This is a genomic window from Vibrio sp. SCSIO 43132 (assembly GCF_019904195.1).
Lineage (GTDB): Bacteria > Pseudomonadota > Gammaproteobacteria > Enterobacterales > Vibrionaceae > Vibrio > Vibrio nigripulchritudo.
The window spans coordinates 1,211,100-1,268,770 of record NZ_CP063199.1 but is presented as its reverse complement, the minus strand read 5'-3'; the positions used below and the strand labels follow the sequence as shown (position 1 = coordinate 1,268,770).

Genomic DNA, 57,671 nt, shown 5'->3' with positions numbered 1-57,671 from the left:
CGACTTGCCTATAAAGTCTAACTTTGAGGTAAGTCGCCAGTTTCGCAGATGTGGACTTTTTATATCGTCGCTTTGAAGTTTATACCCAAGTAGCCTCAAGATGCCCGATTCAGCGAGAATTAACAGGCTTTCAGGCAAGACACCGATTTGAAGATCTAGTGGCTCTAAATCAAGAATCGGTAACGCAGCATGAAAGCCTGTTAAACTCGCCCTTGGGAGCGAATATTCTGTCCCACTTCATCGTCAAAGAACTTGGAAAGGACTCGTCATTCCACAGCGTTCTTTTCCTTGAATTGAAACAGAATATGTCGCTCTGAACTCGGCATATTGAGGCCACTTGGGTATACTATACTGCCATTCTCTATCGTTATAGAAAGACAGTTATAAAAAGTCCATGCCCAAACACTCGTTGAAACATCACCTTTACGTCATCATCTTTGGCACGCATACAACCGCAGGTAAGCTCTTTGATATCGCCTTGATCGTTGCGATTCTGACTTCCCTCACAGTGCTTGTTATCGACTCTACCCTTCCTCAGGACAGCGTATGGGCAAATCGACTTCTGTATGCCGAGTATGTGTTTACTGCGCTTTTTACTATTGAATACTTGCTGCGGCTCTACTGTTCACCCAAGCCTAGTGCTTATGCGAAAAGTTTTTATGGTGTAATCGACCTTCTCGCCATATTGCCCACCTACTTCGTGCTACTTTTCCCGTCCGCATCATTTATTGCAGTTGTGCGCCTTCTAAGGGTAATGCGGATTTTCCGGATCCTGAAATTGGTTCGCTACCTCCAAGACTCTAACCTGCTCTTACGTTCCCTTTTGATGTCCAGACGGAAGATTCTGATCTTCTTCAGTACAGTGGCGATTCTGGTCACTATCTTTGGTTCACTGATTTTTGTTATTGAGGGACCAGAGAATGGATTCACGAGCATACCGCAAAGCATCTACTGGGCGATCGTGACCATCACAACGGTTGGTTACGGTGATTTGGTCCCTCAGACACCTATTGGAAAAGCAATAGCCTCGCTCACTATGCTACTTGGTTATTCTATTCTGGCGGTTCCAACCGGGATTATTACGGCGGAACTGAATAGTGAAATGAATGCTCACCGGAATCTGGTTAAGTGTCCGAATTGCTCTCGAAATGGTCATGAATCTGATGCGTTATATTGTAAGCATTGCGGAGGAGAGCTGGCATCGCCAGATGCGCGGGTGGTTCCTGTGGAGAATGAGGATTCTGAACTGCACTACTAGGTCAGTTAACAGCCTTGAGTAATGCTCTCTACCTGAAAGCTGTCCCCTGAATACATGGGGGCAGTGTATTTCACGTAGCATTGAGTACTTTCGATACCATTTCTACTCGGATGTTCGACCCACTCAGAACGTGTAAGAAGCCAGGAATCCTGACGATCGGTGTGAATGGCATGGTGAGCCACCCAAACCCAGGTTTTGTCGGTATGTCGATAACCCATATCTAAGTCAATAAAATTGGCTAAACCACCAATCCGAACACTTGGGTAACCGTACTGAAGCTGTCCATAACCCGGCAACATTCCAAATTCTTCCAAATCGGTTCCCTGCTTATGAGACTCAAGGTAGGCATTTTCCGCGGCATGAATTACTTTGCTGGCAAGACCTTCGATCAGAGCTTGATTGTATTCGCTTTGCATGCTGAAAAACTTGGGGGCAGCAGTCATAGCCATGATGGAAAACACCGCTGTGCTCATTAACCCATCAAACATTGAAAAGCCAAAACTTCTCTTACGCATTGCCATTTCCTTAAGCTTCCCACCTATACCTTCTAACTCGAGTATAGTTGGATGTTAAAAAATGCCAGTCAGAAGCAGGTAAATAAAAAGAAATAATAAAGACAGGATAGGTTTAAGATTTGGTTAAAAACCATTTATCAGAAATAACTTTTAAGAAAATAAAAAAGCGCCTCTCAAATGGAGGCGCTTCTCAGAAATTATATCTCTATGAAAATATTACTTTTCTGCAAGAATAATGCGAAGAGTTCTGCGTAGAGGCTCTGCCGCGCCCCAAAGTAGCTGGTCACCCACAGTAAATGCATTCAGGAAGTCGTCACCCATCGACATTTTACGCAGTCGACCAACAGGGATAGACAGAGTGCCAGTAACTTTCGCAGGTGTCAGCTCTTGTGCTGTGATGTCACGGTCATTTGGAACTACTTTCACCCAGTCATTATGAGTGGCGATCATCTCTTCAATTTCATCCATTGGGATGTTTTGCTTCAGCTTAATGGTCAGTGCCTGAGCATGACAACGCATTGCGCCAATACGAACACAAGTGCCATCAATTGGGATTGGCGTGTCCTGAGAGCCTAAGATCTTGTTGGCTTCTACGCCCGCCTTCCACTCTTCCTTGCTTTGACCGTTATCGCGCTTCACATCGATCCATGGAATCAAAGAGCCTGCTAGCGGCACACCAAACTGATCCGTTGGGAAAGATGACGAGCGAAGTGTTTCTGCAACTTTCTTATCAATATCAAGAATAGAGCTTGCTGGGTTCGCCAGCTCAGTGCTGACTGAATCGTTGATCACACCCATTTGAGAAATCAGCTCGCGCATGTTTTTCGCGCCAGCACCCGATGCTGCCTGATAAGTCATGGCACTCATCCATTCAACATGACCTTTCTCATAAAGACCACCTAACGCCATTAGCATTAAGCTAACTGTACAGTTACCGCCAACAAATGTGTTGGTGCCGCCATGAATACCCTGCTGGATTTGCGCGAGGTTCACAGGGTCTAGTGTAATGATGGAATCTTCAGCCATGCGAAGAGTAGATGCAGCGTCAATCCAGTAGCCTTTCCAGCCTGCCTGACGAAGCGCCGGGTACACTTTCTCGGTGTAGCTGCCGCCCTGACAAGTAATCACAGCATCAAGCTGTTTTAGGCTTTCAATATCAAAAGCGTCTTGCAGAACACCCGCGTCTTTACCGAAATTTGGGGCAGGAATACCTACTTGTGAGGTGCTGTAAAATACTGGTTCGATAACATCAAAGTCTTTCTCTTCGACCATACGTTGCATCAAAACCGAGCCGACCATACCACGCCAGCCTACAAGACCTACTCTCATCATTACACTCCATGTCTTACTCAAATTAAACTCCCCCATCTATAAGATTTTCTGAAGATGAAAACAAGCCTTTTTGAGCGAAAAAGGGAAAAAAGAGCAGTTAAGGGGGGATTTTTACAGGTTTACTGTTTTCGAAGGGATTTGAAATGAAAAATGCGTCCAGAGAACACCCCCTCTGGACGCAGATATTTATACCGCATTCACAGTACCTAAATAAGATTCCACATCGTCAATCGTGGTCTTTAGGCTCTGTTCCAATGCAGCTATGTCACTTTCAGAAGGTTTAGAACCCTGCTTTAAGCCATGCTCAATGTTTGCGGTGATGTCTTTCAGGGCATTAGCACCTAAATTACCCGCGACACCTTTTAAGCTGTGGGCAATTCGATGAGCCTGTTCAGAATCTTGGTTAAGTGCCTCTTTCAGCTTGTTTACGTCTTCGCTGTGATCCTGTAGGAAAACATTTAAAACCATAAGTACAGACTCTTCATCATTATCAAAGGTTTCAAGCATCATCTCAGGATCAAACCCTCTGCTATTGGTTGGCACCGGTTCAGGTGACTCCATCACAGGCGGCTCTTGGATTGGTTCTGGCTCCTGCGTGACTTCAACCGGCTCTTCAACTTCCACTGATTGTTCATTTTTAACGGGGGAAGTTTGAGTTTCCTTGCTGGTTGAACCTGGTCTTTCTGTGCTTTGGGCTTCTATATGTTTAGGAACCGCCACACGATTAAATCCAATCCATCCTATGGCGAGCAAAAATACGCCGCTCAGCACAAGACTGATGGTAAACATCCTTTGAGCAACGTGCTGAAATTCAGTCCTTACCATTCCAATTTCCCGCACAACTGAGTGTTTCAGAATCTCTTCTGTTACATAACTGAGTTGGGCGTGTTCAGCCAAAATCAGAGAAGCTTTAGACAGCAACCCCTGAATCTGATTCTTATAGGGAGAATCGAATCGCTCAGAGCGCAACATGATCGACTCTAGCGTCATGTAGTTTGGTGGGTTGAGGTTAGAGTCGGCGTAAAAAGAACTGAACAGATAAGCGCCGAGCTCATCGTACAAAGCGACCAACTCTTTTGGTGTCCCCTGACTGTTTTTGGTATTCAGGATTTGCTCAGATAAACCACGAATATCCAGTGCGACAGTAAGATAGTTTTCAGCACGCTCGATAAAGCGGTCAGATAGATACACAAGTTGAGCCGTTTCCGGGCTCCATATCCCGTGCTCTGATTCGGATTCAATTTGCACTTTAACCGATTTAATCAACTCCAGGTTCAGAGACAATTGTTCAATATGTTGCGCCCGGATAGGGTCTGGAAAAGAGAGTGTATAACGAAATTCTTCTATCTGATTTGATAGTAAACCTAGCGAATCCGCTTCTTTGCGAAGTTGAATGTGCTGGAAATAGAGGATGGATGAAATAACGCCCCAAACCAATAGGAATGCGACAATGATGTACCTACGATTTCTAATGCTACTTTCTTCCATAAAATAGCTCTTCAGCCTACGTTAAGTCATTGAAAATAAGGTGGCATGAGCCACCTTATCACCGATTTACTTTATGAGCGACGCGTCAACTGATCTCGCAAATTAGGCGGTGTCCCTTTGATCGTCAGCGTATCCGTTTCCGGATCGTAGAAAATACGCTCTCCAAGAAGCATGCTATCAAAGTTGATGGTCACACCCCCACCAGCACCAACAAACTTGGTCAGCTTGCGTACTGTTGAACGGTCTCCGGGAAAACTCTCTTCAAGATCATAGCCTTGCTCTTGAGTGTAGTCTAAGAAACTGGTTCCATCATTGCTAGTTGGCAATTCGCCAGACAGCTCACGAATTTCAACTTCATCACCAGATTTGATTTGCTCGTTACAGTAGTCGAATACTTGCTTACGGTACTGAGTTGCCTCTTCTTTCTCCAGCTTAGAATCGCTACAGAAGTCTTCAACGGCCTGCATGAGTACCTGATTCTGCACTTTCGTGTCCAGTCCAACGTCAGCCTGAAGGAAGTCCAGGAAGAAGTCCGAAACTTTACGCCCGACACGACCCTTAATAAAGGTGAGGTAGCGATTGGACTCTTCATCCGTGGCATAGGTAGAAAGGTCAATTCTTGCCGCAATATCCATCTTACTGATGTCCAGATAGTCTGTAGCACTGATTTCCAAACCTTCTGTCACTTTCAGGCTTTCATTTGACGGAAGCAGACCAACAAACAGGTACTCTGTCGCAAGCGACTGATATTCTGCAAAAACCAAGATCCCTTCGTCCGCAAACGGGTATTTAGAAAGCTCTTCTTTAAGCCGTGTTGCACTAATTTGCGAAAATTCGTAAAAGCTCTTCTCATTTTGGCGAAGTTCTTGCAACCATGTTTTAAAGTCGCTGTCTGGTTTAAAAGTACCGAAGCCTTTTCCTGCTTTGCTATTGAAAACCCGATGAAGCTCGGCAACAAGGTTCTCTGATGAACCTTCATTAGGAAGCGATTCCTGACGGAAATTGACCGTCAGCTCTTCTTGCTCGTTTTTAACCAGCTTATGAAGAATGACGTTAGAAAGATGCAGACTCATAGTAATTTTGTTTATGTTCTAGTTTCAGTTGAGAGGGAGAGTAGGTTATCATAAGCCGCTTTTACTATCATTATCAGAGTCTATATGCCGATTACATCAAAATACAGTGACGAACAGGTTGAAACTATCTTGGCTGAAATTGCAGCAGTGCTAGATAAAAACGGCGCAAATACAGAGCTTTCACTTATGATCGCAGGAAATATCGCAACGAATGTCTTAAATCAAAACGTTCCTGCTTCACAACGCAAGGCAATTGCTGAAAAATTCGCTCAGGCACTTATTTCATCCGTTGAAAACGACGTAACTCACTAATAAAACAAATAAGACTGAAAACATAAATGGTAGATAGCGAAAATACATACAGTGAACGCGTTTCTCGTCTTGTGAGTTGGGGGCACTGGTTTGCCTTCTTTAACATTATTGCCGCCATGCTTATCGGCACGCGATACATTACCCAGTCGCCTTGGCCTGATACCTTACTTGGTCAGGTCTATCTGGCAGTATCCTGGCTTGGACACTTTGCGTTTCTGATTTTTGCTATCTACATATTAGTGCTCTTCCCCCTCACATTTCTGGTGCCCTCGCGTAAATTATTCCGTTTCTTATCAGCCTGTTTCGCGACGGCTGGTTTAACTGTTCTTCTGCTTGATACGCAGGTTTATCAGAACCTTCACCTTCACTTAAATCCCGTAGTCATAGATTTATTGATGAGTGAAGAAGGGAATTTCACACCAGAATGGCAACAGTTCTTTATTTTTGTACCAATCATCTTTTTGATGCAGTTGGCGCTTGCTGAGTGGGTTTGGCGTAAAAAACGCAAACTGGCTCATAAACACATTGGTAAACCTTTAGCCGCCGTTTTCTTTGTCTGCTTTATTGCCAGCCACCTGATTTACATTTGGGCAGATGCGTATTTCTATAACCCGATTACCAGCCAGAGAGCCAACTTCCCACTGTCTTACCCGATGACAGCAAAAAGCTTTATGGAAAAACACGGTTTGTTAGACAAGGAAGACTATCTCGACAGACTGGAAAGTTACTCTGGTGACGTAAAATTGGTGCAATACCCAATTGAACCACTGACTTACGAAAGCAGAGGCAACAAACTAAATGTTCTGATGGTGATGGTAGATAACCTTCGTGCAGACGCTGTTTCAGCTGAAGCCATGCCAACATTACATGCTTTTGCAGACCAGAATCTCAACTACACCAATCACTACAGCGCCAGCAATGATATGTATGGCGTGTTTGGTCTGTTTTACGGGTTACCAAGCAGTTATGCAGAAAGCATAAAAGCGCAGGGCGACGCGCCTCTTTTTATCCAGCATCTACAAAAGAAAGATTACAACTTCGGTCTGTTCAGCGGTGACAACTTTGCTGACAAGCTGTACCGCGATGTCGTGTTTACAGATTTACTGGCTCAGGATCTTCAACCTCTTGAAAAAACCAACGACTCGCAAGCCATTGAGAACTGGAAAGCATGGCTGCAAGCCAAACCAGATGAACCTTGGTTCAGCTATCTGGAGCTCAACAGCCTGGCTGACTTCGAAGCGACACACGCCACTATTCCGGGCAGCCAGTTGGAAGCTCAACTGAAAGACGGCTACATGAAGTCGACCCTTCAAGCCGACGAGTCACTCAAGAGCATACTGGAAGAACTTGATAGCCTGAACCTGACTGAAAAAACCGTGGTAATCGTCACCTCAAATCACGGAACAGAGTTTAATGAAACCAAGAGCAGCTCTTGGGGTTCAAGTACCAACTACAGCCGCTTCCAGCTTCAGGTGCCAATGATTATTCAATGGCCGGGTAAAGAAGCAGCCAAAATCGAAACGAAAACCAGTCATCTGGATTTATCCCCGACCTTGATGCGCCAGATTTTGGGCGTCAGCTCTAACCCTACTGACTACAGCAGTGGAAGAAGCTTATTTGATACCGATGAAAGACTGTGGATCATCGCGGGTAACCGCCGAGAAGTCGCCATGATTACCGACGACGAAACGACGGTAGTGGATAAGTTTGGTAACTACAAAGTCTACGACGCAGATTACAACCGCAAACGCGAAGACAACCCTAAGCTTTCTATCCTGATGCAAGGATTAACGGAGCAGAAAAGGTTCTACACTGAGCAGTAAGTCGAATAAATATCAATCACTTGCTCATGTTAATGATTGAAAACCATTGACTCACCCTCTTGAAAGGGATTACATTGGTTTTATCGGACTGTAGCGCAGCTTGGTAGCGCACTGTCATGGGGTGTCAGGGGTCGCTGGTTCAAATCCAGTCAGTCCGACCATGTTATAAAAAACCGCTGTTTTTACAGCGGTTTTTTGCGTTTGGGCTAAGACAACTGTTTTAGTACCTCATTAACTTTATCCACTGCCTCCATTTGCGGCATATGCCCAACGTCTGGCAGAAGTTCAATTCTAATGTGAGTACCTAGGCTCAAACCCTCAACTTCTGGTGTAAGAGGCACTATCTGATCTTGTTGCCCCCATATCACGGTGACTGGCTGTACTAGATTTTGAAGTTGCTCGACTAAGTTAATCGTCTGCTGACCATTGTCCGATATGGCTTTGCGGAGAGTATGCAGAGCTTCTTCAACACCGTCCAATCGCTTGTACTTCAATAAATCGTCGACCATAGAGCGATTTACCAGGCTTTGGTCTGCAAACAACATCGAAACGGTTGTTTTCATGGCTTTGCGAGAATCTGCCTCAGAAAACTTAACTAGATAATCTTCATTGATTTTCGAGGTTAACCCAGCAGGAGACAGTAAGGTCAGCGATGCTGCCAAACTGGGGTTCTCAATGGCAAACTTCGCCGCCAGTAACCCACCCATGGAATGCCCAACGAGATGACACTGACTGATTTTTTGTGCGCTGACGAATTCGGAAATAGTTTGACTCAGACACTCGATCGGGTCGCCATCGAGCGTTTTTGTCGATTGTCCGTGCCCCGGCAAATCCAACGCATACACCGGATTGGCAGACACCTCAAGGTTGAACAACCAGTTGTCGAGATCGCCGCCAAACCCATGAATAAACAGCAAAGGCGTGCCTTCACCGCCTCGATGCACATAGCGAATAGTGCCCGTGCTCAGTTCGATGTATTGGGAACGAAGTGCCTCTTCGACTTCTTCCTCCTCGTCGCCCACAGTGGATTCAAACTGCTCAATATAGGCATCGATCTCTTCCTCCGATACTGAATCGTCAGCTAGCACGCCCAGTAAAGCTTTCACATCGTAAAGTTCGCCTTCTTCCGCCACTTTGCGCCTGAGCAAACCCGCATCGGGCGCTTCCACCATGCTGGCGATTTTGTCGGTCTCGACATCCATGATCGCCTGACCGACTTCAATGTTGTCCCCTACTTCCACCAGCCACTCGTTGAGGGTGCCTTCGGTCATGGAAAGTCCCCATTTGGGCATAACAATGGGGATAATCACTGTGTTCTCTGAACTCATAGCCCCTCCTTCATCACGTGTTCAATGCTTCTCAAAATCGCGTCCGCATTGGGGACATACGCGTCTTCCAGGCTTGGAGAAAAAGGCACCGGCGTATGAGGTGCAGTGACCATTTGTGCCGGTGCTTTCAGATACGAAAACCCTTGCTCAAAGACTTTGGCGCAGACATCGGCGGCTATAGAGCACCTTTCGTTGGCTTCATCTACGCACACAATGCGACCCGTGACTTCGACGCTTTCCAGCACCGTATCCATATCGATGGGAGAAAGCGTTCTCAAGTCGATGACCTCGCACGAAATGCCCTTTTTCGCTGCAAGGTTCGCCGCTTCCATCGCTCGATGGACCGTTAGCCCGTAAGAAACCAGCGTGACGTCGTTCCCTTCTCGTAGCACATTGGCTTCACCAAAAGCTATGGTGTAAGCCTCTTGAGGTACGTCATCCTCCAACTGGTAAAGGTTCTTGTGTTCAAGAAAAATAACCGGGTCGTTGTCGCGGATGGATTGTGCCAGCAGCCCTTTGGCATCGTAGGCATTAGACGGGCACACTACCTTCACCCCCGGTAAGTTAGTCAACATTGGTGTCAGCATCTGGCTGTGCTGCGCCGCTGCGCGAAAGCCCGCACCACACATAGCGCGGATCACCACGGGTGTCTCTGCCCGACCACCAAACATATAGCGAAACTTCGCCGCCTGATTGAGGATCTGGTCGTAACACACACCGATAAAGTCGATAAACATCAGCTCGGCTATTGGTCTTAACCCGCAAGTTGCCGCACCTATCGCCGCACCTACGTAAGCGGATTCCGATAACGGGGTATCAATCATCTGTTTTGGGTGTTTCGCATAAAGCCCTTTGGTGACACCGAGTACGCCGCCCCATGCATCCTCCTCGCCCTCGGCGCCTGTACCGCCGACGATGTCTTCCCCCATCATCACCACATTTTCATCACGCGTCATTTCAAGATCGACCGCTTCGTTGATCGCATCTTTAAAAGTTAATTGTCTGCTCATCCTTCACTCCTTGAATTCGATTAGTAGCTCACGTAAACATCGCGGTGCAGCGCATCTGGCGACGGTTCAGGTGCATCTTTCGCTTGCTGAACCGCATCTTCAATCAACGCTAACACTTCGCTATCAATGGCAGAAAAATCGCTTTCTTCTACTAAGCCAGCTTTGAGTACCTGCGCTTTGAATTTCTTAATGCAGTCATGATTTTCTCGCAAATCCTCGACCTCTCCTTTAGGGCGATAGGTTTGCGCGTCCCCTTCAAAGTGACCATAGAAGCGTACGGTTTTGCACTCCATCAGTGACGGGCCATCGCCGTTTCTGGCTTTCTGAATGATTTCGCCTGCCGCTTCATATACCGCGAAGAAGTCGGTGCCATCTACGCTAATACCCGGCAAACCAAACCCTGTTGCCCGGTCGATGTAAGACTTAGACGCCACCGCCCAGTCCACCGCAGTCGACTCGGCATAACCGTTATTTTCAATGATGAAAATGACCGGCAACTCCCAAATCGCAGCCAGGTTTAAGCTTTCTAAAAACATGCCTTGGTTTGATGCACCATCACCGGTAAAGCTAATGCCCACACCGTCGTGACCCAAATGTTTCGCCGCAAAGCCAGCACCGCACACCAAAGGCGACCCTGCGCCCAAAATCCCGTTGGCGCCCATCATGCCCTTCGATAGGTCTGCTATGTGCATGGAACCACCCTTGCCTTTGCATGCGCCCGTTTCTTTTCCGTAGATCTCCGCCATCATGGCGTGTACATCCACCCCTTTGGCGATACAGTGCCCGTGCCCACGGTGGGTAGACGCAATTCGGTCTTTATCATGAAGATGCATCATGATCCCCACCGCGACCGACTCCTCCCCCGCGTACAAGTGCACAAACCCTGGGATGTCACCCCGCGAAAAGTCCACGTGCAGACGTTCTTCAAACTCTCGAATGGTTTTCATCATCCGATAAGCATCGAGCAATTTCTCTTTGCTCAGTGATTCGCTGATACTAGGCATCACATTCTCCTTGTTGTTTACGCAAAAGCATCCTTGCAGCGCATGCGTTCATGCAGGCTTCTACATTGATGGTAAAAAAAGCATTAGGAATCAGTTCGAGGGTCACATCGTCTTGCGCTTCGACGATATGTTCTCGCTCGCCATCCAGAGCAATGGCGGCGCTGCCATAGTTAATGGCAACGGGCTGATTCGGGTTCAGAGTTGAAAGGGTTTGAATCGCAACGGGCAAAAACGCACCGGGGACTAAAGGCACGTTCAAGAAGGAAGCACCCGCGTCGTTTGATAATTCGGCAAACCGCCCACACGGCTCAGTGCGCTCAACGGGCGCACTCAAACCAATGATCGAAGAAAGCCCAACCTGCAAGGCAGACGCAAAGGTCACGTATACCGCGCGTAGAGTATCCGGTTGCCACACGGCTTTGCTGCCGACAAACCTATCGGACGTTATCGCCGCATCCACTAACGCAATGTCTTCTATTGATGCAGTTTTGCCTTCGACGCCGGATTGAGATTTCTCTTGAATACGAAGCCGCAAAAGCTTATTGGGTGAAAGCGCAGTCTCTTTCGGGATTTGACCACTGGCGTACAGTGCCGTCGCCAAGCCAATCAAACTCGGCTCAATGGTTTTGGGAAAGGCGTTATTGGTTCCTGTGGAATAGCCAGTAATGGGGATGTTTCTGGCGTGTTTGACCACCAGCCGATGCGTTCCATCTCCACCTAGCACCACTACTGCGCTAACCTTACGTTCTTCGCACTCACGTGCCGCGTTAATGGTGTCTTGCTCGGTTCCAGTTATCGGGATAGACAGTAGTTTGAGTTCCGGAAAGCCTTGTTGCTCATCCACTTTTTTAGGCGCAGCATGTTTGGAACTGGCTTGTTTATAAAAAGCCACCTGCCCGCGATTCACCTCTCGCTGCACCATGTCCGACAGCCCGGTTTTATCGGGCATCATCCACACCTGATGCACGCCGCCAGCTTTCAAACCGGACAATATTTTCAATACGATACTCACGCGATCATTCAGCGTCAGGCTTCCGGAAGCCGCGACCACACGTCTTATGTCTCTCGCCGATACGGGATTGGCAATCATGCCGACAACACCTTGATTCACAACATCTCTCCTTGATGACTTTCATCAATAGAGCAAGCGAGATGCCGACTTTGAAACAAACTTATCCACATGATTTTTAGGAATAATTTTAAAGCCCGAGAAAAAAGTTTGTAGCACCGCCACGTGGTGCTGCAACAGGTGTTGCATGAGGGCGTTTCAAGGTTGAGAAACTGGAAAAACTGCCGATTTCGACGCTGTTCAAAGGTGCAATCGAATCCCTTCAGTGCTAGATCTTAATTCACTAAACCGAAAGGAATCGGTCATGAGAAGTTCAGAAACCAAAGCGATCAGAAACAGCACTTTTATCCGCTCTCACATTCAGGAGGTGGAAAGTGCCATCAGCGGAAACGAGGTGGAACGCGACCACATGATCCTGAATTCATGGAAGCGCTGCGTCGAAACCCACCGTCTGGAGCCTTCAAGCTTAAAAGAAGCCTACATCCTGCCCGGCTATGAGCTGAAACTTCATCAGGAACGAACCGATCGATTAATTCACACCGCGCGTCATGCCCTAGAAATGCTGTATAAGCAGATATCGGGGCAAAACTACGTGCTGCTCCTGACCGATCACGAAGGCGTCACCGTCGATTACATTGGCAACACTTCTCAACAGAGTGAGCTGAAATCTGCCGGGTTGTATTTGGGGTCATCTTGGTCAGAAGAACGGGCTGGCACCTGTGGCGTTGGGTCTTGCATTTACACCGGTCAGTCGATTACGGTTCACCAGACCGACCATTTCGATGCCACGCACGGGCAGCTTACTTGCAGTGCCTCTCCCATTTACGGTGTGGATGGTCACCTCGCTGCGGTGTTGGACATTTCAGCCCTACACTCGCCCGAGCCAAAAAGCAGCCAGTGGCTTTCATTGCAGTTGATTCGCAACGTCACCAAACGTATCGAGATGACCACCTTGCTCACCAGTTTTCGCCACCAGTGGGTACTGAAGCTGAGTAAAACCCCCGAGTTTTTAGAACTCGACCCCGATTGCGCCCTCGCGGTGAATGACGACGGCCAAATCGTAGGGTTAACCCATTCGGCTTACGGCATATTGATGAAAGGGTATTCCGCCACAGCCAATCCGTTAAACGCCCATCAACTCGGCGGTGTGCCATTAGATAGCTTGCTGGACTTGGACATCAACGACCTGCCGAAATACTCAAGGCGCTACTGCCCCAATCCGGTTGCCGTCACCACCCAATCGGGCGACTTGCTCTATATTCAGGCAATTGAACCCGTTCCGGTCACACCCAAATCCGTTCCTACAGAGCGCCCAATCGCCAAGCCGCTTGAAAGGCTGTTCTTTCGCGACCCGATCATGAAATCGATGGCGGAAAAGGCTTCAACCCTCGCCAATTCCTCTATCTCGATATTGATATCGGGCGAAACGGGTGCAGGCAAAGAGTACCTCGCCAAAGCGATTCACGATGCTTCAAGAGGCAAGCGTCCTTTTGTGGCGATCAACTGCGCCGCAATTCCAGAAAGCCTGATTGAAAGCGAGCTGTTCGGCTACACCGCGGGCTCATTTACGGGCGCAGACAGAAAGGGCAAAAAAGGGTTAATCGAACGCGCCAATGGAGGCACGCTGTTTCTGGATGAAATTGGCGACATGCCCCTCGCCTTGCAAGCCCGATTACTGCGCGTAATTGCCGAGAAAGAAGTGACTCCTGTGGGCGGGCATACCCCCGTACCTGTGACCTTTCGGGTACTGGCGGCATCGCACCAAAACCTTGAAGACTTAGTGAAACAAGGGCGGTTCCGAGAGGATTTGTACTACCGTATTTCCGGTGCCAAATTAGAGATGCCGCCCCTGCGGGTAAGAAAGGACATAAAATGGCTGTCGAGCAAGCTGCTGTTGGAATACGCCGACCAGCCCGTGCCCATTAGCCAGGGCACAACTCAACTGCTGAACAAGCACCACTGGCCCGGAAACATACGCGAGCTGAGTAATGTATTGCAGTTTGCGCTGGCATTCAGCCAAGGGGAGAAGATTCAACCCGAACACCTGCCCGACTCGTTCTCGAAATACCAACAGGACGCGCCCACCCTGCCCGTGGATACCCAGCTTGAAACCCTGCTGAATAACCTGAACTGGAACATTACCGCAGCGGCGAACTACTTGGGGGTTAACCGCAGCACGGTACACAGACGAATGAAACGCTGTGGATTGATCCCACCGAACCGGCGATAAAACCCACAAACTGATCACCACACAACCAGCCAAACTTCTTTTTTGATGGTTTTGACGTTTTTTCAATCAAACAAACCACTTAGGGGTTTACAAGGTTTCCAACCCTAGCTAATATGCGCCTCAACAACGGAGAGATGGCTGAGTGGTTGAAAGCACCGGTCTTGAAAACCGGCATACGTTAATAGCGTATCTAGGGTTCAAATCCCTATCTCTCCGCCACATTCTAAAAAGCCGCTGATTTTTTCAGCGGCTTTTTTCGTTTTTTTCTAGTCATTGTCGACGGCTACATAGGAAAAACTTGCACCTTGTTCCAAACTACCTTCCCTACACCAAGCATACATTTTGTGACATCGAGTCGAATTATGCTCGCTCACCAAATCTGTGATAATTAAAATTGTTTGTATCTAGTTTCTGGCGATTGACTGCATTTTATAGCGATAACTTCTTTTTTATAAAATGTTAACGAAAGAAAAAACAATACGCCGTACAATCATATGAATATTAGGTAATTTTCAGCTAGACCGTCTTAAACGTTTAACTTACAACCCTTCTCTACTCATGCATTTTTTGACAAAACACCCAATGAAACCCTCTCAATTTTCCTGCTTCTTCACTTTTTAAGCACAACTAATGTCAAAATCATCATTAAATTACTACACGTCTGGCCTGTTCGTATTCAAGCTCATTCAATTTTAAAAAATCCCCGACTTTTAAAGTAGATAGCACCCGAAGTACCGGACGTGTTCGCAGTTCCAAAAATAAAAAACCCCGTTTTTTACCCAATATTTCCTGTTCGATTTTTATATTAAGGTGAAAAAGTACCTACTGCTTAGCAATCAATCAGTTATTGCTGTGTTTGCTGGTTTTCAATAGGTACGTAGCAGTGGTGTTCATCCCTGAATATTCTCATTTTTAATACGCTCACGAGTAATTTTTGCTGAGAAATAGAATGGAAAAAATGAGGCCTATTTTAGCGGTCACTGATGCCCACTTTGCATAACAAAACTTACTTATTTGTTCCTCAGGAGACAAAATGCAAAAGAAATTTTTGACTGTACTCATCTCTTCGTTGTTGGGAGCGCAAATCGTTAGCCTGCCCGATGTCTATGCCATGCCGTTACCTGTAACGGCTTCAGATACCACCGAAGCGATCACCAGTTTTACTCGGTCACCGCGAGAGTTTTTAAATCAACACACGGTTGATGTGATTGAGCTAGTGAAAAACGGCGGCTTGCCGACACAAGGCAACGTCAGGCTGGAACCTGCCCCAGGAGGATTCAAACTTAGATATTCAGAATCCACTGCCGCAGACACAACCAACGCTTATTTCCTTGGGTTTAATGGTCGTTCTAATCCGGTTCCAGCGTATGTAGACATTCCTAAGAATGCCGCCGAGGGAACCCTCATGCTCACTGGATCTTTAACCGGATGTTCCGTGGTCGTGACCGAGCTAAATGACACCCACTACCGTGTTTTTCATGACGGCCGTGTGGGAAGCTCTGTTCTCTACGACAACGTCGTGATGTCGGTCGATTATGCCGATTACGAAGGCAAAAAATCCACCGAACAAATCGCCGGAGCTTACTTGATTGTCAAAGATGGTGAATGGCAGTTAATGCTTCAGAAACAAAAACAGATCCTTGACGATAAAGGCAACTTCACGTGGGTTAAACGATCAGGAAAAGAAGGGGAAGCGGTGATTCAGCGACCTCAAGTCCCCGATGATCAAGCCCGCATTCACGCCTTTAACCAAGAACGCATTAACGCGCAGAACCACCTCATTCAAGATGCGAAAAGACTTGGCATAAAAGTGACGAGAGTCCCGCAGGATGGCGCTTACACAAAAGACAGCACGGTCAAAGTGGATGAAAACCCTGCGCTCACGGAGTGGGAAGCGTTCAGAAATCAATTGAGAGAAGAAGTGAAAAAAGAACTCGCGCCTGCCATTCAACAAAAAGACGCATTGTTCGCACAACTTCGAGGCGCTACAGGGGCGCAAAAGCAAGAGATTGAGAAAAAGCTTGAATTGATAAACACCACCAAAGCCTATTACGAAGAAGAGTTTCTGGGCAGTATCGAAAAAAGTATCGATACAGACCGCCTATGGATATGGCTTGAGAAAAAGAAACTGGAAGGCATAGATGCAATCGTTGGCATCGACGTCAATTTGAAAACCAATCCTAATCAGCGCCTCATCGAAAAATTCAATACACAAAAACGGGTCTTTGAAAATCTTAAGGGCCAACGAGGTGAACGTTACCAGTTTGGTGTGGCCAATCATACTACAGTTGATTTTCCGATTCCCATCGGAGACATGACGTCTTTGAACTTGATAAGTTTATTGCTGGACGACACTCTGTCTCTAAACTTTTATCAAAAAGGGGCGCTGGTCAAACACATAGAAAGCAAATTCCGCGACGAGACAAAAAGTATCGCATTGAATCAAACGGCGAAGGTGAGTGAGTACATGACCGCAAGCGGCGCCAACGTTACTCAGCTTCTCCCACAAGATTTTGTATTATCTTGTGGTCCGGGTCGCTGCTTACCGCTCTCTCGTATCATGTCTACCGCCATTGCTCAAAATGGAGAGATGGGAGCGCGGGACTTTTCTTCGTCTCTATACGATTCCGCCGCCAGCGCAGGCTCTTCCTCGGCTAACACTGTCTACCAAACGATTGGGGCTCTACATGCCAACACCGACGCGAGATACGCCGAGAGCGACATTGGTCGGCTGAACATCCGAGCGATTACGGACAACTTGGCGGCGACACCTCTGACTGACGGTGGAAGTAAATTCATGCTCATGAACACCGCCAGACACAGTATGCTTGTCGGCAAACAGATGTCGGAAGGACGTGAGCGTTACTTCTTCTACGACCCGAACTTCGCGGTATTCAATTTCGATTCCCCCAAAGCCATGCGCACCGCGTTGAGAGCGCACTTACTTAATCACAAGTTTGCGCGTTATTACCAAGCTATGGGTACCGAGAAAAACCCGGAATTCGAGATGCGGGTTATCGATACGGATCAGATGGCTAGAGTTCGGCTTGCGACCGGCTTTGATGTCCAAGATTTAGCTCTCCCTTCTGAACGTGCCGCAAACATAAGCGCATCAAACAACGCTGCTCGGTTGGCATATACCAGTGACGCGGTATCTGCCGATCTTAAATTACAATCGGCACTGAGCGTATTGGAAGGCGCGAACTTAGCACAAGGGTTCTTAGAAGCAGCCGATGACTTATATCGAACCAACAATCTGTCTCACGACTGGGTTCCCGTTTTCGAAAACATGAAACGCACGCAAGACGGCAACTATGCAATACCCCTGGTTCATGCCGAAGACAACCTGACAAGAGAGCTGTTCACATCCGATGACCGAATCTGGAAGTTTAAACAGCACTTTGAAGAGTCACTGGGACGCCTAAAACAAAACTACCGTTACAGCGAAGGTGAGCTGATTCGCCGCGCGAACATCAGTGACGTGGAGCACGTTGATGGGTTGAATGCAGCGTTTGCCGTGCAAACCATACTGACGTGGTTCAACAACCACAGTCGTACCTCTGCCGCAGGTGATTCACTGCCAAATGGGCTAAGCAAAGCACTTAAGGTTCATACATACATCAACCTGACGCAAATTGCGCATGGTACCGTCATGGATGCCGCAAAGCTTGTCAGCCTGTATCGTACTGCTCTGCAAGAAGGGCAAAGTGTCACCAAATCAACGCTTTCGGCAGTGAGCCATGTGGCAAATACCGCAGTCGGTATTGGCTTAGGGCTGGCCTCTGTGGTTCTGGATTCGTACGAACTGGCACACGCTCAGAATGAAGTTCAAAAAACCGTGTTTGGTACCCAGCTAGCGTTTGACTCAGCGTCGTTAGCTACTAGTGCCGTCGGTATAGGAGCAGGCATCGCTGGCGCCAGCACTGCCTCTGCGGTCATTGGGGGTGCGGGTGTCATCTTAGGCGGATTGGGTATTGGTTTCACTGCATTGGCGCAAGGTTTTGGTGAAGTGGCACAAAAAGCCCAAGGTGTAGGTCAATACTTTGCCTTGGTGGACTCCGCCTATCGTGAAGGCGGTTATGCCCACGTGAACAAAACGTTAGGTGATGGTGCATCGTATCAGCTCCTTCAGCCTAAAGATGGCGCAGTGATCGCTCAGCTCGATTTAGAGTCGAAGCAGATTACCTTCGACAGTCAGTACATTTACAGAACCCATCATGGCAGCACAGGCTCTGGGGCAATCAACTACTTCTTCTGGATTGGGGATCAACCCAGAATCGTCAGGAAGGAAGATCAAGCAATCAACGTTCGTGAGGGCATAGGATACGGGAACCACGCAACCCTCACCTCAACCGAAGGTGCACTCGTATTGCCCGCAACACCTAAATCTTACATTGGGTATTCAACATACACGGCATTGCCAGGTGCAACCACCCGACACGATGCAGGGTTCGATGTGATTCGCCGTTTAGAGGTTGATGGTCGGTTTGACTTCGATTTCTATGCGTTCCCGTCTGAGTTTATCCTTACCCGAATTACCCAGAAATACGTGAACACAGACATCGCTATCAACTTAGGCGCACAAAACCGTCAAATTCTAATGCGCAAACTGGGTAAAGAGCTAAAAGGCAAGCTGAACTATGTTCTGAAAGGCAAAGGCGGCGAATACCGAGTCAACCTTCAGCCAGGAGCAACATTGTCGCTTGAAGTCGAGCCTCAGGCACAAGCCGGAACACGCTGGATCCTAGACGCTCGCCAGTTGCCAGCAAGTGACATTCAAGTCGCCAGTGATCACTTAACGGTTGGCGGTATCCGAATCAACCTTCGCAGTGCAGACCTTGGGCAAATTTTGGTGATCGGTAATCGTGAGGAAGTATTCACGATAGACAGAGCCAATACGATCGCGAAGCTTTCTTCAGAAAATGCCTCTCAATGGGCCAATGCGGATCAATTGCATCAGCATATTCAATCTGAAGTCGACAAACATCACCTTGAAAGTGACTTTGTCGCCGTAGAAAACTTTACGCCACAAGGTCAGCAACAAGCAGTAGGCCAAGCGTTCTATCAGGTTGATCAAAAGCGCTTTGTTTACACCCCCGCCCCAGCTCACGCGGACTTTCTCGCTCAGGCACAGCTGGTCGCAATAAACGGTGATCTCGCCTGGTTTAATCAGGGCAGTGAAGTCTGGTTGGTAGACGTGAATCAATCCACCATTCTCGCTCAATACCGTGCCTTCGGCTGGGATCACGCTCAGGGTGCAACCACCAGCCGCGTTTGGCAGGAAAACCAGCGATTGTACTGGGCGGTGGAACAATCAACCCAGTCAGGTCAAAAAGCCACATGGACGTATATGCTGGATGAAAGCACTTTGCAGTTGGTGGATATTAACGGTGATACTGAGACCATAACAACACTGACGTCCGGCGGTTTGGGGAACGATATCCCTACGGGTCAGCTCTTTAAAACCCAAAACACCGGTGTTGGTGGACAAGTGGACTTAGGAGCGAATCAATGGATTGATGCAACCTTGGGAGAGGTGATTTCCATTTCGGCGACGCATCAGGATAAGAACCATCGATTCTGGGTATTGGAGGAACAAGCAGGTAAACGCGGCGTGGTGAAAGCCAATGTGACCAATCACCCCAAAGACCTGATACTTGCACTGGTAGAAAACCAGGGTAAAGCGAGTGAAAGTTACTACTTTTACTCTCATGATCAAAAAACCGTGTATCACCAGACAGGCAGAAACGAGGCGGCTACGGTGCTGAGTTTGCCAAGCTCCGTAGGTGGCGTTGAAAAAGTCGCCAACGACAAAGCCCACTTATTCGCGTTCGCGAAAGACAACACTCTCTGGCTCGCCGATAAGAAACCGCTACTCGCTGGTGTTACGGAAAAATGGGTTAAGGCAAACCGGACTCAACTCTTAGCTCGCCTGCATGATATTAGCGATACTCACGATGCAAAACTGAGTCAATTGGTGATATTGGGTGCCAAAGAAAGAGACTTTAACAACACACTTCAAGCCACCAGTATCTGGTACGACACGCAATCCGCTCGTCTCGTACAGGCGGGTAGAAACTTGGCTGGAAAGTCTTTAACTTTGCTTGGTCTGACCGCGGACCAAAAACACGCGTGGATCTTCAATCAAGATGACGCCAGTTTATATCGTCAGGCTGTGCTTGAGCACGATGGCATGCTAAACGAAGAATTGGTTGTTCAGGTTCAAGCACCAGATGCCGACCTATTCCCAACAATGGAAGGAAATATCCTTAAAGTTCGTCAGCAAGGAGAATCCATAGAGATCACCACCAAAGATGGCGTCATCGTTGAACTGAGCGCTAACGCAACTCGTGGAGACAAACCGATACTTCGTGGTGTAACAGAGCAATGGCAACAAGCACATCAGAATATTCCTGCGGGTATTGAGGCGATGAGTGGCATCTACGAGCAGCCACAACCCGTCCGATTGCTCGGCTTGGAAGCGTCTTGGTATCTGCCTAGCGAGGGACAATTGATCACAGCCCCTAACTTGGACACATCGCACGTCTTGAACTACCTAGGTCAAGGGAAAAGAGGAAACGATTACATTTACGACAGTGATACTCAAAGCCTCTACAGCTCTTCACCAAACGCGATCATCGATTCACTCAAGTCACTGGGACAGTACGCCACTGCCGTGACCGAATCCGGCCACAGTTTGGTGCTTCAGGGAGCAAAAGGATCAACCAGTGGTGAGTTACCGCAAATCACGGGTATCCATAATGTGGTTTGGAGCGGCAGCGCCGAAAATTACCATTACCGGATTGATCAAGATGCGCTCGGTCATTATGAGGAAGTCGTGATTGTTCCTAGAGGAAACAATGGAAAACTCGACTTGCCATTCGCTAACGCAACCAGTGTGATTCTTCAACGCAGAGGCGATGCTTTGGCTCTGTACGATCCTGAATCTAACACTGGCATTCTGATCCAAAATGCGGATCAAGCCGCGCAAAGAAACATGAGCATTGGAGGAAAGCGCCTTGAAGGTATCTTAAATCAAGTCGACCAACTCTCAGGGCAGACCGGTTACGTTGTCAGTTATAGTGACGTCGTCACCTCAAACACCCCATAACCACTCAAAAGCCCGCCAAATCGGCGGGCTTAACACTCATCAATTCAAACTCACCTCATTAGCATCAGCGAGCTTTGACCGCATCTTGTTCCTCTTCTATAGCAAATTCAATGGCATCAGCCAGCTTTTCTTTTTCAGTATGCGAGCACGCGTTTGGTAACTTATTTTTGCCCCATTTCGTGTTGGTGACGCTCAATCTCACAAATCACAGTGACGTGATTTGACCTACTTTCACTCACCTTTGTACTGTAGTGTTTAACATGATCATTCAATCACATGAGGTAGTTGTCTATGTTCAACATAAATAGAAGTCCTGAAATAAAGGAAGCAAGAGAAAAGTATGATCGCGCTTGTCAGCATCACAAGGAAATGGCAAGGCTTCATCGAGCTGGTGCGATAAGCTCTGAAGATTTAAAAGAGGCGATAGACGATATGCGACAGGCAGAAAATGAGCTGGATGCAGCTAAAAGAGCATAATCACTCCATTTACTCATCAGTACATCTTAGATATAAAGCCTCCCAAGCGGGCTAGCCTCTGTAGCTAGCTCAAATCTGCCCCATTATGTTTTTAGATTATTATCCATAGATAGCGTGTGGCAATATATTAGCTAACATTAATCTCACTTGGTGAATATCTACGAACTTCGAGCCTTGACGGTTAAAATGAACAATCAAAAGTATGCCTGGCAGTTTCAGTGATACCAAGGAAGCATTGAACTAGACCAAAAAAAGCCGCTAGGACGCCCCAAACGGCTTTTGGAGTTTTATTGGAAAGAATGCTCAAGCATCAGAATTAAACTTGGCAAATTTGCTTCACTAACACGAAAACGTCCTGTTCGTGACAATTCAGTATCGATACCATTCACCACCATGTGAACGGTATCAATTACAGCAGAAGTCTTTTTGAAATTATCTACATAATAAGGCGATATATCCCTTGTGCTTGCTACTTTTGTTTTAGCCAAAGTAAAAGCATCACAATGTATGTTAGATAGAGACATCGACTTTAAAAGTAAATCGAACTTACTACCAAAAATTTCAATTAGGTTTTTTAATTCAATATCGACAGGCTTTAGACCACTATCTTCCCCAAATACTGTGTGTATCATTTCAAAAGGAAGCTTCATACTTCTAGGAGGATTAATTGCGTACAAAGCCAGTTTTGTTTTAAAGCGGATACCAAACTTCACTTTGGTGTAAGAAACAGTTTCAATCTCTGACATCTCTCCATCAGGAAGTTCAAACTCCTGTTTTCGAATAGTTCTTTGAATGAATTGGACCAAAAGGTCTTTGTCATCATCAATGATATCAAAGCCAAATCCCTTTTCATCGGAATACTGTTTCTGTAATAACCTTTCACGAATAATAGATTCACTTATTTCGTTTTCGGCTTTGTAAAGTTTGACTTTGATCATTAACTCGCCTCCCGCGCTTCAGGTTTTGAATCATCATCTACTTGTGGGTATCTCTTTCCGTGTTCTTCAATTATGTGGTCATTAATCTGGAAAATTTTATCTTCCAGCTTTTTGACAACTTTATCGAACTCAGCATTACTGAGTTTGTCTTTTGAAGCAGCATCGCCAGAGATTTCTTTAAACAGTATTTTGAACTTAACATCCTTACCAAAGTACTTTTCTTCGAAGCCAAGTTCAAAAGTAATCACGTAATTGCGTAAGAATGTTGCAATGGATTTCCATCGAATCTGGCTACGGTAGAATCCATCTTTACAGAGTTCTTTAATCTGAGGCGCATTAACCAGTGACATACCATCATATGAAGCGTTATTGATGTTAAAGGTCAAGTTTTCGTTATCATCTTCCTTAGCATCTTTGTCAAGATCGTCATCACCATCAATGCTATCTGTATCACCATCTAACAACGCCTCCTCATTATCGCCCTCTTCATCAACTTCAACCTTGTCTTCTGGTTTTTCTTCCAGTAAAGGCGACTTGATACGACTAACACGCACTTTTTCCAAACCCGCATACTCGAAACCTGTTCCTTTATAAAGACCATCAAAGTCATAAAGGTGGATAGCAAAGATATTGCGAAAATCAGCATCAGTAATAGCAGATAGATCGATTTCATTAACTGTAATATTGGAATTCACTGTAGCCTTGTAGGTATCAATGATTTCTTCCAGTATTTCAGCAATACGAGGAGTATAAGTGTATCTAATTGACACATAACCTTGGTGAACAATGAACCAAATATCGCCACTGTATAATTTCTTCTGTTGGAATTTACCCCGTCTGAAATCAAACTCTGTATAGTCGATACTAACACTGTAAGTGCCTATTCCAGCGGAAGATTCAATGCTTTCGTTCCCAAGCAACTTAGGTCTTCCATCCTTAACCTTCTTAATAACATCATGCAGCTCATCGATCTCAAAGCCATCATAAATGCGCTTTACAGAAAACGATTCTTGGCTCGTTTTCGATGCCAGTTTATCTTGAATTTCCCTTACATGAGCATAGGAGAAAGGCAAATCAGAAATGCGGTCAATTAGCTCTTCACGTTTTAACTTTTTAGGAAAAATTATACCGCGATTCAATGCTAGTTTTCGCAGTGAACTTCCTGCCATTTTTGACTGGTTAGCGTGTAATGCAGTATATATATCGCTTTCATTTGAGAATAATGTTGCTTGATACTTGTTCATACTAACGACTACCTATTAAGAAAAATGACATAATCCACGATCAACCTGCTTACTTGCTACTTGGTATTCAAAAATCGAAAGCTTCTGATTTACAAAAGGAATAGATTTCACTTTATCCTTGAGCGTATCCAGTTGACTTACAGTGAATGAATACATAGCTGCGTATGTCTTGATCGCCTCATCTAAGTAATTGCCAGAAGTCGATGAGAAAGGCGTTATGATGAAAATGCGGTCAAACTGGTTCAACAGCTGATAATTAAATATGTATTCGAGAATGAAAATGAAGTGACTTTCTGAATCAACTTCTTCCTGCCAGAAAATATTCAACACACGATTTTGTAATCGTTGCCCATCATCATCACGAATAAAATCATGCTCATATGAATAAAACAACAAACCAGATGTAATCATTTCAATGGTTGCGGGCAGACTTTTACCTTTAGTTGCGATCTTGTTGTGTTTGTCTGGATAAAAGAATGAGCATTCATCATAATCTGGAATCTTCTGCCACAAGACGTTTTCTTGTTGATTGGCCTTGTCTGTATACGCACGACGCTTTTCGATGTTTTCAGTTACATCAAGTAAGAAGCGGATTAGTTTTGGATCAAAAATAGCCATCATAGAATCTTCTGGCAGGCTATATTCTGATGTAGCCGCACCAGCAATCTTTTGATATAGATCTTTGTCGTATTCATTATCGTGGTTGTATATAAAAAGCATGCCATGCACAACAAATGGGCGTTTCTTATCAATAAGAAACATTTCTTTCCATATAGAGCTTCGTGAAGCGCATTCTACTTGTTGCGATAGGCTTCTGATGGTCTTTAGAATAGCACCGTACTTTTCTAGGGTAGTTTTTGAGTACGACTTTAAATCGGTCTGCACGTACTGAACTACATCGGTGTATGGATCTTGATATGAAAATACGACATCTGTAGGGTGCTTTTTCTGTGTAGGTTTTTTGGCACTTAATTGAGCTTCTGTCAGATGTGAACGCATGCAACAATTCCAACTAATGTCATTAGTCTTTCCACTTGTCCAGCGCAGTTCATCAAATATACGACTAGAGATGATACCTGCGATCTCATCTATATTCTTGGTTTCGCCACCCATTAACGTTAGTCCATAGTTCACTGATTATTGTACGATCATTTTATCCGCAGTTAAGCAAAGTAACAATGATGCATAACACATATACGCATATATGAATCGTGGGATTGTCTTGTTGAGGCGCCTTAAAAATCATGTAGCATTCAAACAACTCTATCCAGTGATTCACTGGGTCTGAATAACGAGTTCAGGCCTTACCTTTTGATCTTAAGTTATGTCGTACCTCATCTAATCCGACTTTCACCTCATTTGTAGAATCACTAACTAAGTTCTGTCCAAAAACAACCTACCAAAACCCAATCAAAAAGCCGCTAACCCCAGCGGCTTTTTCACCCTCCCCTCTAGGATTTCTCATCCATTTCAGGCACTTTAGAGTTATATCAATAATAACGTCTGCCTCAATAAGGAGATTCTTTGGACTTCGAGCTCGATAACTTCAACGGCATCATCCTTTCTGCCGAAACTGTTCCTCACAGCAATGCTGCGTTCGCCAGTGAGCTGCGCGAGGTGCTTGGCTATGCCACAGACAACCGCAAAAACCTGATTTGGTTAACCCTACCCATTGAGCAATCCCACCTTATTGGCGAAGCGACGGCGCAGGGTTTTACCTTTCACAACTGTGAAGAACACGCTGTCACCCTGATTCACAAACCTAAGCCCGATACTTTTGTGCCTTTTATTCCTACCCACACCGTGGGCGCTGGGGCGCTGATTCAAAACGACCGGCAAGAGATTTTGTTGATCAAAGAACACGGCATGAAGGGTTACAAACTTCCTGGCGGGCATGTGGAACTGGGTGAGCCTATTGGAGAATCGGTGGTGCGAGAAGTGTGGGAAGAAACAGGGGTGACGGCGAAATTTGAGTCCATTTTGGGGATTACCACCAAGCACCCGTTTCAGTTTGGTAAGTCCAATATGTACATCGTCTGCAAACTGATGGCGACGGATGAAACCATCAACATTCAGGATGTCGATGAAATAGCCGAAGCGAAATGGGTTTCGGTGAATGAGTTTTTGCAAGACGAAATCAACTACCCGTTTAATCGCCAAATGGTCGGTGCCTTGCTCAATCAAGATGGATTGGCTCTGGTGGAATTGGAAAGCAATACTGGCAGGCACAAAAAACAAGAGACATTCTTTGCTCAAGCCAGCAGTGCGGTTCATTCACCGCTGTCGTTGAATTCCGAGCCAGCATTGAATCTGATGCCCGTTTTACAGCAACTATTTCTTCGTGAAGCTCAAGGGAAGCTGGTTGAACAGTCTGAAATCAATGCTGATGCTCTGAACGGTGAACCATTCCAAAACTGGCTTGAATCCAAGCGGGGTTTAACGGGTCAAGATGTGGCGAATACCCGCTGGATAAAAACCTGTACTGGCGGTTACATTACCGAAGTGATGTTCCATGAAAACGGTACATTAGACGAGTTTCGATTGTTCGACCGTTTCCAAACCCAAGGCACATGGCAGCTGAAACATGGGTTATTGGAAGTCAGTATTACTAAGGGCGACAACACCTATCAGTTCACCATTGTCGGCAATCAGGATCACAATATTCACTCTGCGGTTGAGCACAAAAACGGCGAGCTGCATTCCTATTTGAAATTTGCTCAGGTGAAATAAGGCGAGGCGAAATAGCGGGCACTTACTCGGCAAATAGCGGATCGTCATCCAATACGCGCTTTTTGTATTGATTGGGGGTAATGCCAAACATACCTTTGAAGGTTTTAATGTAGGAAGAGTCGTTCTCATAACCTATTTGACTCGCTACTGCTTGGATAGGCAGATCGTTGTCGAGCAGCGCAAGGGAGTGCACCATTCGGATGTGCTGACGCCATAAGGCAAACGACATACTGAATTCGCTGGCGAACAAGCGAGACAAGGTTCTTTCCGATGCGCCAACTTCTTCCCCCCACTCTGCCAGTGTCTGGTTTTGCGCTGGCGCTTCGCTTAAGCGGTCAAATATGGTCTTGAGCCGTCTGTCCCTTGGCAGCATCGTTTTAAACTGAAAGGGTTCCCCTAGAGCAAATTGGTCGTTTAATACCGCAACCAAATTGCGCAGTATGGCGTCTGATTCTGGTTTCTCACAAAAACGCTCTATCTCAAGCAGCAAGTGGCGCAAGAACGGAGAAAGCGACACCGCCTGAACTTCTGCTGGGCATTTTATATCTGACTCTGAATGCTCTGGGTTTAATCGTGTTGGATTAAGGTAAATACCAATAAACTGGGTGTCGCTGAGCGCTACGGATTCGTGCTCTATCCCTGCTGGCACAAACAAAATTGAGGTGTGCGGAACCAAAAATCGGGCGTGTTCGGTTTGGGTTTGCAGCAAACCTTTTAGCGGAAAAATTACCTGATGCCAGTCGTGACCATGCCATGCATCCACGTAACCTTTTGCCATCGAGATGCGTTTGAACAGTGCCACGCTGTGCTGACGAACCTTTATGACTTGGTTAATGGAAACGTCTTGTCGGGTTGGCGTCATCATGTGTCTGGCTATCCTTATCGGCTTTGGTTTTCCACCACTAAGATTGTCCTGTAACTTAAAGGAGACAATCTATGAACGTGCATTTTATTATCCACGAATATTTTGAAAGTGAAGGCTATTTCGGAACGTGGGTCAAAGACAATCGATATACTGCTCAGTATTCCAAGCGTTACCTTGGCGTCGCGCTGCCCCGTAACAGCGACGAGTTTGATTTACTGGTGGTACTCGGCGGCCCGCAATCCCCCGCAACCACAACGCAAGAATGCCCTTACTTTGATGCCCAAAAAGAGCGTTCGCTTATCCTACACACCATTGAATCAGGCAAGCCTGTGGTGGGCGTGTGTTTGGGGGCACAGTTAATTGGCGAAGCGTTGGGCGCAAAATATCAAACCAGCCCAGAGCCCGAAATCGGCAGTTTCCCTATTCAACTCACCCCTGAAGGCATTAAAGATCCTTTGCTGGCTGGCTTTAGCCTAGAAGAACAGGTCGGACACTGGCACGGCGATATGCCGGGATTGACCGCCGATGCAAAAGTACTTGCAGCGAGCCAAGGTTGCCCAAGGCAAATTGTTCGCTATGGCGATCTGGTGTATGGATTTCAATGCCATCTGGAATTTGTGCCGGAGCAGTTTGAAGCGCTGATTGAAAACAGCCAAAAGGATCTGACCACGCTGAAAGACAAACCATTTGTGCAATCCCCAAGCGAGATCAAAGCCATGCCCACTCAAAATATGAATGCCTTACTCGGGCAATTCTTAGATGGGCTTGTCGCAATGTACCAAGCAACAAAAGCGGAACGAGGTTAATCCTTAACAGTACCCCCAGACACCACAGCAGTACGAGGCGCCCGTACTTCTGCTACTTTTACCTTGGTTCTCCGTAAAGCCGATAGCTCCAGTCTTCGAGTTTTCCGGTCGATAAGCGACGTTCCACCAGCTTTCTCCATGAATCCACCAAAGGAGCATTCAGCAACGACTTAAGCTTTTCTTGCTCCAGACAGCCAGTAAAAATCAAGCCTGTGACTTTGGATATCGGCCATTCTGGGAAAGGTCGCTCACATAAATAGATGTCGTCCCCCGCACCAATATTGCCCTCGCGCAGGATTCGAAAATACCACCCTGTCCATAACGTTTCCTGAAGCAGAAGAGACATATCAGGGCGACCGAAACGGATATTGAGTTTCCAGCAAGGCATTCGTCCCTGAGAAACCTGAACTAAGCACTCACCTATCTGGTAAACGTCACCCAGACAGACGGAATTTTCATCCAGCCCCTGAGTACTCAGGTTTTCACCAAACGCGCCAACACGATGAAACATAGGCGCATCACCGAGTTTGGCTATCCAGCGTTCGTAATGTTCATTGACATAGGCGTGAAGCGCTTTTTCCACACCTCCGTGATAACGCTTGTCGGCTTGTTCATCGCCAACTAACCCCAGAAAATTCACCCAATGACGAGTATCCACAGGGTGTTTGTCTATGCCGCTGGTAACACCCTCTGTTATTGAACTGATCTTACCCGTCAGCAGCGATGTGACCGTTCCTACTTTGCGCATGGCTTTTCCCTCCATCCATTCACTGGCGAATACGAAATTACATTGAACCTAACGGCTGAAACACCGGATTGATCGCCAGCACCTCAATGCGCGAATTCGTGCTTTTTAAGATTCTTTCTTCACTGTCGGATACGAATACCTGTCGCTCAAACCCGGCTGTCACGGGGAACGCCTCCAGCGCAATTTCGAGCTTTTCCTTACTGGCTGCCTGACTTAACGCTTCGATGTGAATGGAAAAAAGCGTCGTGTTGTTTTGGGAAATGTCCACGCGATATCTCATTGCTTCTCCTGCTTCTTACCAAAAAGCTGTGTTCTCAAAGGGTTGAGCTTACGGTTAAGAATTCTCTTAGTATGTTATTGCTCAATATTCAATATTAGGATACGTTATTCACCAATAGTGTACAACTAACGATTTTAAGAAACGCGTGAACATTTTTTAGCCAATAAGAAACATGAGAAGTTGTGAGGTAGAAGTGAGATGGGAAAGGTATACAGTTTCTCAGCGGGACCGGCGATGCTGCCTAGAGAAGTTCTCTTAAAGGCGCAAAGCGAATTACTGGACTGGCAGCAAACGGGTATGTCGGTAATGGAGTTCAGCCATCAAAGTGATGAGTTCGCCACTATTAGGGAAGAAACCGAAGCAAGGCTGCGAACCTTGATGTCGATTCCCGACGACTACCACGTGCTGTTTTCTCACGGCGGTGGCAGTGGTCAGTTCTCAGCGGTGCCATTGAATTTGATCGACCAGCGTGAATCGGCAAGTAAACAAAGAGCCGACTTTTTGGTGTATGGGCACTGGGCAAGCGGTGCTTATGAAGAAGCGAAAAAGTTTTGCCTGCCTCGTAAGCTGGATATCGCCTGTACCCGGGGAGGATTGCGCACCATTTCACCAGAGCAAGACTGGCACATCGACCCGAGCGCCCAATTTGTGTTTGTCTGCCCTAATGAAACCGTAAATGGTATCGAATATCACGCACTGCCTGAAACGAATGTGCCTATTGTGGCGGACATGTCATCTTCCATTCTCTCTCGCCCTATCGATGTTTCCCGTTACGGTTTAATTTACGCCGGTACTCAGAAGAACATTGGTCCTTCTGGGTTGGCGATCACCATTATCAGAAAGGATTTGATCCGAACGGATCGCCACAACATTCCAAAAATTCTGGATTATCGCCGTCAGGTAGACCAGCTTTCGATGGCAAATACGCCGCCTACGTTTGCCTGGTATCTATGCGGGGAAGTACTGAAGTGGGTGGAACAACAAGGTGGCGTGTCGGTACTGTTTGCACGAAATAAAACAAAAGCGAGCGCCTTATACCGATGTATTGATGAATCCGACCTGTACATCAGTGAGGTTCACCCAGATTGCCGTTCTATCATGAATGTGACGTTTAGGATTACCTGCCCTAAAACGGAACAACGGTTTTTAGATCACGCTCATCAGGCGGGGCTGAAAGGATTGAAGGGACACAAAGTGGCTGGAGGCATCCGAGCCTCCATCTATAACGCTATGCCTGCTGAGGGTGTCGAGGCGTTAATCCAGTTTATGAAAGCGTTTGAAATAGAACATACGCAGCGAGTGCGATCTGCGGTTAGTTCGACAAGTAGCCCAACTGCTTAGAGATGTCTTGTGCTGCATTGCTGATCAAATCGAGGTGGGTCTGGTCAATCGCCCGAGCGCTGTCAAAGCCAATCAAAATGATGCTCGCGGTCATTTCACCTACTGCGTCAAAAATAGGGGCGGCAACGGCTTTGGCACCGGGGATCACAGGGTTTACCTCTTCTCGCACCGAGACAAAATCGGCTTTAATCTGCTCGCGGCTTTCAGTAAAAGCTTGCCACTGCTGTGAACTGTCGTTCAGCTCTTTCTTAGCGAGAGATTCATACGCCGATGTCGGAAGGTTAGCCGCGAAACAGCGCCCAACCGCGCTGCTGGTGACAGGGGCGTAAAAACCAATTTTGAAATTGACCGATACAGGGGACGGGTGATCGAGAAAGCGTATGATCATCGGTCCTTGAGTTGTCCACACCGCCAACGCCGCCGCTTGCTGGCTGCTTTGCCTGAGTGCATGAAGAAACGGTTCACAGGTTTGCACAATATCCGTTCTACCAAGAATTTTTGCACCCAGCTCCAGCAACTTAGAACCGTGAAGGTAATTCCCCGATTCGTCTTGCACTACTACGCCCACCCTTAACAGACTTGCCAAGTATTTGTGCAGTTTGCTTTTCGACATCTCCAACTGCCCTGCGGCATCGCTCAGTGACATCGCCTGTTTTTGGTCGGCAAAAAAATCGATGATGTCGAACGCTTGTTCAACAGACTGAATGCCTTGGTTTTTCTTTTCCATAGTGTGTCTTCTGGGCGTACTCGAAAGAAGGATTGGACGAGGTACATACTACCGCGAGATGGGCGTTTTACAACGCTGAGTGTAAAGGCAAGAGCAAACAAAAGCCTCGGCATTCACCGAGGCACCGGAACCTGGGTTTACGCCTCAAGCCAGTTCTTGGATTCGTTTTCCCCTTGAACATAGCTGCCAAGGTGGGTGCTGAAGCGTTTGTTGATGGCGTCTTCAATCAAGGTACTTTTCAGCTCCGCTGGGTAAACTCTGAGGTTTTTGATGGTGTCTAACCTTACCCATTCCACATCCTGGATGTATTCCTGATCGTTTAAACCGATAAGGTTTTCTTTGCTCGGTTCGCCTTCATAGCTTTCAATCAGATAGAAAAACTCAGCGTGATAACGCAGTGGGTGTTGCTCCTGAAACTCTCGTACACATATCAAGTCGCCCACTTTTACTCGTAAGTTGGTCTCTTCACGAAATTCTCGACGCAGCGCATCTTTGGTAGTGGCGTCTTCATTTTCCATTCCACCACCAGGTGGGATCCAATAAACGCCGGTATGGTCTTTAACTCTCACCAGGAGAATCTTGTCATCTTCGATAAGAATGCCTGCAGCTCGGATTCTGTGTTCCATCAATCATCCTTAAACACGTTAATGGCGGCTTGAATCAGCTGCCTGTGAATGGGAACCAAGTCTTGGTGCTCGGTTCGATAACCGCCGCCCACAACCGATGCGATGGGAATACCAGCGTTTTTAGCTGTTAAAAATATAAAATGGTCGCGTTGGTAAATACCTTCCGCGCTCACTTGCAAATAGCCTAGTTCATCATCGGTATGAATATCCACACCCGCATCGTAAATGATCAGATCCGGTTGATGAATGTTGATCGCCATCTCAACCACTTGCTTAAAGCTTGAAAGAAATTCCTCGTCTCCGATTTCGCGGGCAAGTGGCACATCCATATCCGACGTCGGCTTTCTGGCAGGGAAGTTTTTATCACAATGGAATGACAGCGTGATGATGTCGCTTCTGTCTTCACATAGGGTTGCCGTACCATCGCCGTGGTGGACATCGGCATCGACGATTAAGACTTTATCAATGCTCTCGTTTTTAAGTGCTTCATGCGCCGCCAGAACCAAATCGTTGATCAGGCAAAAGCCGCTGCCAAAATCTTTGTGCGCATGATGGTAACCACCACTCAAATGCAGCGCGATACCGTGTTCAATCGCCTGTTTCGCGGTTTCTACCGTGCCTCCTGCCGAGGTTAGGGTTCGGGTGATCAGTTGTTCACTCCACGGAAACCCGATTCGTCGCATTTTTGCTGCGGGCATTTCGCCAGAAAACAGCAGTTGAATGTACTCTTCATCATGCACTTCCAGTACTTGCTCGGTGCTCAGCGCCGTTGGCTCCACAAAGAACAGACCTTCGCGCCACTGGGCATCATGTTCCAGTGTTTGAACTACGTTTTCGTACAGTCTGTGGTATTTGGTTATCGGGTATCGGTGCTTCGGTGGAAGAGAAAGCTCTGAATAGATCGGGTGATAAATAACCGGAATCATTAATAAATCGTTGTGAAGTTGTTTGGAAAGATTGTATACCCAAGTCATATTGAGATTCTAGGAAGTTTATAGAGAAACTTAGCCTACTCCGTATTGATAATAGCTCTCATTTACAACTATATGCAATTCAACTAAAGTGATGCACCTCAACTGGTAATTAGAGGTTCAATATGGCTAAAAATCTGATGCTTATCTCAGGAACATTGTGCGGCGCATTCGCAGCCATCATTTTGTTCGCCATGATTTGCTTTGGTAGCTGGCTTGCCGTTACTCTACTTCTATTCAAGTAACCTCAATCGGAAGTCTTCATGTCACACGTTGTCATTACGGGCGCAAACCGTGGAATTGGTTTAGCCCTTGTTAAACAATACCTAGCATTAAATTGGACCATTACCGCCACCTATCGCTCTAAAGAGACCGCACAGGATCTTATTGAACTTGCCGATGCGAACCCTCAACTGACCGCTCAATTATTGGATGTGACCGACTACAACGCAGTATCGGAATTGGCGACTCAATTAGGTACGGTCGATATGTTGATCAACAACGCAGGCTACTACGGACCGAAAGGTTACGGGTTTGGTAATACGGACCCGGAAGAGTGGCGTAAAGTTATTGAAATCAACACCATTGCCCCCCTTAAGCTGGTGGAATTGCTGTATGACAACCTGAAAGCTTCCGATGCCAAAACGGTGATCTGCGTGTCATCGAAAGTAGGCAGCATGGCAGAGAATACATCCGGAGGCGGGTACATTTATCGCTCTTCAAAAGCCGCATTGAACTCGGTGGTAAAAAGCCTGCACAACGATTTAAGCGCTCAGGGTTTTAGGGTTGCCGCCGTTCACCCTGGTTGGGTACTCACCGAAATGGGTGGACCAAATGCCTTGATTACCACCGAAGTATCGGCGGAAGGGTTAGTGAAGGTGATTGCGTCCATCGACGAAGAAAAGAGTGGTGGCTTCTTCGATTACCAAGGCAATCCCATTCCTTGGTAAGCGCTCCCTGTTAATCGTCCAGCCAGCGCTTTAAATGTGACACCAGCTTTTGAGGAGCTTCAGAGAGTTGACGCCCGAGTCTGGTAATCAAATGCACCTCACCTTGTTTTAAGATGGGGTGTTCAACGGGCAGAGCGACCAACTGCCCGTCCGCTACTTCCCTCGCGACGACAAACTCTGGCAACAAAGTAATCCCCATACCTGAACGGGCAAATTGCTTTAAGACGGCGATGGAGTCGGTGGTAAGTTTGGGATGAATGCGAACCCGCTGCTGAAATTCTGCCATCCCGATAATCTGGCGAACGCCATAGTCTACGTCCTGTAACCCAATGGGGTAATCCAGAAGTGATTCAAAAGTGACCGCATCACGAATTTGAGTGAGGGGGTGATTCGGCGGAACTACAGCGCAGATAGGTCGCTGAACTCGGCTTTGGGTGCGAATATTGGGGTGCTTGCTCGGGTGAAACAACAACCCGATGTGCGCCTCGTCTTGCTCGACTTTTCGAATCACATCGTTTGATCCGCCAAGCATGACAGAATAAGTCAATTCGGGAAATTTGGCTTCAAATTGGGGAAGTGCTTCCGACATTAATTCGCCAACAAACCCTTCCCCCACAGCAAGTTTGATATGACCGCTTTGCAGCCCTTGTAACGCTTCAAGCTTTTGAAGACAAGCTTCCTGACTGGAGACGGTTTCGCGGTGGTACTTAAGCAGTACTTCACCCGCTTCAGTTGCCGCAACGCCTTTTCGGTGCCTCTCTAACAACACGCTTCCCAACTCTTCTTCGAGCATGGAAATCTGGCGGCTCACCGCTGACGGGGCAACGTTCAGTTTGTCTGCTGCTGCGCGAACGCTGCCCAGCTTGACCGCTTCGTAAAAATAGGCAACGCGCTTGTCGTTAATCGGCTTCAAAGCGTCGCCTTACTTGAGTTCCGATTTCACAAGCTCGACCCAGTAGCTTGCGCCAAGGGCAAGAATATCGTCATTAAAATCGTAATGTGGGTTGTGCAGTTCCGCGCTTTCTTCGCCGACACCGTTCCCCACCCAAATGTACGCGCCGGGCTTTTCTTGTAGCATAAAGGCAAAATCCTCAGCGCCCATGCTCGGTGCCATGCAATGCTTAACATTGTCTGACCCCACCAAAGATTCTGCGACCTTTGAACACCTGTCGGCATACTCTGGCACGTTAATGGTCGGTGGGTACATGCGGCGATAGTCGACTTCTCCATTCGCCCCGTATGCCTCACAGATATGATGAACCTGAGTGCGAATGCGAGATTCCAGTAACTCTTGCACTTCGGTCGAAAAGGCACGACAGGTGCCAGATAGAGTCACGCTGTCTGGGATGACGTTATAGGCTTCGCCCCCCTGCATCTTAGTAATGCTCACCACACCAGACTCCAACGAACTGAGGGTACGCCCGACAATACTCTGTAGCGATGAGATAAGCTGACCAGCAATTACCACGGGATCAACACCAAGATGTGGCATCGCTGCATGACAGCCTTTGCCCGTGATGGAGATATCGAACAAATCCATGGAAGCCATAACCGCATCGGAATGGACCGCAAATTTGCCGACTTCTAAGCCCGGCCAGTTGTGCATGCCATAGACAGCATCAACGGGAAACTTCTCGAATAAGCCTTGCTCGACCATGGCTCTGCCACCCGCTTCGCCTTCTTCGGCGGGCTGAAAAATCACCACAACTGTTCCTGCAAAGTCACGATTCTCAGCCAGATATTTAGCCGCGCCAAGCAGCATAGCGGTGTGCCCATCGTGGCCACAGGCGTGCATCTTACCTTCGTTTTTTGAGCGGTATTCAAAGTCGTTGGCTTCGGTTAAGTTCAGGGCGTCCATATCGGCACGCAGCGCAATGGCCTTTTCACCAGGCAAGTTACCTTTGATTGCCGTGACCACTCCGGTTCCACCTAAACCTTGGTCTACTTCCAGACCGAAACTTGTTAATAAGGTCGCCACTTTTTCAGATGTGCGATGCTCCTGATAAGCGGTTTCTGGATGGGCATGAATATCTCTGCGCCACTCTTGCATGTCATTGTGCAAGCTATGTCCAATTGGCAATTCTGACTTCATGCTTATCTCTCTTCTTCCGGATATATTTCTATTATGGTATTACCCGCGAATTTAGCAGGGATCCGTACCCCGCCTTCCTCTGTCTGAACGTATGTTACGTCATTACTATCAAGATGTTGCATCGCTTTCTGCACAGAATGAGAACTTACGCGAATGGCAACACCCGTTGGCAATTCACTTTCCTCACAGGGCAACACCACGCCTTCAAAACGGCGACGCGCCCTTTCAGGTGACAGTACCTCAAATATGCCTCTGTCGGTCTGAACGTTTAAGTACCCCTCTTCAAGGGTGACCGCCTCTTCACCATAAATACCCTTAAACCTAGCTTCAAGATCAGCTGGGTCGCTCGCAATGTAGCTCACACAGGTAATGCCATTGGCACCATTTGGGTGGTTCATCCAGTCTTCGACCCACACCAGTTCGGGTTTGTGCTGGTGACAAAAGAAATGGGAAATAGAAGGGGTTTTGGCGTTAATCAGCATGACCAATGAGACAATCGCCTCTTCTTCCGTGCCATCTGGGCGGTGTGCTACACGACGGAAATCGACAATGCCGTTATTTTCAACGCCACGCTCTTCCATCAATTGATGGTCTTGGCGCGCGTCTTCACTGTGCAGCGCCACCAGTGATATGCCTTCTCTTCTTTCTATGGAATCACTAATGAAACGACCAAAGGCAAAGCCTCGCTCATTTTTCATATCGAGTTTGCTGTGATCATAAATGCTGATGAGTTCGATAAAGTTATCAGGAAACATCAAGAGATGGTTGTCGGTTCCCCATGGGTGGTGATGACGCGGGTTGATGTAAAACCCCAGCCTGGCGAAATCGTCACTGACTTTGTCCATATCTTTAACAGCAACCAAAGGATGGTCTATCCCTAAATGATTGTTACTCATGACTTGTTTTCCTTTCTTCCAACAGGTTGAGCCAATGTGCCCACGACGGTGGTGTTAGGCGCGACCGATTTGACGACCACGGCACCACCTGCCACTTTGGCATTCTGACCAATTTCAATGTTCCCAAAAATAACGGCACCCGAACCAATAAATGCCCCTTTGCGGACTTTCGGGTGGCGGTCGCCCTCACCTTTCCCAGTACCACCTAAAGTAACACTCTGGAACAGGGTTACGTCATCTTCCACCACGGCAGTTTCACCCACGACAATCCCGACCGCGTGATCGAGAAAGATGCCCTGACCGATTTTGGCGGCGGGGTGAATATCGACACCAAATACTGCAACCACTTTCCCTTGAATGTAGTTTGCCATAGGTTGCATACCATTCTGCCAACAAAAGTGCGCAAAACGATAGCTCTGTAACGCTTGGTAGCCCCCAAAATAGAGCAGTGGTGTGGAATGGTCTTTTATACTGGCGTTACTTTCTAACTGACACAGCAAATCCTTGGTGAGCGCCTGAGCAATATTTTCGGATTGCTGCACCAGACCACAAAGGAAAGCGTGCCATTCATGTTCGTCCCCTTGGGTATCAACCAGTTTTTCTGCCAAAACCGAGCATAAAGCGTCGCTCAAACTGCCTCGGCTTAAAATGTGCTTTTGGTAGAAACTGGCAAGCAATGGCTGGGATTGCACAATGTCTCGCGCTTCTTGTTGAATGGTCACCCAAAGGTTATCGACATCAATATCGCGCTGGTAATCCGACATACCCTCTCCTTCTCTATTCGACCGAGTAGCCAAACGTCATGGCAGGATCTTGCGCGGTTTCTACCCACACGCTCTTGGTTTGCATGTATTCCATAAGACCTGCATGCCCGCTGGAGCGACCATAGCCGCTCTCCCCAAAGCCCCCGAATGGCGACATCACGCTGATCGCTTTGTAGCTATTGACCCAAAAAGTACCGGCATTCACTTGGGAGGCGATGCGGTGTGCTCGCCCAACGTCTTTGGTCCATACTGCACCCGCCAGTCCAAACTTGCTGTCGTTAGCAATGGCGACCGCTTCTTCTTCGTCAGAAAACGGAATCACGGACACAACAGGACCGAAAATCTCTTCCTGCGCCACCGACATTTGATTATTCACGTTTGCCAGCACCGTAGGCGTATAGAAAAACCCTGACTCTCCCCCCTCGACGACGGCTTGTCTGCCACCAGCGGCGAGCGATGCGCCGTCCAAGATGCCCTGCTGAACCAGTGACTGGATATGGGAGAACTGAGGCGCATTGTTGATGGGACCGACCATAGTGTCTTCCTGCCAGGGCAGCCCTTGCTGGATTTTTGTGGCAGCAGACGCCAGGCGCTCAGTCAGTTGATCGTATACCTTTTGTTGTACCAGTAATCGCGACCCAGATACGCAGCTCTGACCTGCCGCTGAGAAAACCGCCGCTTGTGCCCCGATGACGGCTCGGTCGAGATCGGCATCATCGAAAACGATATTGGCGGACTTTCCACCCAGTTCAAGGACGCAAGGAATGACCCGCTGGGCGGCAGCAGAAGCGATAAGGCTTCCGGTTTTAGGGGAGCCAACAAAGACGACTTTTTTCGTTACTTTGTGCGCAATAGCGGCAGCCCCTGTGGTTTGTCCGAGTCCGTTGATCACATTCACCAGCCCTTTGGGTACTCCAGCCGTTTCAATCAATTTGACCAACGCGGTGGTGCTCAGCGGTGTGAGTTCACTGGGTTTTATCAGCACGCCATTGCCTGCGCATATGGCAGGTGCGATTTGCCAACCACCAGTGAATATGGGGGCGTTCCAAGGGGTAATTTGAGTCACCACTCCATAAGGTTCGTGGCGGGTGTAATTCAGATGACTGGTCGGGACGGGTATCACTTCTCCCGTGAGTTTGTCGCACCAACCGGCATAGTATTCGAACATCTCCGCTACTTTCACGACTTCAATTCGGCAGTCCCGAACGGGCTTTCCAGCGGAAATGGACTCCAGCCACGCCAGATCATCCGCATGCTGGCGAATTGCTTCGCCGCATTTCCACATTACCTGAGCACGGGCAAACGCAGTGAGGCTCCACCACGCTTTCTGAGCACGTTGCGCTGCATCCGCAGCGGCGTCCACAGGGCTTTCACCGGCATCTTTATAGGTAAGAAAGCTCCCGCCAGTCGCGGGGTTCGTCAGTGAGATGTCATCACCCTGACCTTGCACCAACTCTCCGTTGATCCAACTACCAAATGCATCGCTGCCCAATAAGGTTTTCAGGAGCTCCTGAACCTGAATACGACCATGTTCCTGAATATCTACTTTCATGATTCAGACTCCTTTTTCACGTATTGGGTAATGCGATTAAAATCTTCACTGCCTTCGATCGACTCTTCGCTCTGCGACCAGATTTCGGTAACGTTCTCTGAGATGGGTAGGGACAATCCGCATTCGTCTAACAAAACTTTGGCGAGCCCCAAATCTTTACGCATCAGTTGCATGGTGAAACCAGAATCAAACTGCTCGTTCAATATCCAACGTGGAAAATTCACTTCGCTTATTGCGCTTCGACCAGAGCCCGCATTCAGCCCCTCAATCAAAAGAGCAGGATCCAATCCGGCTTTTTCACCTAAAGTGATGGCTTCGGCTGTTGTCACCAGATGGGCGGCGCACAGCAGGTTGTTTACTAGTTTCGCGACATGCCCGTTACCCGATTCCCCTAAGTGCACCACTTTTGCGCTTAACGCATTCAAAAATGGCGTGGCGCGCACTAACGCTTCTTCGCTACCCCCCACGAGAATCACCATAGTGCCAGCAGACGCACCAGCGGCTCCGCCACTCAAGGGGCAGTCCAGCATGGCGTGACCCAATCGGCTGAGTTTGTCTGCTAACCTGCGGGTGACTTCTGGCTCGGAGGTTGTGGTGTCCATTATCAAGGTGTTTGGCTGAGCATGTTCAATAATGCCGCCTTCGCCTTCAATTACAGCCATCACGTGTTTCGCGGTGGGGAGGGAGAGAATAATGTTATTGACCGACTGGCAGAGCGATTCAATATCTTGCACCACCGCGACCCCGAGAGTACGAGCTGCTTGCTGTTGCTGCGCTGACGGGTCGAGACCAAATACTTCGAAGCCTTCACGAGTCAGGGTTTGCGCCATGCCCAACCCCATACTGCCAAGGCCGATTAATCCAATACTCTTTTTAATGTCCACTGTTACATTCCATTAACAACCATAGCTACATAGTAGGCGTTAATAAGAAATAGAAGAATGACAACATAGACACTTTATTGTTCTAATTTTGGCAACACCAAATTAAACAACTCTGCAAAGTGAGTTGCGAGGGTAAATGCGGTTGGAGGAAATACGGAAAGAAAAAGAGACGTCACTGGAACGCCTCTTTGATTGGTATTAGGAAAAGCTAAACCGCTGTTACGCTTCAAACAAATAGAGGTAGTCGCCGTAGCCTTGGCTCTCCATTTTCTCAACTGGCACAAATTTCATCGCAGCAGAGTTCATGCAGTAACGCAGACCTGTTGGTTTCGATCCGTCTTTAAATACATGACCAAGGTGAGAATCACCAAACTTACTGCGAATCTCGGTTCTTGGGTAAACCAGTTTAAAATCGGTTTTCTCTACCACATAGCTGGCATTGATCGGCTTGGTAAAGCTTGGCCAGCCTGTGCCCGATTTGTATTTGTCGGTAGACGAAAACAGAGGCTCACCAGTAACGATATCTACATAAATGCCCGCTTCTTTGTTATCCCAATACTTGTTGTTAAATGGACGTTCCGTACCATCTTCTTGAGTTACGTAGTATTGAAGTTTGGTCAGCTTCCCTTTGATTTCCTCGTCCGAAGGCTTTTCATATACCTTGGCGGCAGGCGCATTTTTCGCATCAATCAACTGGCGCAATGTTTTGGGGTTGGCTTTGCGATCATCACCGAACACTTCGTCTAAGTACTGGTCGCGACCCGAAGCGAAACGGTAGTACTTGTACTTCAGGCTGCTCTTTTTGTAATAGTCTTGGTGGTAGGCTTCCGCCGGATAAAACTTATCAAACTCGATCAGTTCGGTTTTCAAAGGTTTTGGGAAGATCATCGCCTTGTCGATTTCCATCATAAATTGCTCGGCAATCTGTTTCTGCTCGATATTGTGATAGAAAACAGCAGGACGGTAGTGAGCACCGCGATCAACGAATGACCCTTTGTTGTCTGTCGGGTCGATATGGCGGAAAAGTGATCCAACACTTCTTCATAGCTCACCACGTTCGTGTCGAACTTAACGCTAATGACTTCGATGTGCCCCGTTCTTCCAGAAGCGACTTGTCGATAGGTTGGGTTTTCTTCTTTGCCACCAGAATACCCAGATACTACATCCAGCACACCCGGTAGTTTTTCTAAATCGGATTCAGTACACCAGAAACAACCACCCGCTAACGTTGTGACTTCCGTTTTACCCGATGCGACTTTGGCTTCCATCGTATCTGCAGTTCCGGTTTGACTGAGTAAGATAAACAGCACTGGGACAGAGAATCCCACCAATAGTTTTGAGACTGTATTCATAACTTCCTTCAACGGCTTTTTATCAATGGAGTTACTTAAAAAGACAGACCTATCGGGAAAAAAGTTACAACGGGAATGAAAAATTCTCTGTCCGATAGGGGGCAGTGAACACCTAAGACTTTTTCGACCCAGAGCTGCGTTTTCTCGTTGAACCTGACTTCTTCGCCGAGCTTTTGCCTGTGCTGCGGCGCTTTTTGTAGGCTGGGCGCTCGACTTTAGGTAGGTGTCTGAGCGATTCAGGCACAGGACCAAACTTTACTTGCTCCATCAGGGTATTGATCTTGGTTTCAAGTGCTTGCATAAAAGGCTGATACGCCTGATTGCGTTCCGCCATGCCCTGCAACTGGTGTTCCCAATGGGCGGTCATGTCTGGGTAAGTGGAATCATTGGGCAGCGCATGCACCAGTCCTCGACCCGCAGGCGAGCTGAGAATGGACTTACCTTGCCGAGTCAGTAGCTTTCGCTTAAACAGGGTATCCAGTATTCCGGCGCGAGTCGCCTCTGTACCTAAGCCATCTGTTTCGCGCAGAATCTTTTTCAATTCTTTGTCTTCGACAAATCGGGCAATACCCGTCATGGCTTGCAACAAGGTTGCTTCGGTAAAATGCTTAGGTGGCTCGGTTTTTCTGTCTTTTATCTGCCCTTCTCGACAGGTTAATACGGTTCCTTCTGGCAGCGGTGGCACCGTATCGACGCCATCGTCCTGTTCCGTTTTCTCTTTGCCCATCAGAACTTTCCAACCCGGCTCGACCAATTGCTTGCCCGACGCGATAAAAGTGCCGCCTGCGATATCAAAAATTAACTTAGCCTCGGCGTACACCGCTGGAGGGTAAAACTGCATCAGGTATTGTCTGGCTATCTGCTTATAGATTTTCATTTCGTTGCCAGAAAGCGCATTGACCGAAGCTTTTTTTGGCGTTGGGATGATGGCGTGGTGAGCATCGACTTTGCTGTCGTTCCACGCTTTGGATTTACGAGAAAGATCCGCCCCCTGTACTGCTTGAGACAATTCACCGCAGTTGTTGGCAATGGCATCCGATACAGCTTTCGCCTGCCCAAAATGTTCCAAGGGCAAATAACGACTGTCGGAACGAGGGTAAGTGATGAGTTTGTGTTTTTCGTAAAGCGACTGACAGACGTTAAGCACGTCTTGAGCACTCATGCCGAATCGCTTGGCGGCATCTATTTGTAGCGCCGAAAGGGAGTAAGGCAAAGGGGCAGCTTGCTTGGTCTGCTTCTGCTCTGATTTGGTAACAGTTGCTGGCTGACCCGCAATGCGCGAGGCTACGTTTTCCACCAGCTTTCGGTTCAGGACTCGCCCTTCTTCATCCTGCCAGGGTTTACAGGCTTCACTTGGTTTCCAACGAGCTCGGATATCAAAGCTGCCATTCTGGTCTTGATAAGGGATAAGCGCATGAAGGGTGAAATAGTCTCGCGGGACAAAATTTTCGATTTCTTCGTCTCGACGAACCACCAAACCCAGTACAGGGGTTTGCACGCGCCCTACCGATAACACCCCCTGATAACCGGCTTTTTGACCAAGCAATGTATACGCGCGTGACATGTTCATGCCATACAGCCAGTCGGCACGAGAACGTGCCAGCGCAGAGACAGACAAAGGAATGAAATCCCGGTTACTACGAAGTTGAGAGAGCGCGCGCTTTACCGCAGGCAAGTTCAGGTCGCTGATCAGTAACCTTTCCATGTTCTCTTTTTTGCCTTTAGGAACTTTGCAGTAATCAATTACTTCGTCCACCAGCAACTGACCTTCGCGATCAGGGTCGCCTGCATGAACGATGTGGCTGCTTTCTTTTAAGAGCTTTCGGATCACCGTGAGCTGTTTGCTTGAAGTCTTGCGAGGTCTGAGTTGCCATTGGTCTGGAACAATCGGCAGGTCATTCATGTTCCATTTTTTGTAACGCTCATCGTAGGCGTCGGGTTCCACTTGCTCCAACAAATGCCCAATACACCAAGTCACGATGTCACCATTACTACACCGAATACACCCGTTTTCATTCTTTTGGGGTTTTGGAAGTGCCGCGGCAATCGCGCGCCCTAAACTGGGTTTTTCGGCAATGATGAGTCGAGACATAAATGGATGAAGTTCACTAGATAAAACAAAGCCACATTATCTAATGTGGCTTTGAGAATGCAAGGAAAGAAACTGTATTTTTATACAGTTATAAAAATTCCACGAACTGACTGAGGTCACGCTCAGGCACTTTCATTGGTGTACAACCTGGGGTGCCCACATAAAGGAAACCGACAATCTCGTCTTTGCCTTCTAACCCAAAGGCTTCATGCACTTTCGGGTGGAACATCCAGCTACCTGAACGCCAGAATGCCTGAAAACCTTGCGCGACCGCTGCCATCTGCATCGCTTGAACCGCACAACCCGCAGAAAGGTATTGCTCCAAAGCAGGCACTTTTTCATTTTCTGTGACCTTAGCGATCACCGTGATTACCATAGGAGCGCGAAAAGGGGCATTTTTCAGTTTTTCGATGACAGCTTCTTCGCTGTTTTCCGCTTCGGCCGCAGAAACCAGAATGTCAGCCAGTTTTGCTAAACCTTCACCTTGTGAAATCACAAAGCGCCAAGGCGTTAAGCCAGCATGGTCAGGCGCTCGAAGCCCGGCTTTAATGATGTTTTGAAGTGCTTCACCTTCTGGTGCAGGAGCAGAAAGCTTGGCAATTGAGCGGCGATTCAGTAAGAGGTCTAACGCTTCCATTTGAAGTCCTTATTCGTTTTTTCCAAATGTAGCACAATCCAGCAAAAATTTAGCCCCTGCGAGTGAGGGGCTAATTAGGGTCTGTTGACCTAAACTCAATCTGAGAGCCTAAATAGCCACCGCAAGCTTCACACCTTGTCGAATAGCGCGTACCGCGTCCAGTTCACCGGCATGATCCGCACCACCGATAATATGAAGTTTATCACCCAGCTTGCTCCAGTCGGATTCAAATGGGCGAACGGACTCTTGTCCTGCACAAACGATAACCGTATCGGCATCTAGAAGCTTTTCATCACCTTTATGCTCGATATACAGCCCTTTGCCATTCAGGCGTTGATACTTGACACCACCAATCAGGTTCACTCCGCGCTTTTCCAGAGTACGTTTGTGGATCCAGCCTGTGGTTTTGCCCGGTCCTTTCCCCACTTTGCCTTGGCGGCGTTGAAGTACCCAGACGGTTTTGTCGCTCACCGAATCTGGGTAAGGGAATAACCCGCCGGGATGTTCGATATTCTTGTCAATGCCCCATTCGTGTAACCAATCGTCCAAATCGTGGCTGTTTGGTTCAGTTAGCATAGTGGCGACATCGATTCCGATGCCTCCTGCTCCGATAATCGCGACTTTTTCGCCTACTGGTGTCTTTTCACGAATCAGTGTCTGGTAGTCCACCACTTTCTCGGCATTATCGAAGCCCTCAATGTTGACTTCACGGGGAGCTACGCCTGAGGCCATCACCACTTCATCGTAACCTTCCAGCATGTCAAAGGTGACTTCTGTTTCCAGCATGAGGTTGACGCCCGTGGTGTCAATGCGATTGGCAAAGTAGCGAATGGTTTCGCGAAATTCCTCTTTTCCGGGGATTTGCATGGCCAAACGGAACTGACCGCCAATGCGATCGTTTCTTTCGAACAGGTCGACATGATGACCCCGCTCGGAAGCCGTGGTCGCAAATGACAGACCAGCAGGACCTGCCCCAACGACGGCAATTTTCTTTTTCCTGGTCGCAGGTTGCACCACGATTTCTGATTCGTAGCACGCTCTTGGGTTCACTAGGCAGCTTGCACGCTTGCCTTTAAAAACGTTATCCAGACACGCTTGGTTGCAACCAATACAGGTGTTGATCAGTTGGCTTTGATTGGCTGCCGCTTTATTGACAAAGTCTGGGTCGGCCAAAAACGGTCTTGCCATGGACACCATATCAGCTTGCCCCGATGCAATGATTTTCTCGCCTTCGTCTGGTGTGTTGATTCGGTTACAGGTGATCACAGGGACATTGATGTGTGGTTTCACTTTCTCCGTCACCCAAGCAAAGGCGCTCCGCGGGACTTGTGTGGCAATGGTGGGGATTCGCGCTTCGTGCCAGCCGATTCCGGTGTTGATGATGGAAACGCCAGCTTTTTCCAGCTCTTTGGCCAGCATGATTACTTCTTCAAACGTGCTTCCCTCTTCCACTAAATCCAGCATGGAAAGCCGAAAGATAATGATGAACTCTTCACCCACTTTTTCACGAATTGCTCTCACCACTTCTAACGGAAATCGCATCCGATTTTCGTAGGTCCCCCCCCATTCGTCATAACGCATATTGGTGCGCTTACAGATGAACTGGTTAAGGAGGTAACCTTCTGATCCCATCACTTCGACGCCGTCGTATCCCGCTTGTTTAGCAAGAGATGCAGAGTTAGCGAAAGCATCGATGGTTTTTAGAATCTGACGATGACTCATTTCACTTGGTGCAAACTTGGCGATGGGAGCACGAATACCCGAAGCACTCTGAGAAAATGGGTGCATGGCATATCGACCTGCGTGCAGAAGTTGCAGCGCAATTTTCCCTCCATGCTCGTGCACTGCATCTGTGACTACCTTGTGTGCATTGGCATGTTTGGGTTTGCTGAACTCGGCGCTGAACGGGTGAAGCCTTCCGCGCAGATTTGGCGAGAATCCTCCAGTGACGATCAGACCTACTCCCCCTTTCGCACGCTCGGCATAGAAGGCTGCAAGCTTATGTAAGCCTTTCTTATCTTCTTCCAGACCAGTATGCATTGAACCCATCAATACTCGGTTTCTGAGCTGGGTAAAACCCAGATCCAGCGGTGAAAGTAAATTTGAATACATAGGGAGAGCTCACTTTAGTTTTATTGTAATGGTCTGACCACTTTAGAGCCCTTAAAACAAAAAATCAAACACCTGTTTACATTTATTCAACAACGATCAATCTTCTGTGTTTTTCTGCCTCAAGATGACGTAGGATGGAGAAATTACATAAGTACTTGTATTGGAAAGACATGAAAAAGTTATTTCGAGTTATAGGTCTGATTTTTAAGTGGATATGGAAGGCAATTTCCTTCCTGCGTCTCGCGATTATCAACCTGTTCTTTTTGTTTTCCCTGGCGATCATCTACTTCGTCTATACCCAAGCAGATACAGAAGGTCCTGTCGTTCAGGAACGTTCAGCATTAGTGATGAATTTATCTGGTCCTATCGTTGAACAAAGCACCTACGTTGCACCAATGGATTCCTTTACGGGTTCGCTGTTGGGGAACGAATTACCAAAAGAAAACGTATTGTTCGAAATCGTCGATGCCATTCGCTATGCACAAAATGACGATCAGGTATCTGGATTGGTTTTGGCTCTTCGTGAAATGCCAGAAACGAATCTGACTAAACTTCGGTACATCGCTAAGGCGATCAACGAATTTAAAACCTCTGGCAAGCCTGTTTATGCGGTTGGCGACTTCTACAATCAGAGCCAGTATTACTTAGCCAGCTATGCCGATAAGATCTACATGGCACCTGATGGTGCAGTGCTACTCCAAGGTTATGGCGCTTACAATTTGTACTACAAAGACATGCTGGAGAAACTGGACGTTAACACGCATGTTTTCCGCGTTGGCACCTACAAATCCGCCATTGAGCCCTTCACTCGCAATGACATGTCCGATGAAGCGAAAGAATCGGCTTCGCGTTGGCTTACTCAGCTTTGGGATGCCTTTGTTCATGATGTCGCCTTAAATCGTAAGATTGAAGCGGCAACACTGGCACCAAGTGAAGACGAAATGCTGAATCTGCTGCAGGAAGCGAAAGGTGATTTAGCCTTACTTTCCCATAAAGTAGGGTTGGTTGATGAGCTAGCAACTCGCCAGCAAGTGCGTAAAGCGCTGGTCGAAGAGTTTGGCAGTAACGGTAATGATAGCTTCAACCATGTGGGTTACTACGAGTACCTAGCCACCATGAACCCATTACCTAGCTTTGCTGCTGACGACGTCGCTATTGTGGTAGCCAGCGGCGCTATTATGGATGGTTACCAGCCTCGCGGAACTATTGGCGGAGATACGGTCGCATCACTACTTCGCGACGCCCGTATTGACGACAAAGTAAAATCCGTCGTATTGCGCGTTGACAGCCCTGGCGGCAGCGCATTTGCATCTGAAGTTATCCGAAATGAGGTTCAGGCTCTGCGCGATGCAGGAAAACCTGTTGTGGTTTCCATGTCTAGCCTAGCTGCATCAGGTGGTTACTGGATTTCGATGAGTGCAGACAAGATTGTTGCTCAGCCGACGACGCTAACGGGTTCTATTGGTATCTTTAGCGTGATTACAACCTTTGAAAAAGGCTTGAATAATCTTGGTATCTACAACGATGGTATTGGTACTTCGCCATTCTCTGGTGTGGGCATTACACGTGGACTGACTCCTGCGGCTTCTGAAGCCATTCAGCTTGGTATAGAACACGGTTACCAGCGCTTCATCGGGCTGGTTGGTGAAAACCGAGAAATGAGTATTGAAGATGTAGATAAGGTCGCTCAGGGTCGTGTCTGGACGGCAAAAGACGCCATGTCTTTTGGTTTGGTTGATCAGATGGGTGACTTTGACGACGCCGTTAAACTGGCTGCCGAACTCGCTGGTCTTGAGTCTTACAATATCTACTGGGTTGAAGAACAGCTGTCTTCAACTGAGCAGTTCATTCAGGAAATCATGAAGAACATTTCTGTAAAACTGGGTATTGATATGAACAGTATGGTACCTGAGTCGCTACGCCCGGTAGCAAAACAGCTATCACAGGACTTCAGCGTTATGCAAAGTTTCAATGACCCCAAAGGGCATTACGCATTCTGCTTAAACTGCCAAGTTCAATAGGCACTTCTTCAATCAAAAAATAGACGCTTCAGCGTCTATTTTTTTAGGTAAGAGCCATCCAACAATAAAAGAGAATCCTTCTGGGGTTTTGACTAAAATCAGATATAATCCCCGCCAACACCATGACGTATAACAACTAGAAACGTAGCCTTATGCCAAAGAAACACATTTACATCGCTTACACTGGTGGCACCATTGGAATGCAGAAGTCTGACCAAGGGTACATCCCAGTCGCCGGGTTTATGGAAAAACAGCTACAGAGCATGCCGGAGTTTCATCGCCCTGAGATGCCGGATTACACCATCCACGAATACGACCCTCTGATCGATTCTTCCGACATGACTCCGATGGACTGGCAACAGATTGCGGATGATATTCATGATAACTACGACAATTACGACGGCTTCGTGATCCTGCATGGTACAGACACCATGGCATACACCGCTTCTGCGTTGTCTTTTATGCTGGAAAACCTGGGTAAACCTGTCATCGTGACAGGCTCTCAGATTCCTTTGGCAGAGCTGCGTTCGGACGGTCAGGCTAATCTGCTGAATGCCCTTCATATTGCGGCAAATTACCCAATCAATGAAGTGACGTTGTTCTTCAACAATCAGCTAATGCGTGGCAACCGAAGTACCAAGTCTCATGCTGATGGCTTCAACGCGTTTACTTCTCCTAATCTCCCTGCACTGCTTGAAGCGGGTATCAATATTCAGGTAAGCAATCACGTTGAAGTGGACAAGAAGCCAGAAGGCGACTTCAGAGTTCATAAGATCATCCCGCAGCCTATCGGCGTAATCACTATGTATCCTGGCATTTCTCATGAAGTGATTCGCAACACCTTGCGCCAGCCTGTAAACGCAATGATTCTGCTGACCTTTGGCGTGGGTAATGCACCGCAAAACCCAGAACTGCTCGCACACCTGAAAGAAGCGTCTGAACGTGGGGTTATTGTGGTAAACCTTACCCAGTGCTTAGCCGGTAAAGTGAATATGGGTGGTTACGCGACGGGATGTGCGCTGGCAGAAGCCGGAGTCATCAGCGGATACGATATGACCCATGAAGCGGCGTTAGCTAAACTCCACTATCTGCTAAGTCAGAATTTGGGCTATGAGGATGTGAAAGCGGAAATGCAAAAAGTGCTGCGCGGTGAAATGAGTCTTTAAGGCCAACGTAACTTATTCAATACAAACATAAATAGGAGGCGACCGCCTCCTCTTTTTCATTCATCTTTGTCTATTTTTATTCGGGCGATTTCATCTTCCTTCTCGGAAAATTCTTTTTTCAGCTCAACCTTTGACTTAAACTCTATTTCGCCACCCGCGGCAACCGTCATGTGTTGCGCCTCGTTGTTATGCTTGGATTGATATAGCATAACGGCTTGCATGCAGGAGTCTCGCTGCTCTTGGTTTAACGGAGTACCATCTGGCCATTTCCCTGTTTCTACTGCATAATTTAAGCGCTCGTATACCTCGGGCGTCATTGCTTCGATAAGTTGCTCTACATTCACTTTCTTTCCTAATTATAAGCAAATAGGTTTTGAATAAGACCATATCCGGCTACTATGCTTAGTCAAGTAATGGACAACAAATTAGAGCCTTAGATCACAAGCGGGATACCAATGCTAAATACTCGACTTCTAATCTGTATCGCTTCAGCTTCAATGCTTTCAGGATGTTTTGAAGCCCACCAAAATACCGGGGAATTGTGCGAAGCAAACCCTACTCTTCGATGCGAAAAACTCAACATGCGTGACGGACAATGCCGCATTCCAAGAACCGATTTAATCTGGCACCGTTATGATGCATTGCGTAACAACACAGTAGATAAGATGCTCAAAGAATTTGAGATCTTACATGAATATCAGCAGTGCCTTGAGTTAGCAGCTCAGATTCAGCCTATTGACCAAAGTGATCTAAAAGAAAGGCGATTCAATGCTCTGGTTCATACCTATGATGAACAAAAGCGCATCCTTCACGATTTGAAGTCCTCCAAAGACCCTTATGCTTTGTATTTCCGCTGGACTCAGGGCGATGATGATGCCCAGAGAGAATTTCTGCAATTAGAAGGTACAGCAAAACTTAATACGGCTAAGCTGCAATACGCATTGGCAACTTACTATGCCAATAGAGATAAGCAGAAAACACTTACCCTGCTCGAAAACGCGCTGACTCTGACCAAAAAAGGTCAGCTGAATAATGAAGTGATTAAGTCGCTTGCCAGTACCAACCAGTCATTGGGCAATCTGGAATACGCTTATATATGGGCAATGGTCGGCAAGGAGTACGAAATCCCAGTATCCTCGGATCGTAACTTGAGAAGGCTGTATCCATTCCCGGAGGAAAAACTGGGTAAACTCAATGATCTGGCAGATGATGTGGTTGATGCAATCAAAGATGGTCAGTACAAACCATCTTTGATTCCGGAAATCGATGCTCTCAGGAAATGGTAGGGTGTGAACTTTCGTTTCCGTATATGAAAGTTTTTTTCAAAGGTGATGTGTTACACATCACCTTTTTTATTATTGTTGAAAATTAACGACACAGAGTTAACGCAAAAGCGTTCACCTGTGGTTTTAGGTCCATCAGGAAAAACGTGACCTAAATGGCTATCACAGGCAGCACAACGAATTTCTACCCTCTTCATTCCGTGACTCAGATCTTCCAGATATCGTATTGCAGTGTCGTTGATAGGGGCATCAAAGCTGGGCCAGCCACACCCCGAGTCATACTTGTTATCCGAGTGGAAAAGTGGGATTTCACAGCAGGTACACAGGTATTCACCGCTCTGTTTATTATGAAGTAATTTTCCAGAAAAAGGGGCTTCAGTCCCCTGCTGGCGACAAACACGAAATTCCTCATCGCTCAGTTGTTCTCTCCATTCTTTCTCCGTTTTTTCAACTGGTTGCACCTTTTGGTTCACGTTTATATTTCTCCATTTTTCTTATTTTTTATTCATTTCATTAAACAAAGTCTTGCCTAAGACTGGGGTTGTAGCACATACTTCGTAACCGAAATATGACCCGTGCGTCATTTTTGACACACTGATGTTGACTGAACACTTCTGCGCATGATTGCTGGCGCTAGATCCACGCAGTCATGTGTAAAAAATATACGTTTGCAAAGATATGTTAAAAAAAGCATCGCTTTTTTTTGACTTTAGACAAGTTAACCTTGATTATCTGTTGCAGATTTTGACTGGATTCTGTAATTTTACTACCAGTTATCTTTAATCAGAAATTAAGTTGTGGAGCAACTATAATGACTATCAAAGTAGGTATTAACGGTTTTGGCCGTATCGGTCGTTTCGTATTCCGCGCTGCTCAAGAGCGTGCTGACATCGAAGTTGTAGGTATTAATGACCTAATCGACGTAGAATACATGGCATACATGCTTAAGTACGACTCAACTCACGGTCGTTTCAACGGCACTGTTGAAGTTGAAGGCGGAAACCTAATCGTTAACGGCAAAACTGTACGTGTAACAGCAGAGCGCAACCCAACTGAACTTCAGTGGGACCAAATCGGTGTTGACGTTGTTGCAGAAGCAACTGGTATCTTCCTAACTGACGAAACTGCTCGCCAGCACATCACTGCAGGTGCTAAGAAAGTTGTTCTTACTGGCCCATCTAAAGACGCAACTCCAATGTTCGTTATGGGTGTAAACGACAGCACTTACGCTGGTCAAGACATCGTTTCTAACGCATCTTGTACTACTAACTGTCTAGCGCCTATCGCTAAAGTTCTTAACGACAAGTTCGGTATCGAATCTGGTCTTATGACTACAGTTCACGCAACTACTGCTACTCAGAAGACTGTAGACGGTCCTTCTGCTAAAGACTGGCGTGGTGGTCGTGGTGCTTCTCAGAACATCATCCCATCTTCAACTGGTGCTGCTAAAGCTGTAGGCGTTGTTCTTCCAGAACTAAACGGCAAACTAACTGGTATGGCTTTCCGCGTACCAACTGCTAACGTTTCTGTAGTTGACCTAACAGTTAACCTGAAAGAAGGCGCATCTTACGAAGCTATCTGTGCAGCAATGAAAGAAGCTTCTGAAGGCGACCTAAAAGGTGTTCTAGGTTACACTGAAGACCAAGTTGTTTCTCAAGACTTCATCGGTGAAGTTCAAACTTCAGTATTCGATGCTAAAGCTGGTATCGCTCTAACTGACAACTTCGTTAAAGTTGTATCTTGGTACGACAACGAAATCGGTTACTCAAACAAAGTTCTTGACCTAATCGCTCACATCTCTAAGTAAGCATTAGTTAAAGACTTTCTTTGATGAAAGATTGAAAAAAGGCGACCATTGTGTCGCCTTTTTTATTATGTACTTAGAGTTCATCGCTCTAGGTTCAATCCCTCTATTTGCAATAAAGAAAACAGGAAAGAAGATGGAATTACGTACTCTGCCCGCTCTGACTGTACTCTCAGATAATGTTTCGATTGTAGAAAAAGACAATGTAAAAATTGTTCGTGTTATTCACGAAAAAGCAGAAGCGGGAATCGCATTGCATGGCGGTCACGTTGTTTCTTTCAAACCCAGCGGTCAGCAGGACCTGATCTGGATGAGTAAAGAAGCTAAGTTTGATGGAAAAGCTGCACTTCGAGGCGGCGTGCCTGTTTGCTGGCCATGGTTTGGTCGCATTGCTGCACCTGCACACGGCTTCGCTCGTTCCAGTCAGTGGGATCTGGTTGAGCATCGTGAAAACGAAAACGGTGTCATCGTTAGCCTCGGTCTAAAGCCTAATACCGAAACCAAAGCAATTTGGGATTTCGACTTCGAAGCGATTCTGAATGTAGAGATATCAGACACTCTCACCATTACGTTGGATGTAAAGAATACAGACAGCAAAGCGTGGACTTTCTCTGGAGCACTTCATACATATCTCAATGTGGGTGATATTCTGAATACCGAAACCACTGGCATGGGCGCTGAGTACATCGACAGCCTTCAGGACGACAAAGTCTGCCAAGGCGGTGAAGTACTCAAACTGACTGACACCATTGATCGCGTTTACACTCAGCCAGAAGCACAAATCCGCGTGTCTGACTCTTCATTTGATCGCACAATTGTTATCGAGAATCAGGGTCATAACTCCGCAGTGCTTTGGAACCCTTGGAAAGAAGGCGCTGAAGGCATGGGAGACATGCAGAACGACGGTTACCAAACCATGCTGTGTGTGGAGTCCACACTACACGCACCAAGCATTGAAGAAGGTAAAACTCTGCAGCCTGGTGAAAGCCATCAGTTAGCGACCACGATTTCACTCGCAAATTAGGGTCTGTTGCCCTTTAAAGATGAATGACCGAAGCGACCATAGGGTCGCTTTTCTTTTTCCAATTCCTAATCCATTGATCTCTTTTATAAATTAAGCCTTGCCATTTACCAGTTTCATTGTTAAGACTGTATTTTCAAAAATACATTAAAGCGTTTGTAAGATCAGATAATCGTTCACTCGCCTGATGTTCTAGACTTTCAGTGTCCTTTACACATTCTATATCCCCAATAGATATAGCTTTGTACCACTTCCAGTCACAAAACGTCACAACCAGTTTAATCAGATTGCAATACACTCGGTTGTAATAAGTCAAGGAGAGGAAATGCATCTAATGGATTCAGCTAATCAATATAATTTGATGCTTGTTGAAGACGATATGGAACTGGCTGGATTGATCCAGGACTACCTCGAAAACCACGAATTCAATGTCACCCACGTCGCAAATGGAAAAGACGCTGCCGACAGAATCTTGTCCGATCAACCTGACATTGTGATTCTGGACGTGATGTTACCGGGTCAGTCTGGCATGGATGTGTGCAGACAAGTGCGCTCTGGTTACAGCGGCATGATACTGATGCAAACAGCATTGGATGACGATATCGATCAGATGATGGGGCTGGAGCTGGGGGCAGACGACTACATTGTGAAGCAGGTTCAGCCCAGATTGCTTCTTTCCCGAGTACGGGCCCTGCTAAGACGCAGCCAGCGTTCTAGCCTAACCGCAGAATCCTCACAGATCATGAACTTTGGTGCGTTGAAAATTGATTTACAAAAACGTCAGGTGATGCTGAATGGTCAGGAGATTCAACTCACTACCGCCGAATTTGAGTTGCTGCATTTGCTGGCTCAAAACTCTGGTCAGGTAGTATCTCGTGACGACATAGTGCAGCAAATTCGTGGATACGAATACGACGGTTTAGATCGTTCAATCGACCGAAGAATCTCCAGACTAAGGCGAACATTGCTGGATGACCCCCATAACCCTCAGATAATCAAGACCATTCGTGGTAAAGGTTATCAGCTTTGCGCCAGCAATCATTGATCGGAGACCTTCATGATAAAAGCATTTTCAATACTTTGGCTGGTCATTCTGATTCCTATCGCGCTGGTATTCAGTCCATTTGGTTCTGTGCCTCTCAATGAGATTGGCAACAGCATGGCGCACAAATTTTATACCGAAGTCTACGGTCCCACACTATACACTCTCGAAGATGATCTTCTCAAACTGCCCAAAGAAGAATGGAAAAGTTATTCTGACGAACTTCAACCTGAATTCGGTCACAAACTGGATGTGGTCTCGATTGTTGATTTTCCCTTCACAGATTCGAACAAAGCACTCATCAGTGACGGTGAAATGATTTATCACATTGGTGACCCACCCGCACTAATGAAACGCGTTGGAGAAAGCGATCAGGCGGTTTATTTTGCAGTAGAGTTAGCCGTCCATGAAGCCGGAAAAATGGCCGCAAAAGGTCCACTTCATTTGCTGAGAAGACAGATACTGGAATTGCCAAAAGAGCAGCGTGAAGAAGGGCTTCGTAAACTCACCGAGACTTTGCCTGTTATCGCCACTTTTGAAAAAATCGATAGCGTTAAACTATCCGAAGAAGAACAGAGAAAGCTTCTGGCGGGTGAAATAGCCGCAGAGCTCAGCGAAAATGACGAGATTGTTTTTTATGCGCTAATCGAAGAGGGAATTGTGCTCAAAATTTTCGAGCATAACTCGACTAAGCTGCAGTTACAGTTCTCAAGTTACATCATCATGGGCATCATGGCTTGCATAGCCGCTGGTATGTTCCTGTGGGCCATACCTCTGTGGCGAGATCTGAAAAGGTTAGCGGCAACCACCAATGCATATGGAAGAGGTGAGCTTCAGTCCCGGGCCAAAATTTCCCGTATGTCTGTAGTCGCGCAGTTAAGTGGTTCTTTCAACAAAATGGCGGACAATATTGAAAAGTTAATATTGGGTCACAGAGAACTGACCAATGCCATTGCACACGATTTAAGAACACCTCTTTACCGTCTGCGTTTTGCTTTTGAAATGCTGAACGATAACAAACTCAGTGACGAGCAAAGAGCAAAATATAACGGGGTAGTCGAGAAAAGTATCGATGATCTGGACCACCTGATTAACCAAACCTTAATTTTGTCTCGCTACTCTCGAGTACCGAGCGCTGAACAAATCGCCCCTTGCATACTTGAGCCGGTTTTACGCTCTGAAATCAATCACTTTCAGTTGGAGCACCCTGAGCTCTCCGTTAGTTTTCAATGCTCTTCATTGCTGAAGGAAAGCGAAGTCATGGTGGATCAACGAGCCATGATACGAGCTCTGAACAACTTGCTCGCCAATGCGGCTCGGTTTGCAGAAGAAACCATTCAGGTGACACTTGAGCGTCACCCAAACAACTGGGTACTCATTGTTGAAGATGACGGGATTGGTATACCTCAAGATATGTGGCAGTCCATCTTCGATCCCTTTACCCAAGTCAATAATGAACAGCGAGATACAAGCACAGGGCATGGATTAGGTCTGGCAATAGTCAAACAGATTGCGCATTGGCACGAAGGCGAAGCTAACGTATCACAATCTGAATTAGGTGGTGCAAAATTCATCATCACCTGGAATAAGCCCTTAACAAGCGATTCACCAAACCAAGCACAAGCGGTCACAAACCGTCACATTTCGTCTACAAGTGAGCATGGATGAGTGAACAGGAATTAATCAAACTAGAATCTCTAATCACAGAAAGTAATAGGTACAAGGATGAAGAATTTACATAAGTCCATCGGGTTGTTCTGCTTAACACTGAGTGCACCCACTCTCGCGTCGTATGAGGAAACACCTTTTGAACCTGGATGGCAGTTTATCCTTTCTGCAAACCTTGGTTACGGTTCCGAAACATCGCAATCTAACACCCATGATGACAACAAAACTGCCGACTCTTTGGATAGCAACGGTAAGTCGGTTTCCGCGTTTCTCCCCTTCCCTTTTATTCGGGTGGAATACACACTCGATAGTGGGTACACACAATTTTACCTTGGTCAGAGTGAAGATCAGGTAACCAGCGAACAGTTTCAAGCCGAGCTGGGTGTGAACCACTATCAGGAAGGCATTGGCTTATTGACTGCCGCGTACTTCCCGAAAGTTCCGGGTGTGAGTGAAGTATGGGAAGACCCTTATCTGATTGGTAGCGAAAGAAAGACCACACATTCTAACGCTCACGGCGGTCGAATCGCTTATTCACCAGATACTGCATTGCCGCTAACACTGCGTTATGCATTCGTCACTTATGATGTGGACGACGAAAAATCGGGGCAAAGTCAGGGGCTGACCTCTGCCGAGCAGAAGAAGCTAGACAGAAACAGTGATTTTCAGCGATTTGGTGTTGAAACCCTTGTACCACTAGGTGATTCTTTCGCGATTATGCCTGCTGTCAGATATACGCTCAGGGATGCCAAAGGGGATGCTCACAGTTTCAAAGAGCTGTCGGGAGAGTTGGCATTTCAGTACGGCTACGAACAACATAGCTTTGTGTTGCAAACAGGTTTAGCCAAGCGAGACTTCGACACGCTGAACCCTGTGTTCGACAAAAAACAAGATACAACGGTTACCAACCTGTTTGGTATCTACACCTACAATGAACCTTTTGGCTATGAGAACTTTAGCCTGAGCGTTATTGGTGGTGTGAGTAACGAAGACTCCGACATCAACTTCCATGATACAAAGAGTCAGTAC

The 57,671-nt window shown here is 47.0% G+C and carries 45 protein-coding genes, 2 tRNA genes and 2 pseudogenes (1 of these 49 only partly in view); 20 read left to right on the top strand and 29 right to left on the bottom strand.

Annotated features, from left to right (window positions below):
* The first annotated feature begins 394 nt into the window (after window positions 1-394).
* Window positions 395-1,258 (top strand): ion transporter, encoded by an 864-nt coding sequence (locus INR79_RS05715; RefSeq protein ID WP_004402152.1) that lies wholly within the window; start codon window positions 395-397, stop codon window positions 1,256-1,258.
* Window positions 1,259-1,263: 5 nt separating this feature from the next.
* Here INR79_RS05715 and INR79_RS05710 read toward each other — a convergent pair whose 3' ends face one another.
* From INR79_RS05710 to yejK, 4 genes are all read right to left on the bottom strand, one after another.
* A complete protein-coding gene (locus INR79_RS05710) occupies window positions 1,264-1,773 on the bottom strand; it encodes a hypothetical protein (RefSeq protein WP_022599673.1) in 510 nt (169 codons plus the stop codon).
* Between the two features lie 216 nt (window positions 1,774-1,989).
* Complete coding sequence (gene asd / locus INR79_RS05705; protein WP_022550074.1) at window positions 1,990-3,102, bottom strand: aspartate-semialdehyde dehydrogenase; 1,113 nt, start codon at window positions 3,100-3,102, stop codon at window positions 1,990-1,992.
* A 189-nt stretch (window positions 3,103-3,291) separates the two neighbouring features.
* Window positions 3,292-4,593 carry an Hpt domain-containing protein gene (locus INR79_RS05700; protein ID WP_223096358.1) on the bottom strand — a complete coding sequence of 434 codons (1,302 nt, stop codon included), beginning with the start codon at window positions 4,591-4,593 and terminating at the stop codon, window positions 3,292-3,294.
* A 71-nt stretch (window positions 4,594-4,664) separates the two neighbouring features.
* The gene (gene yejK / locus INR79_RS05695; protein ID WP_004402156.1) at window positions 4,665-5,666 is read right to left on the bottom strand and encodes a nucleoid-associated protein YejK; all 1,002 of its coding nucleotides are present in this window, start codon (window positions 5,664-5,666) and stop codon (window positions 4,665-4,667) included.
* A gap of 84 nt (window positions 5,667-5,750) precedes the next feature.
* Between yejK and INR79_RS05690 the strand changes: the two genes are divergently transcribed.
* From INR79_RS05690 to INR79_RS05680, 3 genes are all read left to right on the top strand, one after another.
* A complete protein-coding gene (locus tag INR79_RS05690; RefSeq protein ID WP_004402157.1) occupies window positions 5,751-5,978 on the top strand; it encodes a YejL family protein in 228 nt (75 codons plus the stop codon).
* Between the two features lie 26 nt (window positions 5,979-6,004).
* A complete protein-coding gene (locus INR79_RS05685) occupies window positions 6,005-7,801 on the top strand; it encodes a DUF3413 domain-containing protein (protein WP_223096357.1) in 1,797 nt (598 codons plus the stop codon).
* 84 nt (window positions 7,802-7,885) lie between these two features.
* A tRNA-Pro gene (locus tag INR79_RS05680) sits at window positions 7,886-7,962 on the top strand.
* A 45-nt stretch (window positions 7,963-8,007) separates the two neighbouring features.
* On the opposite strand, the gene INR79_RS05675 is transcribed toward INR79_RS05680, so the two are convergent.
* From INR79_RS05675 to INR79_RS05660, 4 genes are read right to left on the bottom strand one after another with little or no spacing between them, the layout of a single operon-like run.
* A complete protein-coding gene (locus INR79_RS05675) occupies window positions 8,008-9,129 on the bottom strand; it encodes an acetoin dehydrogenase dihydrolipoyllysine-residue acetyltransferase subunit (protein WP_223096356.1) in 1,122 nt (373 codons plus the stop codon).
* Complete coding sequence (locus INR79_RS05670) at window positions 9,126-10,139, bottom strand: alpha-ketoacid dehydrogenase subunit beta (RefSeq protein WP_223096355.1); 1,014 nt, start codon at window positions 10,137-10,139, stop codon at window positions 9,126-9,128. The genes INR79_RS05675 and INR79_RS05670 overlap by 4 nt, the downstream gene beginning before the upstream one ends.
* Before the next feature lie 20 nt (window positions 10,140-10,159).
* Window positions 10,160-11,143 (bottom strand): thiamine pyrophosphate-dependent dehydrogenase E1 component subunit alpha, encoded by a 984-nt coding sequence (locus tag INR79_RS05665; protein WP_223096353.1) that lies wholly within the window; start codon window positions 11,141-11,143, stop codon window positions 10,160-10,162.
* A complete protein-coding gene (locus INR79_RS05660) occupies window positions 11,136-12,254 on the bottom strand; it encodes an NAD(+)/NADH kinase (protein WP_223096351.1) in 1,119 nt (372 codons plus the stop codon). The genes INR79_RS05665 and INR79_RS05660 overlap by 8 nt, the downstream gene beginning before the upstream one ends.
* A 262-nt stretch (window positions 12,255-12,516) precedes the next feature.
* Between INR79_RS05660 and INR79_RS05655 the strand changes: the two genes are divergently transcribed.
* The 4 genes from INR79_RS05655 to INR79_RS05640 all read left to right on the top strand — a co-directional run bounded on the left by INR79_RS05655 (window position 12,517) and on the right by INR79_RS05640 (window position 22,030).
* Entirely contained in the window at window positions 12,517-14,442 is a 1,926-nt protein-coding gene (locus INR79_RS05655) for a sigma-54-dependent Fis family transcriptional regulator (RefSeq protein WP_223096349.1), read from the top strand.
* 128 nt (window positions 14,443-14,570) lie between these two features.
* Window positions 14,571-14,661, top strand: a tRNA-Ser gene (locus INR79_RS05650).
* 814 nt (window positions 14,662-15,475) lie between these two features.
* Complete coding sequence (locus INR79_RS05645; RefSeq protein ID WP_223096348.1) at window positions 15,476-21,553, top strand: TcdA/TcdB pore-forming domain-containing protein; 6,078 nt, start codon at window positions 15,476-15,478, stop codon at window positions 21,551-21,553.
* A gap of 291 nt (window positions 21,554-21,844) precedes the next feature.
* The gene (locus tag INR79_RS05640) at window positions 21,845-22,030 is read left to right on the top strand and encodes a hypothetical protein (protein WP_029817367.1); all 186 of its coding nucleotides are present in this window, start codon (window positions 21,845-21,847) and stop codon (window positions 22,028-22,030) included.
* 287 nt (window positions 22,031-22,317) lie between these two features.
* On the opposite strand, the gene INR79_RS05635 is transcribed toward INR79_RS05640, so the two are convergent.
* Genes INR79_RS05635 through INR79_RS05625 form a run of 3 tightly spaced genes read right to left on the bottom strand, consistent with a single transcriptional unit; the run spans window position 22,318 to window position 25,325 of the window.
* Window positions 22,318-22,968 (bottom strand): hypothetical protein, encoded by a 651-nt coding sequence (locus tag INR79_RS05635; RefSeq protein WP_223096346.1) that lies wholly within the window; start codon window positions 22,966-22,968, stop codon window positions 22,318-22,320.
* The gene (locus INR79_RS05630; protein WP_223096344.1) at window positions 22,968-24,212 is read right to left on the bottom strand and encodes a hypothetical protein; all 1,245 of its coding nucleotides are present in this window, start codon (window positions 24,210-24,212) and stop codon (window positions 22,968-22,970) included. Before INR79_RS05630 ends, INR79_RS05635 begins: the two co-directional genes overlap by 1 nt.
* Window positions 24,213-24,227: 15 nt before the next feature.
* The gene (locus INR79_RS05625; protein WP_223096342.1) at window positions 24,228-25,325 is read right to left on the bottom strand and encodes a hypothetical protein; all 1,098 of its coding nucleotides are present in this window, start codon (window positions 25,323-25,325) and stop codon (window positions 24,228-24,230) included.
* A 411-nt stretch (window positions 25,326-25,736) separates the two neighbouring features.
* Here INR79_RS05625 and INR79_RS05620 point away from each other — a divergent pair.
* Window positions 25,737-26,471 (top strand): annotated as a pseudogene (locus tag INR79_RS05620) (NUDIX domain-containing protein); the annotation flags it as partial.
* Window positions 26,472-26,964: 493 nt separating this feature from the next.
* Here INR79_RS05620 and INR79_RS05610 read toward each other — a convergent pair.
* Window positions 26,965-27,804, bottom strand: a complete 840-nt coding sequence (locus tag INR79_RS05610) for an AraC family transcriptional regulator (protein ID WP_410482895.1) — start codon at window positions 27,802-27,804, stop codon at window positions 26,965-26,967.
* A 74-nt stretch (window positions 27,805-27,878) separates the two neighbouring features.
* Here INR79_RS05610 and INR79_RS05605 point away from each other — a divergent pair, with 74 nt between their 5' ends.
* Entirely contained in the window at window positions 27,879-28,613 is a 735-nt protein-coding gene (locus INR79_RS05605; RefSeq protein ID WP_223096338.1) for a glutamine amidotransferase-related protein, read from the top strand.
* Between the two features lie 58 nt (window positions 28,614-28,671).
* Here the strand turns inward: INR79_RS05605 and INR79_RS05600 are convergent, their stop codons facing one another.
* Window positions 28,672-29,361, bottom strand: a complete 690-nt coding sequence (locus tag INR79_RS05600; protein WP_223096336.1) for an MOSC domain-containing protein — start codon at window positions 29,359-29,361, stop codon at window positions 28,672-28,674.
* 37 nt (window positions 29,362-29,398) lie between these two features.
* Window positions 29,399-29,641, bottom strand: a complete 243-nt coding sequence (locus INR79_RS05595; protein ID WP_022550057.1) for a hypothetical protein — start codon at window positions 29,639-29,641, stop codon at window positions 29,399-29,401.
* A 198-nt stretch (window positions 29,642-29,839) separates the two neighbouring features.
* Here INR79_RS05595 and serC point away from each other — a divergent pair, with 198 nt between their 5' ends.
* Entirely contained in the window at window positions 29,840-30,982 is a 1,143-nt protein-coding gene (gene serC / locus INR79_RS05590; RefSeq protein WP_223096334.1) for a 3-phosphoserine/phosphohydroxythreonine transaminase, read from the top strand.
* Here the strand turns inward: serC and INR79_RS05585 are convergent.
* The 3 genes from INR79_RS05585 to INR79_RS05575 all read right to left on the bottom strand — a co-directional run bounded on the left by INR79_RS05585 (window position 30,954) and on the right by INR79_RS05575 (window position 33,261).
* Window positions 30,954-31,709, bottom strand: a complete 756-nt coding sequence (locus INR79_RS05585) for an IclR family transcriptional regulator (protein ID WP_223096332.1) — start codon at window positions 31,707-31,709, stop codon at window positions 30,954-30,956. The genes serC and INR79_RS05585 overlap by 29 nt on opposite strands.
* Before the next feature lie 137 nt (window positions 31,710-31,846).
* On the bottom strand, window positions 31,847-32,335 hold the full coding sequence (locus INR79_RS05580; protein ID WP_004402175.1) for an NUDIX domain-containing protein: 489 nt from the start codon (window positions 32,333-32,335) through the stop codon (window positions 31,847-31,849).
* Window positions 32,335-33,261, bottom strand: a complete 927-nt coding sequence (locus INR79_RS05575) for a histone deacetylase (RefSeq protein WP_223096967.1) — start codon at window positions 33,259-33,261, stop codon at window positions 32,335-32,337. Before INR79_RS05575 ends, INR79_RS05580 begins: the two co-directional genes overlap by 1 nt.
* A 308-nt stretch (window positions 33,262-33,569) precedes the next feature.
* On the opposite strand from INR79_RS05575, the gene INR79_RS05570 reads away from it, so the two are divergent.
* On the top strand, window positions 33,570-34,256 hold the full coding sequence (locus tag INR79_RS05570) for an SDR family oxidoreductase (RefSeq protein WP_223096330.1): 687 nt from the start codon (window positions 33,570-33,572) through the stop codon (window positions 34,254-34,256).
* 10 nt (window positions 34,257-34,266) lie between these two features.
* Here the strand turns inward: INR79_RS05570 and INR79_RS05565 are convergent, their stop codons facing one another.
* The 10 genes and pseudogenes from INR79_RS05565 to INR79_RS05520 form a co-directional block, all read right to left on the bottom strand.
* Window positions 34,267-35,169 carry a LysR family transcriptional regulator gene (locus tag INR79_RS05565; RefSeq protein ID WP_223096328.1) on the bottom strand — a complete coding sequence of 301 codons (903 nt, stop codon included), beginning with the start codon at window positions 35,167-35,169 and terminating at the stop codon, window positions 34,267-34,269.
* A gap of 9 nt (window positions 35,170-35,178) precedes the next feature.
* Entirely contained in the window at window positions 35,179-36,348 is a 1,170-nt protein-coding gene (locus tag INR79_RS05560) for a M20 aminoacylase family protein (RefSeq protein WP_223096326.1), read from the bottom strand.
* A 2-nt stretch (window positions 36,349-36,350) separates the two neighbouring features.
* A complete protein-coding gene (locus INR79_RS05555; protein ID WP_223096324.1) occupies window positions 36,351-37,244 on the bottom strand; it encodes a VOC family protein in 894 nt (297 codons plus the stop codon).
* Window positions 37,241-38,008, bottom strand: a complete 768-nt coding sequence (gene epsC, locus INR79_RS05550; RefSeq protein ID WP_004402182.1) for a serine O-acetyltransferase EpsC — start codon at window positions 38,006-38,008, stop codon at window positions 37,241-37,243. Before epsC ends, INR79_RS05555 begins: the two co-directional genes overlap by 4 nt.
* Before the next feature lie 13 nt (window positions 38,009-38,021).
* Window positions 38,022-39,560 carry an aldehyde dehydrogenase family protein gene (locus tag INR79_RS05545; protein ID WP_223096322.1) on the bottom strand — a complete coding sequence of 513 codons (1,539 nt, stop codon included), beginning with the start codon at window positions 39,558-39,560 and terminating at the stop codon, window positions 38,022-38,024.
* Entirely contained in the window at window positions 39,557-40,444 is an 888-nt protein-coding gene (locus INR79_RS05540; RefSeq protein WP_223096320.1) for an NAD(P)-dependent oxidoreductase, read from the bottom strand. Before INR79_RS05540 ends, INR79_RS05545 begins: the two co-directional genes overlap by 4 nt.
* Before the next feature lie 219 nt (window positions 40,445-40,663).
* Window positions 40,664-41,796, bottom strand: a pseudogene (gene msrB, locus INR79_RS05535) (peptide-methionine (R)-S-oxide reductase MsrB).
* A gap of 112 nt (window positions 41,797-41,908) precedes the next feature.
* Window positions 41,909-43,888: a DNA topoisomerase III gene (locus INR79_RS05530; RefSeq protein WP_223096318.1), complete on the bottom strand. Its 1,980-nt coding sequence runs from the start codon at window positions 43,886-43,888 to the stop codon at window positions 41,909-41,911.
* An 88-nt stretch (window positions 43,889-43,976) separates the two neighbouring features.
* The gene (locus tag INR79_RS05525) at window positions 43,977-44,525 is read right to left on the bottom strand and encodes an NAD(P)H nitroreductase (RefSeq protein WP_004402187.1); all 549 of its coding nucleotides are present in this window, start codon (window positions 44,523-44,525) and stop codon (window positions 43,977-43,979) included.
* 108 nt (window positions 44,526-44,633) lie between these two features.
* On the bottom strand, window positions 44,634-46,637 hold the full coding sequence (locus INR79_RS05520) for an NADPH-dependent 2,4-dienoyl-CoA reductase (RefSeq protein ID WP_223096316.1): 2,004 nt from the start codon (window positions 46,635-46,637) through the stop codon (window positions 44,634-44,636).
* Window positions 46,638-46,807: 170 nt separating this feature from the next.
* On the opposite strand from INR79_RS05520, the gene sppA reads away from it, so the two are divergent.
* Together sppA and ansA are read left to right on the top strand one after the other, a co-directional pair.
* A complete protein-coding gene (gene sppA, locus INR79_RS05515) occupies window positions 46,808-48,658 on the top strand; it encodes a signal peptide peptidase SppA (protein ID WP_004402189.1) in 1,851 nt (616 codons plus the stop codon).
* Window positions 48,659-48,810: 152 nt separating this feature from the next.
* Complete coding sequence (gene ansA / locus INR79_RS05510) at window positions 48,811-49,824, top strand: asparaginase (protein WP_223096314.1); 1,014 nt, start codon at window positions 48,811-48,813, stop codon at window positions 49,822-49,824.
* 56 nt (window positions 49,825-49,880) lie between these two features.
* Here ansA and INR79_RS05505 read toward each other — a convergent pair whose 3' ends face one another.
* On the bottom strand, window positions 49,881-50,168 hold the full coding sequence (locus tag INR79_RS05505; protein WP_004402191.1) for a YeaC family protein: 288 nt from the start codon (window positions 50,166-50,168) through the stop codon (window positions 49,881-49,883).
* A gap of 111 nt (window positions 50,169-50,279) precedes the next feature.
* Here INR79_RS05505 and INR79_RS05500 point away from each other — a divergent pair, with 111 nt between their 5' ends.
* A complete protein-coding gene (locus INR79_RS05500; protein ID WP_004402192.1) occupies window positions 50,280-51,110 on the top strand; it encodes a DUF2989 domain-containing protein in 831 nt (276 codons plus the stop codon).
* 50 nt (window positions 51,111-51,160) lie between these two features.
* On the opposite strand, the gene msrB (INR79_RS05495) is transcribed toward INR79_RS05500, so the two are convergent.
* Window positions 51,161-51,580, bottom strand: coding sequence for a peptide-methionine (R)-S-oxide reductase MsrB (msrB, locus tag INR79_RS05495; protein WP_223096312.1), 420 nt, complete (start codon window positions 51,578-51,580; stop codon window positions 51,161-51,163).
* Window positions 51,581-51,918: 338 nt separating this feature from the next.
* On the opposite strand from msrB (INR79_RS05495), the gene gap reads away from it, so the two are divergent.
* The 5 genes from gap to INR79_RS05470 form a co-directional block, all read left to right on the top strand.
* Window positions 51,919-52,914: a type I glyceraldehyde-3-phosphate dehydrogenase gene (gap, locus tag INR79_RS05490; RefSeq protein WP_004402194.1), complete on the top strand. Its 996-nt coding sequence runs from the start codon at window positions 51,919-51,921 to the stop codon at window positions 52,912-52,914.
* A gap of 133 nt (window positions 52,915-53,047) precedes the next feature.
* A complete protein-coding gene (locus INR79_RS05485) occupies window positions 53,048-53,935 on the top strand; it encodes a D-hexose-6-phosphate mutarotase (RefSeq protein ID WP_223096310.1) in 888 nt (295 codons plus the stop codon).
* 331 nt (window positions 53,936-54,266) lie between these two features.
* Window positions 54,267-54,977, top strand: a complete 711-nt coding sequence (locus tag INR79_RS05480) for a winged helix-turn-helix domain-containing protein (RefSeq protein ID WP_038124064.1) — start codon at window positions 54,267-54,269, stop codon at window positions 54,975-54,977.
* Between the two features lie 12 nt (window positions 54,978-54,989).
* Window positions 54,990-56,642, top strand: a complete 1,653-nt coding sequence (locus tag INR79_RS05475; RefSeq protein ID WP_223096308.1) for an ATP-binding protein — start codon at window positions 54,990-54,992, stop codon at window positions 56,640-56,642.
* 57 nt (window positions 56,643-56,699) lie between these two features.
* A protein-coding gene (locus INR79_RS05470; protein WP_223096306.1) for a DUF2860 family protein crosses the window boundary here: on the top strand, window positions 56,700-57,671 show its 5' portion. Its footprint extends 30 nt past the window's final position; the window shows 972 of its 1,002 coding nt (coding positions 1-972); the start codon lies at window positions 56,700-56,702; its stop codon lies off the right edge, out of view.

Excerpts from the sequence above, each read along its gene's own strand:
- INR79_RS05530 (WP_223096318.1), bottom strand. The coding sequence starts at position 43,888 with ATGTCTCGACTCATCATTGCCGAAAAACCCAGTTTAGGGCGCGCGATT.
- INR79_RS05570 (WP_223096330.1), top strand. The coding sequence starts at position 33,570 with ATGTCACACGTTGTCATTACGGGCGCAAACCGTGGAATTGGTTTAGCC.
- gap (WP_004402194.1), top strand. The coding sequence starts at position 51,919 with ATGACTATCAAAGTAGGTATTAACGGTTTTGGCCGTATCGGTCGTTTC.
- INR79_RS05655 (WP_223096349.1), top strand. The coding sequence starts at position 12,517 with ATGAGAAGTTCAGAAACCAAAGCGATCAGAAACAGCACTTTTATCCGC.
- ansA (WP_223096314.1), top strand. The coding sequence starts at position 48,811 with ATGCCAAAGAAACACATTTACATCGCTTACACTGGTGGCACCATTGGA.
- INR79_RS05500 (WP_004402192.1), top strand. The coding sequence starts at position 50,280 with ATGCTAAATACTCGACTTCTAATCTGTATCGCTTCAGCTTCAATGCTT.
- INR79_RS05670 (WP_223096355.1), bottom strand. The coding sequence starts at position 10,139 with ATGAGCAGACAATTAACTTTTAAAGATGCGATCAACGAAGCGGTCGAT.
- INR79_RS05595 (WP_022550057.1), bottom strand. The coding sequence starts at position 29,641 with ATGAGATATCGCGTGGACATTTCCCAAAACAACACGACGCTTTTTTCC.
- INR79_RS05605 (WP_223096338.1), top strand. The coding sequence starts at position 27,879 with ATGAACGTGCATTTTATTATCCACGAATATTTTGAAAGTGAAGGCTAT.
- INR79_RS05485 (WP_223096310.1), top strand. The coding sequence starts at position 53,048 with ATGGAATTACGTACTCTGCCCGCTCTGACTGTACTCTCAGATAATGTT.
- INR79_RS05665 (WP_223096353.1), bottom strand. The coding sequence starts at position 11,143 with ATGCCTAGTATCAGCGAATCACTGAGCAAAGAGAAATTGCTCGATGCT.
- INR79_RS05630 (WP_223096344.1), bottom strand. The coding sequence starts at position 24,212 with ATGAACAAGTATCAAGCAACATTATTCTCAAATGAAAGCGATATATAT.
- sppA (WP_004402189.1), top strand. The coding sequence starts at position 46,808 with ATGAAAAAGTTATTTCGAGTTATAGGTCTGATTTTTAAGTGGATATGG.
- INR79_RS05640 (WP_029817367.1), top strand. The coding sequence starts at position 21,845 with ATGTTCAACATAAATAGAAGTCCTGAAATAAAGGAAGCAAGAGAAAAG.
- INR79_RS05635 (WP_223096346.1), bottom strand. The coding sequence starts at position 22,968 with ATGATCAAAGTCAAACTTTACAAAGCCGAAAACGAAATAAGTGAATCT.
- INR79_RS05700 (WP_223096358.1), bottom strand. The coding sequence starts at position 4,593 with ATGGAAGAAAGTAGCATTAGAAATCGTAGGTACATCATTGTCGCATTC.
- INR79_RS05710 (WP_022599673.1), bottom strand. The coding sequence starts at position 1,773 with ATGCGTAAGAGAAGTTTTGGCTTTTCAATGTTTGATGGGTTAATGAGC.
- INR79_RS05690 (WP_004402157.1), top strand. The coding sequence starts at position 5,751 with ATGCCGATTACATCAAAATACAGTGACGAACAGGTTGAAACTATCTTG.
- serC (WP_223096334.1), top strand. The coding sequence starts at position 29,840 with ATGGGAAAGGTATACAGTTTCTCAGCGGGACCGGCGATGCTGCCTAGA.
- yejK (WP_004402156.1), bottom strand. The coding sequence starts at position 5,666 with ATGAGTCTGCATCTTTCTAACGTCATTCTTCATAAGCTGGTTAAAAAC.
- INR79_RS05480 (WP_038124064.1), top strand. The coding sequence starts at position 54,267 with ATGGATTCAGCTAATCAATATAATTTGATGCTTGTTGAAGACGATATG.
- INR79_RS05580 (WP_004402175.1), bottom strand. The coding sequence starts at position 32,335 with ATGGAACACAGAATCCGAGCTGCAGGCATTCTTATCGAAGATGACAAG.
- INR79_RS05555 (WP_223096324.1), bottom strand. The coding sequence starts at position 37,244 with ATGAGTAACAATCATTTAGGGATAGACCATCCTTTGGTTGCTGTTAAA.
- INR79_RS05575 (WP_223096967.1), bottom strand. The coding sequence starts at position 33,261 with ATGATTCCGGTTATTTATCACCCGATCTATTCAGAGCTTTCTCTTCCA.
- INR79_RS05585 (WP_223096332.1), bottom strand. The coding sequence starts at position 31,709 with ATGGAAAAGAAAAACCAAGGCATTCAGTCTGTTGAACAAGCGTTCGAC.
- INR79_RS05600 (WP_223096336.1), bottom strand. The coding sequence starts at position 29,361 with ATGCGCAAAGTAGGAACGGTCACATCGCTGCTGACGGGTAAGATCAGT.
- INR79_RS05610 (WP_410482895.1), bottom strand. The coding sequence starts at position 27,804 with ATGACGCCAACCCGACAAGACGTTTCCATTAACCAAGTCATAAAGGTT.
- INR79_RS05525 (WP_004402187.1), bottom strand. The coding sequence starts at position 44,525 with ATGGAAGCGTTAGACCTCTTACTGAATCGCCGCTCAATTGCCAAGCTT.
- INR79_RS05675 (WP_223096356.1), bottom strand. The coding sequence starts at position 9,129 with ATGAGTTCAGAGAACACAGTGATTATCCCCATTGTTATGCCCAAATGG.
- asd (WP_022550074.1), bottom strand. The coding sequence starts at position 3,102 with ATGAGAGTAGGTCTTGTAGGCTGGCGTGGTATGGTCGGCTCGGTTTTG.
- INR79_RS05625 (WP_223096342.1), bottom strand. The coding sequence starts at position 25,325 with ATGGGTGGCGAAACCAAGAATATAGATGAGATCGCAGGTATCATCTCT.
- INR79_RS05560 (WP_223096326.1), bottom strand. The coding sequence starts at position 36,348 with ATGAAGTCAGAATTGCCAATTGGACATAGCTTGCACAATGACATGCAA.
- INR79_RS05685 (WP_223096357.1), top strand. The coding sequence starts at position 6,005 with ATGGTAGATAGCGAAAATACATACAGTGAACGCGTTTCTCGTCTTGTG.
- epsC (WP_004402182.1), bottom strand. The coding sequence starts at position 38,008 with ATGTCGGATTACCAGCGCGATATTGATGTCGATAACCTTTGGGTGACC.
- INR79_RS05475 (WP_223096308.1), top strand. The coding sequence starts at position 54,990 with ATGATAAAAGCATTTTCAATACTTTGGCTGGTCATTCTGATTCCTATC.
- INR79_RS05545 (WP_223096322.1), bottom strand. The coding sequence starts at position 39,560 with ATGAAAGTAGATATTCAGGAACATGGTCGTATTCAGGTTCAGGAGCTC.
- INR79_RS05645 (WP_223096348.1), top strand. The coding sequence starts at position 15,476 with ATGCAAAAGAAATTTTTGACTGTACTCATCTCTTCGTTGTTGGGAGCG.
- INR79_RS05520 (WP_223096316.1), bottom strand. The coding sequence starts at position 46,637 with ATGTATTCAAATTTACTTTCACCGCTGGATCTGGGTTTTACCCAGCTC.
- INR79_RS05715 (WP_004402152.1), top strand. The coding sequence starts at position 395 with ATGCCCAAACACTCGTTGAAACATCACCTTTACGTCATCATCTTTGGC.